This is a genomic window from Nocardia sp. NPDC127526 (genome assembly GCF_042672265.1).
Lineage (GTDB): Bacteria > Actinomycetota > Actinomycetes > Mycobacteriales > Mycobacteriaceae > Nocardia.
This window is the reverse complement of sequence record NZ_JBHXVO010000005.1, coordinates 1-57,671: the sequence shown is the minus strand read 5'-3', so window position 1 is coordinate 57,671 and position 57,671 is coordinate 1. Positions and strand designations below refer to the sequence as shown.

General features: G+C 68.6%; 42 protein-coding genes (1 of these 42 running past the window's edge). 17 read left to right on the top strand and 25 right to left on the bottom strand.

Annotated elements, in window-relative coordinates; all coding sequences use genetic code 11:
- From ACFVIV_RS11280 to ACFVIV_RS11270, 3 genes are all read right to left on the bottom strand, one after another.
- Positions 1-1,449 carry the 5' portion of a SulP family inorganic anion transporter gene (locus ACFVIV_RS11280; RefSeq protein WP_379195051.1) on the bottom strand. Its footprint begins 765 nt before the window's first position, so only the first 1,449 of its 2,214 coding nucleotides appear in the window; the start codon lies at positions 1,447-1,449; its stop codon lies beyond the left edge, outside the window.
- 244 nt (positions 1,450-1,693) lie between these two features.
- Complete coding sequence (locus ACFVIV_RS11275; RefSeq protein WP_379195049.1) at positions 1,694-3,907, bottom strand: SulP family inorganic anion transporter; 2,214 nt, start codon at positions 3,905-3,907, stop codon at positions 1,694-1,696.
- Positions 3,908-3,950: 43 nt separating this feature from the next.
- Positions 3,951-4,166 carry a hypothetical protein gene (locus ACFVIV_RS11270; RefSeq protein ID WP_379195047.1) on the bottom strand — a complete coding sequence of 72 codons (216 nt, stop codon included), beginning with the start codon at positions 4,164-4,166 and terminating at the stop codon, positions 3,951-3,953.
- A gap of 113 nt (positions 4,167-4,279) precedes the next feature.
- Here ACFVIV_RS11270 and ACFVIV_RS11265 point away from each other — a divergent pair, with 113 nt between their 5' ends.
- The gene (locus ACFVIV_RS11265; RefSeq protein ID WP_379195045.1) at positions 4,280-4,717 is read left to right on the top strand and encodes a hypothetical protein; all 438 of its coding nucleotides are present in this window, start codon (positions 4,280-4,282) and stop codon (positions 4,715-4,717) included.
- Between the two features lie 170 nt (positions 4,718-4,887).
- On the opposite strand, the gene ACFVIV_RS11260 is transcribed toward ACFVIV_RS11265, so the two are convergent.
- The 3 genes from ACFVIV_RS11260 to ACFVIV_RS11250 form a co-directional block, all read right to left on the bottom strand.
- Positions 4,888-5,319, bottom strand: coding sequence for a hypothetical protein (locus ACFVIV_RS11260; RefSeq protein ID WP_379195043.1), 432 nt, complete (start codon positions 5,317-5,319; stop codon positions 4,888-4,890).
- Positions 5,316-6,140 (bottom strand): hypothetical protein, encoded by an 825-nt coding sequence (locus ACFVIV_RS11255; RefSeq protein WP_379195041.1) that lies wholly within the window; start codon positions 6,138-6,140, stop codon positions 5,316-5,318. The genes ACFVIV_RS11260 and ACFVIV_RS11255 overlap by 4 nt, the downstream gene beginning before the upstream one ends.
- A gap of 223 nt (positions 6,141-6,363) precedes the next feature.
- Positions 6,364-7,590: a PucR family transcriptional regulator gene (locus tag ACFVIV_RS11250; RefSeq protein ID WP_379195039.1), complete on the bottom strand. Its 1,227-nt coding sequence runs from the start codon at positions 7,588-7,590 to the stop codon at positions 6,364-6,366.
- Positions 7,591-7,739: 149 nt separating this feature from the next.
- Here ACFVIV_RS11250 and pruA point away from each other — a divergent pair, with 149 nt between their 5' ends.
- From pruA to ACFVIV_RS11235, 3 genes are all read left to right on the top strand, one after another.
- Positions 7,740-9,392, top strand: a complete 1,653-nt coding sequence (pruA, locus tag ACFVIV_RS11245; protein ID WP_379195037.1) for an L-glutamate gamma-semialdehyde dehydrogenase — start codon at positions 7,740-7,742, stop codon at positions 9,390-9,392.
- A complete protein-coding gene (locus tag ACFVIV_RS11240) occupies positions 9,389-10,354 on the top strand; it encodes a proline dehydrogenase family protein (protein ID WP_379195035.1) in 966 nt (321 codons plus the stop codon). The genes pruA and ACFVIV_RS11240 overlap by 4 nt, the downstream gene beginning before the upstream one ends.
- A 67-nt stretch (positions 10,355-10,421) precedes the next feature.
- Complete coding sequence (locus ACFVIV_RS11235; RefSeq protein ID WP_379195033.1) at positions 10,422-11,858, top strand: amino acid permease; 1,437 nt, start codon at positions 10,422-10,424, stop codon at positions 11,856-11,858.
- A gap of 12 nt (positions 11,859-11,870) precedes the next feature.
- Here ACFVIV_RS11235 and ACFVIV_RS11230 read toward each other — a convergent pair whose 3' ends face one another.
- Together ACFVIV_RS11230 and ACFVIV_RS11225 are read right to left on the bottom strand one after the other, a co-directional pair.
- A complete protein-coding gene (locus ACFVIV_RS11230; RefSeq protein WP_379195031.1) occupies positions 11,871-13,979 on the bottom strand; it encodes a catalase in 2,109 nt (702 codons plus the stop codon).
- Positions 13,980-13,984: 5 nt separating this feature from the next.
- Positions 13,985-14,551: a hemerythrin domain-containing protein gene (locus tag ACFVIV_RS11225; protein WP_379195029.1), complete on the bottom strand. Its 567-nt coding sequence runs from the start codon at positions 14,549-14,551 to the stop codon at positions 13,985-13,987.
- 158 nt (positions 14,552-14,709) lie between these two features.
- On the opposite strand from ACFVIV_RS11225, the gene ACFVIV_RS11220 reads away from it, so the two are divergent.
- Positions 14,710-15,495 carry an alpha/beta fold hydrolase gene (locus ACFVIV_RS11220; protein WP_379195027.1) on the top strand — a complete coding sequence of 262 codons (786 nt, stop codon included), beginning with the start codon at positions 14,710-14,712 and terminating at the stop codon, positions 15,493-15,495.
- Between the two features lie 13 nt (positions 15,496-15,508).
- On the opposite strand, the gene ACFVIV_RS11215 is transcribed toward ACFVIV_RS11220, so the two are convergent.
- The 8 genes from ACFVIV_RS11215 to ACFVIV_RS11180 form a co-directional block, all read right to left on the bottom strand.
- On the bottom strand, positions 15,509-15,913 hold the full coding sequence (locus tag ACFVIV_RS11215) for a tetratricopeptide repeat protein (protein WP_379195025.1): 405 nt from the start codon (positions 15,911-15,913) through the stop codon (positions 15,509-15,511).
- Positions 15,914-15,923: 10 nt separating this feature from the next.
- Positions 15,924-16,733, bottom strand: a complete 810-nt coding sequence (locus ACFVIV_RS11210; RefSeq protein ID WP_379195023.1) for a DUF6585 family protein — start codon at positions 16,731-16,733, stop codon at positions 15,924-15,926.
- Positions 16,734-16,852: 119 nt separating this feature from the next.
- Positions 16,853-22,327: a carboxyl transferase domain-containing protein gene (locus ACFVIV_RS11205; protein WP_379195021.1), complete on the bottom strand. Its 5,475-nt coding sequence runs from the start codon at positions 22,325-22,327 to the stop codon at positions 16,853-16,855.
- A 239-nt stretch (positions 22,328-22,566) separates the two neighbouring features.
- The gene (locus ACFVIV_RS11200) at positions 22,567-23,673 is read right to left on the bottom strand and encodes an MAB_1171c family putative transporter (RefSeq protein ID WP_379195019.1); all 1,107 of its coding nucleotides are present in this window, start codon (positions 23,671-23,673) and stop codon (positions 22,567-22,569) included.
- Positions 23,673-23,807, bottom strand: a complete 135-nt coding sequence (locus ACFVIV_RS11195) for a hypothetical protein (protein ID WP_379195017.1) — start codon at positions 23,805-23,807, stop codon at positions 23,673-23,675. Before ACFVIV_RS11195 ends, ACFVIV_RS11200 begins: the two co-directional genes overlap by 1 nt.
- A gap of 229 nt (positions 23,808-24,036) precedes the next feature.
- Positions 24,037-24,711, bottom strand: coding sequence for a hypothetical protein (locus tag ACFVIV_RS11190; RefSeq protein ID WP_379195016.1), 675 nt, complete (start codon positions 24,709-24,711; stop codon positions 24,037-24,039).
- A gap of 228 nt (positions 24,712-24,939) precedes the next feature.
- Positions 24,940-25,353 (bottom strand): hypothetical protein, encoded by a 414-nt coding sequence (locus ACFVIV_RS11185; RefSeq protein WP_379195014.1) that lies wholly within the window; start codon positions 25,351-25,353, stop codon positions 24,940-24,942.
- 89 nt (positions 25,354-25,442) lie between these two features.
- Entirely contained in the window at positions 25,443-27,092 is a 1,650-nt protein-coding gene (locus ACFVIV_RS11180; protein WP_379195012.1) for an ABC-F family ATP-binding cassette domain-containing protein, read from the bottom strand.
- Between the two features lie 297 nt (positions 27,093-27,389).
- Between ACFVIV_RS11180 and ACFVIV_RS11175 the strand changes: the two genes are divergently transcribed.
- Positions 27,390-28,334, top strand: coding sequence for an RNA polymerase sigma-70 factor (locus ACFVIV_RS11175; RefSeq protein WP_379195626.1), 945 nt, complete (start codon positions 27,390-27,392; stop codon positions 28,332-28,334).
- 80 nt (positions 28,335-28,414) lie between these two features.
- On the top strand, positions 28,415-29,602 hold the full coding sequence (locus ACFVIV_RS11170; RefSeq protein ID WP_379195010.1) for an NAD(P)/FAD-dependent oxidoreductase: 1,188 nt from the start codon (positions 28,415-28,417) through the stop codon (positions 29,600-29,602).
- A gap of 14 nt (positions 29,603-29,616) precedes the next feature.
- On the opposite strand, the gene ACFVIV_RS11165 is transcribed toward ACFVIV_RS11170, so the two are convergent.
- Complete coding sequence (locus ACFVIV_RS11165) at positions 29,617-29,913, bottom strand: hypothetical protein (RefSeq protein ID WP_379195008.1); 297 nt, start codon at positions 29,911-29,913, stop codon at positions 29,617-29,619.
- A 309-nt stretch (positions 29,914-30,222) separates the two neighbouring features.
- Here ACFVIV_RS11165 and ACFVIV_RS11160 point away from each other — a divergent pair, with 309 nt between their 5' ends.
- Positions 30,223-31,554, top strand: coding sequence for an MFS transporter (locus ACFVIV_RS11160; protein ID WP_379195006.1), 1,332 nt, complete (start codon positions 30,223-30,225; stop codon positions 31,552-31,554).
- A 4-nt stretch (positions 31,555-31,558) separates the two neighbouring features.
- On the opposite strand, the gene ACFVIV_RS11155 is transcribed toward ACFVIV_RS11160, so the two are convergent.
- The 3 genes from ACFVIV_RS11155 to ACFVIV_RS11145 are packed head-to-tail and all read right to left on the bottom strand — an operon-like array spanning position 31,559 to position 37,229.
- Positions 31,559-32,530 carry an alpha/beta hydrolase gene (locus tag ACFVIV_RS11155; protein WP_379195004.1) on the bottom strand — a complete coding sequence of 324 codons (972 nt, stop codon included), beginning with the start codon at positions 32,528-32,530 and terminating at the stop codon, positions 31,559-31,561.
- A gap of 38 nt (positions 32,531-32,568) precedes the next feature.
- Positions 32,569-33,267: a DUF6875 domain-containing protein gene (locus tag ACFVIV_RS11150; protein WP_379195002.1), complete on the bottom strand. Its 699-nt coding sequence runs from the start codon at positions 33,265-33,267 to the stop codon at positions 32,569-32,571.
- A complete protein-coding gene (locus tag ACFVIV_RS11145) occupies positions 33,267-37,229 on the bottom strand; it encodes an amino acid adenylation domain-containing protein (protein WP_379195000.1) in 3,963 nt (1,320 codons plus the stop codon). The genes ACFVIV_RS11150 and ACFVIV_RS11145 overlap by 1 nt, the downstream gene beginning before the upstream one ends.
- Before the next feature lie 226 nt (positions 37,230-37,455).
- On the opposite strand from ACFVIV_RS11145, the gene ACFVIV_RS11140 reads away from it, so the two are divergent.
- Entirely contained in the window at positions 37,456-38,106 is a 651-nt protein-coding gene (locus tag ACFVIV_RS11140) for an HAD-IA family hydrolase (protein WP_379194998.1), read from the top strand.
- A gap of 152 nt (positions 38,107-38,258) precedes the next feature.
- On the opposite strand, the gene ACFVIV_RS11135 is transcribed toward ACFVIV_RS11140, so the two are convergent.
- Entirely contained in the window at positions 38,259-39,038 is a 780-nt protein-coding gene (locus ACFVIV_RS11135; RefSeq protein ID WP_379194996.1) for a DODA-type extradiol aromatic ring-opening family dioxygenase, read from the bottom strand.
- Positions 39,039-39,124: 86 nt separating this feature from the next.
- On the opposite strand from ACFVIV_RS11135, the gene ACFVIV_RS11130 reads away from it, so the two are divergent.
- Positions 39,125-39,592 carry a MarR family winged helix-turn-helix transcriptional regulator gene (locus ACFVIV_RS11130; protein WP_379194994.1) on the top strand — a complete coding sequence of 156 codons (468 nt, stop codon included), beginning with the start codon at positions 39,125-39,127 and terminating at the stop codon, positions 39,590-39,592.
- A gap of 48 nt (positions 39,593-39,640) precedes the next feature.
- Here ACFVIV_RS11130 and ACFVIV_RS11125 read toward each other — a convergent pair whose 3' ends face one another.
- The gene (locus ACFVIV_RS11125; protein WP_379194992.1) at positions 39,641-40,459 is read right to left on the bottom strand and encodes an SGNH/GDSL hydrolase family protein; all 819 of its coding nucleotides are present in this window, start codon (positions 40,457-40,459) and stop codon (positions 39,641-39,643) included.
- Between the two features lie 219 nt (positions 40,460-40,678).
- Here ACFVIV_RS11125 and ACFVIV_RS11120 point away from each other — a divergent pair, with 219 nt between their 5' ends.
- Positions 40,679-41,875, top strand: coding sequence for an Ig-like domain-containing protein (locus ACFVIV_RS11120; RefSeq protein ID WP_379194990.1), 1,197 nt, complete (start codon positions 40,679-40,681; stop codon positions 41,873-41,875).
- Positions 41,876-41,881: 6 nt separating this feature from the next.
- On the opposite strand, the gene ligD is transcribed toward ACFVIV_RS11120, so the two are convergent.
- Both ligD and ACFVIV_RS11110 read right to left on the bottom strand, forming a co-directional pair.
- On the bottom strand, positions 41,882-42,847 hold the full coding sequence (gene ligD, locus ACFVIV_RS11115) for a non-homologous end-joining DNA ligase (protein WP_379194988.1): 966 nt from the start codon (positions 42,845-42,847) through the stop codon (positions 41,882-41,884).
- A gap of 44 nt (positions 42,848-42,891) precedes the next feature.
- Positions 42,892-43,692, bottom strand: coding sequence for a M23 family metallopeptidase (locus tag ACFVIV_RS11110; RefSeq protein ID WP_379194986.1), 801 nt, complete (start codon positions 43,690-43,692; stop codon positions 42,892-42,894).
- 244 nt (positions 43,693-43,936) lie between these two features.
- Here ACFVIV_RS11110 and ACFVIV_RS11105 point away from each other — a divergent pair, with 244 nt between their 5' ends.
- Entirely contained in the window at positions 43,937-44,482 is a 546-nt protein-coding gene (locus ACFVIV_RS11105; RefSeq protein ID WP_379194984.1) for a hypothetical protein, read from the top strand.
- 18 nt (positions 44,483-44,500) lie between these two features.
- Here the strand turns inward: ACFVIV_RS11105 and ACFVIV_RS11100 are convergent, their stop codons facing one another.
- Positions 44,501-45,115 (bottom strand): cutinase family protein, encoded by a 615-nt coding sequence (locus ACFVIV_RS11100; RefSeq protein ID WP_379194982.1) that lies wholly within the window; start codon positions 45,113-45,115, stop codon positions 44,501-44,503.
- A 266-nt stretch (positions 45,116-45,381) separates the two neighbouring features.
- Here ACFVIV_RS11100 and ACFVIV_RS11095 point away from each other — a divergent pair, with 266 nt between their 5' ends.
- The 5 genes from ACFVIV_RS11095 to ACFVIV_RS11075 all read left to right on the top strand — a co-directional run bounded on the left by ACFVIV_RS11095 (position 45,382) and on the right by ACFVIV_RS11075 (position 57,492).
- Entirely contained in the window at positions 45,382-45,768 is a 387-nt protein-coding gene (locus ACFVIV_RS11095) for a hypothetical protein (RefSeq protein ID WP_379194980.1), read from the top strand.
- A 115-nt stretch (positions 45,769-45,883) separates the two neighbouring features.
- Positions 45,884-49,702: a LysM peptidoglycan-binding domain-containing protein gene (locus ACFVIV_RS11090; protein ID WP_379194979.1), complete on the top strand. Its 3,819-nt coding sequence runs from the start codon at positions 45,884-45,886 to the stop codon at positions 49,700-49,702.
- Position 49,703: 1 nt separating this feature from the next.
- On the top strand, positions 49,704-54,281 hold the full coding sequence (locus ACFVIV_RS11085) for a hypothetical protein (RefSeq protein ID WP_379194977.1): 4,578 nt from the start codon (positions 49,704-49,706) through the stop codon (positions 54,279-54,281).
- An 18-nt stretch (positions 54,282-54,299) separates the two neighbouring features.
- A complete protein-coding gene (locus ACFVIV_RS11080; RefSeq protein ID WP_379194976.1) occupies positions 54,300-56,135 on the top strand; it encodes a S8 family peptidase in 1,836 nt (611 codons plus the stop codon).
- Positions 56,136-56,157: 22 nt separating this feature from the next.
- Entirely contained in the window at positions 56,158-57,492 is a 1,335-nt protein-coding gene (locus tag ACFVIV_RS11075; protein WP_379194975.1) for a serine-threonine protein kinase, read from the top strand.
- Positions 57,493-57,671 lie beyond the last annotated feature (179 nt).

Below are 57,671 nucleotides of genomic sequence, written 5' to 3'. Positions count from 1 at the left end.
ATCGACTCGGCCGCCGGTGGTTTCGTGCTGCCGCGCCCAGTCGTGAATGGCTTCGTAGGCGGCGTGGTCGAGGAAGTCGACGCTCATCTCGACCAGCACGTCGGCCCCGGCGGGCACCTTCGCCAGTTCCTTGGACAGCTTGGGCAGCGCCAGGAAGGTACAGGTGCCGTCCACGCTGACCAGCCAGTTGTCGGTGCCCTCCACCGGACCGGCCACGATCACGACCTTGACCACCCGCCACAGCAGCAGCGCGAAGGCCAGCACCAGGCCGATGAGCACGCCTTCCAGGAGGTTCAGGAAGACCACGCCCAGCACGGTGACGACGTAGACGAGCAGATCGCCGGTGCGGTGCGCCAGCTTGATGTGGGCAGTCTTGACCAGCTGGATGCCGACCACGATGAGCAGACCGGCCAGGGCGGACTTGGGGATCTGCTGCACGACCGAGACCAGCAGCACCGAGAACACCAGGATCCAGATGCCGTGCAGGAACGCCGAGGCCCGGGAGCGGGCCCCGGCCTGCACATTGGTGGCGCTGCGCACGATGACGCCGGTGACCGGCAGGCCGCCGAGCAGGCCGGAGGTCATATTGGCCGCGCCCTGGGCCATGAGCTCCTTGTCGAAGTTGGTGCGCGGGCCGGTGTGCATCTTGTCCACAGCGACCGCGGACAGCAGGCTCTCCACGCTGGCGATGAGCGCGATGGTCAGCACCGCGAGCGCGACGGCGCCCCAGCCCCCGCTGGGAATCTCCGGCAGGCCGATGGCGTCGAACAGCGAGCCGCTGAGCACGATGCGCTCGACAGTGCCGGGCACGGCCAGCGACAGCAGGGTGCCGGCCACCACGGCGACCAGCGGGCCGGGCAGCACCCTCAGCTGCCCGGGCATGTACTTCCAGCCCAGCATGATGGCAATGACGACCGCGCCGATGAGGAGGTCGTTGCCGTGCAGGCTGGTCAGTTCACCGGGCAGCTGCACCAGGTTCTGGAAGGCCGTGCTGTGCGAGGAGCCGCCGAGCAGCACGTGCAGCTGTTGCAGCGCGATGGTGATGCCGATGCCGGCGAGCATGGCGTGCACCACCACGGGCGCGATGGCCAGCGCGGCGCGGGCGATCCGGCTCAGGCCGAACAGGATCTGCAGCGCGCCGGCCGCGACGGTGATGAAACAGGCTGTCTTCCAGCCGAATTTGCTGATGGTCTCGGCGACCACCACGGTCAGGCCGGCGGCGGGACCGCTCACCTGCAGGGGGGATCCGCCGAGCAGGCCGACCACCACGCCGCCCACCACGGCGGCGATGAGGCCGGCGGCGATCGGGGCGTCGGAGGCGACGGCAATGCCGAGCGACAGGGGCAGGGCGACAAGGAATACGACGAACGAGGCCGGCAAATCGTGGCGCAACCAAGTGTTGAACCGGTCAGTCGGTCTGCCTGGCGGTGAATCGGTGTCGAGGGACATCTCGGCTCCTTCTCCGGAGCCGCGGCTCCGTAAGACGTCGAACATGTTCTGCGGGCATCGAATTGATGCTGTGGGCGGCACTGGCCACAGACTCACCGGACGAGCTGAGGCAAGGCTAAAAGTAAAGCCTTAGCAAAGGCTGAGAAAACATGAGCCACAATGTAAAACGGGCGTGAACCTTGTGTGAGGTCACGCCCGCACCGTGCTGGCAACTCTGTGACATCCAGCCGGTCAACCCGGATTTTCACGCCGGCTGCGGTTCGGCCGCCCGGTGGTGCAGGTCATCGATCTCGGCAATGCCGTCGACCGTGACCTCCACCACTCTGGCCGTCGCGATATCGAAGAACAGCCCGGACAGCACCACCCCGCGCTCCTCCACCCCGCGCCGCACCACCGGATGGGCGTAGAGCGTCTCCAGCTGCACGGCCACATTCACCATGCCCAGCTGGTCGACCGGCCCGAATCCGGCCGCCGCGGCCGCCCGCGCCACCCGATGCCCGCCGCGGTAGGCGTCCAGACTGGGCCGGGCATTGGCCAGCCAGTCGTCCAGACCCGATCCGGTGACGGCCTCGCGATACAGCGCATCCATTGCGCCGCAACCGGAATGCCCGCACACCACCACCGAGCGCACATCGAGTTTGTCGAGGGCGTAGACGATGGCGGCCTCCATGGAGGAATCGCGGCCGTGCGCGGGAATCAGATTGCCGACATTGCGCACGGTGAACAGATCGCCCGGACCGCTGTTGGTGATCACATTGGGCACGATCCGGGAATCCGCGCAGGTCAGGAAGAGGGCATCGGGTTCCTGGCCATCCAGGAGTTCGCCCAGGTGCGGGCGCATGACGTGGGCGTGGCTGCGGTGATAGGCCGCGATGCCGGCCACGATCGGATCGACCTGCGCGCCGGTGCGCCGCCGCGGGCCGAGCACGTCATTGAGAATGCGGCGGCCGTGCCCGCGCGCCGGCGGGCCGGAACCGGCATTGGCCATGCGCGCGGAACCCATTTCGACGCATTCGACCGTGCCGCCGTCGGAGCGGTGACGGCGCATCCACTCCTCGAGCGCCTCGCAGGCGGCGTGATCGAGGAAGTCGACCGTCATCTCGAGCGTGACCTCCGCTCCGGCAGGGACTTTCGCCAATTCCTTGGTGAGCTTGGGCAGCGCCAGGAAGGTGCAGACGCCGTCGATGGTCACCAGCCAGCGGCGCGAATCGATGGCCGAGGCGGACACCGCCACGCGCACCACCCGCCACAGCAGCAGCGCGAAGGCCGCCGCCAGGCCGATCAGCACGCCCTCCAGCAGGTTGAGCAGGACGACGCCGGCAATGGTGAGGGCGTACACGGCCAGGTCACCGGTACGGTGCGCCAGCTTGATGTGGGCCAGCTTCACCAATTGGATGCCGACAACAATCAGCAGACCGGCCAAGGCCGCCTTGGGGATCTGCTGCACGATGCCGACCAGCGCGACGGCGAAGACCAGCACCCAGATCCCGTGCAGCACACCGGATGCGCGGGTGCGCGCCCCGGCCTGCACATTGGTGGCGCTGCGCACGATGACGCCGGTGACCGGGAGCCCGCCGAGCAGGCCGGAGGTCAGATTGGCCGCACCCTGCCCGATGAGCTCGCGGTCGAAGTTGGTGCGCGTCCCGCCCGCCATCTTGTCGACGGCGACCGCCGAGAGCAGGCTCTCCACGCTCGCGATCAGGGCGATGGTGAGCACGGACAGCGCGATGACGCCCCAGCTCCGGTCCGGGATCTCCGGCAGCCCGATGGCATCGAACAGCGAACCGTCCAGCCTGACGCGCTCGGCCTCCCCCGGCAGGACGAACGACAGTGCGGTGCCGCCCAATACGGCGACCAGCGGCCCGGGGATCACGCGCACCCGCGGCGGCATCCAGCGCCAGCCGACCATGATGGCGATCACCGCGCAGCCGATGACCACCGCCTCCCCGTGCACATCGAGCAGCTGCGCCGGCAGTCCGGCGATGTTCTGCACCGCCGTACTGTGCGACGATCCGCCCAGCAGCACATGCACCTGCTGCAGCGCGATGGTGATGCCGATGCCCGCGAGCATCGCGTACACCACCACGGGCGCGATGGCCAGTGCCGCGCGCGCAATCCTGCTGAGCCCGAAGACGATTTGCAATACGCCCGCCGCCGCGGTGATGAAACAGGCTCCGCGCCAGCCGAACTTGTCGATGGTCTCGACGACGACCACGGTCAGGCCGGCCGCCGGGCCACTCACCTGAAGATTCGATCCGCCGAGCAATCCGGCCACCACACCGCCTACGACGGCGGCGATGAGGCCGGCCTCGACCGGGGCATTGGAAGCGACGGCAATCCCCAGGGACAGGGGCAGTGCGACGAGGAAGACCACGACCGAGGCAGGCAGGTCGTATCGCACCACTGTTGCCAATCGCGGAAGCGACGTCCGGAGTGCTTGATCGGTGTCGGTGGACATATTTCTCCTTCGCCGGACGGCCTGGACCGGTCCGGTTCATCGGTCAACATGTACTGGCATCGAGAGCGAGCGGCGGGCGAAGCTGTGACAGCACGACGCTATGGAGAAGATCGAACGGCACAATCGTAAAGACAGTGCAAAGAACCTGAAAAGGGTTTTCGAGAATTGGGGCGATCTGCGACCAAAATGTGACCTGGGCCACTAACTGCGCGGATGCGCGGATCGACGGCAGACCTGTCGGTCGGATGTCCAGAACCATGCCTGCGCATCCGGCCCCGGGGCTACACTCGATCCACCAGATCGAGCGAAAGCCGAACGGACGCAACAGGTTCCGTTCGGATATCCTTTCGTTCCCAAAGAAACGGCAAGACAATGATTCTGGTCTTCGTAGCCAAAGACATGGGAATCGTCGACAAGGGGTACAAGGACTCCTACACCGACAAGAGCGATGGGTTCGGCATCGCGTATGCCTACAACAAGAAGCTGTGGCCCGGCGGCATCCGGCTGGAGAAGAAGGAGAACCTCTTCATCACCGCCCACGGCAATGACGAGGAGATCGGCGACGAGGACGACACGGGCCCGGCGCTCTCCTTCACCCCCGCCACTCTCGCGGGCATCCTGAAGCCGATCATCCCGACCGGCTACACCGGCGACATCTACCTGTCCACCTGCAACTCCTTCGAGTTCGCCAAATCCCTGAAGACCAGCCTCGGCGATCTGACTGCCGGCAGCGACTTCTACGGAACCAAGAAATCCATCGGCTACAAGATCCAGGGCGCCGGCGGCAGCAACTGGCACGAGGCCAAGTGAGCACGCCCTCCCGCTGATGAACAGGGCGCTCCCGGCCGAGGGTGAGGGGCATTCGGCCGGGAGCGCGTCCGGAGGCCGACGTCAGGCGACGAAACCCGACGTGTCACCGGCGGCCACCGGAGATCGTGGCGGGCGCGCGCCGCGCCGCCCGGGGGTTGCGGGCGGGAAACTCACAGGCGGCCCGCGTCTTTGAGCACGCGCCGGGTCTGGGCGAAGAGCATGCCGACATTGACGGTCTTGCGGCACACGACCACCACCACGACGTCCTCGCGGCTCTCGGTGCGAATGAAAAGATGCGTGAGGTTATCGCTGTTCACCAGAATTTCCAGGAAATAATGGCGGTCGGTTCGTATTCCGCGCCGCTCCTTCCAAATATCCTCGATCATGGTCACATTGCGGCCCTGGAAGATATCCAGCGTGGCCGCCGCGAGGAGATCGAGAACTTCCGGCGGATGATTGTCGACGGTTTCCACCGACAGCAGCATTCCCGTCGCCATATCGATCGCCCCGGCGGCAATGCATTCCGGCGCTTCGGACCGTAGCGCTTTCACCAGAATCGCGACCCGGTCCGAAAGGCTGCCTGTGCTGGTGGGTGTACTCATTTCGTCCTTTCTTGTTCCCGTACGGGGAGGGAATTCTGGCGGGCCGCGCGGGCGGCGCGCGGCGACGGCGTGGGCAGGGTGTCGTTGATACCGCTGGCGCCGCGGCGGCGGCGCGGCAGCACCGCTCGGGGCATGCCGAGGCGCTGCGGTGCGGCCTCCGTGGCCTCGGGCAGGGGCGGGCTGATCACCAGGACCTCGGCGTCCAACATGCGCGACACCTCGACGGTGACCGCGTAGAGCCCGCGGCTGAGCAACAGGGCGATATCGCGACAGGTGCGCCGGCCGTTGACCCAGAACAGAATGTCCTGCCAGGGCGTTCGCTCCGGTCCGGCCAGCAGCGCGCGGCCGCGGTCGGTGAGCGACAAGTGATTTCGATGCGGCGAGACCGGGCCGTGGGCCAATGCGCGCAGCCGGCGCTCGGTCTCGAGCAGCAGCCGGCCCGGGTCGACGCTCGGGATGGCGAGCACCTCGGGCGGCAGAGTCGGCGAGTCCTGCCAGCAGCAGCTGCCGAGCCAGCCCGAGGCAATGGCGAAGGCGCCGTCCAGCGCCGCCATCAGGGCCACCAGCCGCAGATCCGCCGCGCCGGTGGAGGTGCGCCCGGGCCGCATCAGCAGATCGCGCACACCGGGCGCGCCGGCCGAGGCCACCATCGTTATGTTTCCGTCGACGAGATAGAAATCGCCACCCGGATCACCGGTCACCCGCAATACTCCCGTGCGCGATTGCGCGGCGCCCAGGGATAATTCGCGGACCAATTCGCGGGTGGCTTCCCGGCCGAATGTCAGCAGCTCTCCCGTCTCGGAGAAGCGCCCCGCGGTCATCTTCGAACTCCTGAATACAGACACAAGCCGATAAAAGGAAGGAAAACCGAGCACGGCCGCTCCATATCGAGGTGGTCGCGTGCGACATATCCTGACAGGCCGGCTGTTTTGGAGCAATGAATTCCGCAGAATTGCTCGCCGATTGCACGCGGCGTCGCCGCGCGACACGCCCGCTACCGGTGGTCGTCAAGGAGCTATTCACGCGCGGGCGCGTTAACCCGGCTTAACGGGAGCGTTGCCCGCGCCGGTGCAGGGCGAGCTGGAGTTCGAGCAGCAACCGGTCGGACGGATCGGTGAGGGCCAGGCCGGTGATGTCCTCGACGCGGCGGATGCGGTAGCGCAACGTATTCGGGTGTACGCGCAGCGCCGCGGCGGCGCGGCGGACGTCGCCGTGCTCGCGCAGGTAGGTCTCGGCGCTCTCGTGCAGGTTCGCCGCATGCCTGCGGTCGTAGTCGAAGAGGGCTCGCAGGCGGGGGTCGTGCAGGTCCGGATGGGCGTGCAGGAGATCGAGGACCTCGCCGAGCAGGACCGCGGTGCGGGATTCGGCGAGGGTGGTGACGCGGCCCTTGGGGAAGGTGGCGGCGGTGCTGTCGAGCACGCGGTCGACCTCGGCGCGGGCGGCGGCGACGCCGTGCAGGTCGGCGACCGGGATGGCGATGGCGGCGCGCAGGGTGGCCACGCGCGGCTCCTGCCGGTCGACGAGATGGCGGACCCAGGCGGTGACGGCGTGATCGGAGCGGTAGCCGGGCAGCAGGACGTACACCCGCTCGGCGGTGGCCATGGTCACCGAATCGCGACGGAAGGAGCCGGCGTGCAAGCGGATCACGCTCGCCAGGTTGGCGTGGTCCGGCCCGGCGCGCAGATCGGCGGCCGCGAACCCCAGCACCGCGGCCGGACCGGTCACCGGGAGGTTCAGGGCGCCCGCGATGGACGGGACGTCGACGCCCTCGCCGCGGACGCCGAACAGGCGCTGGATCATGAGCGCCTCGGTGGAGGGCGCGTCCAGGATGCGGGTGATGATGCGGGCCGCGATGGCCGCGGCGCCGCGCAGCACCTGCGTCGCCTCGGCGGTGAACGGGGTGTCGCCCTGCTGCAGCCAGATCGAGCCGAGCACGTCCGGGGCGGTGCCGCCGCCGGGCGCGCGGCGGATGCCGACCACCAAGCGGCGCTTGATGTTCAGCTCCGGATGCGCGGGGACGTCGATCACCTCGTCGGTGCGGCGAATGCTGTCGAAGACTCCCCATTCCCGCAGTACCCGCAGATAGTCGCGCGGGCCCTCGCGGCCGAGGATCGACTGGATGCGCAGCGGGTCGGCGGCTTCGCCGGAGGCGGAATAGGCCAGCACGTGGGAGGCCTGATCCTCGATGGACACCATGCCGCCGGCCTGATCGGCGACCAGCTGCGCGAGACCGTAGAGATCGGTGTCGGCGGTGAGTGCTTCCGCGGTCATGCGACACCGTCCTTCATCCAACTGAACAACAAATCACCTCGATCCTTGTCCATCCGGCTCATTTTCGGTGGCGGTTCGCGTAGTTGACTCGCGGTCACCGGAATGTGTCCCAGCGCACAGACCCGAACGCGCTATCGACAGGAGTTCTCATGGACGCCATCGCGACCACGCCCCCACCGGTCAATGAACCGGTCGGAACCTTCGCCCCCGGCAGCCCCGAACGGGCCCGGCTGCGCGCGAAGCTGACCGAACTCGCCGCCGCGCCCACCGAGGTGCACAACGTCATCGGCGGACGCCATCGCCGCACCGGCGGACCGGCCATCGATGTCGTGCAGCCGCACAATCACGCCGCGATCCTGGGCACCGTCACCGCGGCCGGAGCGGCCGATGTGCGCGAGGCCGTCGACGCCGCCACCGCGGCCGCGCCCGGCTGGCGCGCACTGTCCTTCGAGGACCGGGCCGCCATCTTCCTGCGCGCGGCGGACCTGCTGGCCGGGCCGTGGCGGGAATCCATCGCCGCCGCAACCATGCTCGGGCAGTCCAAGACCGCGTACCAGGCCGAGATCGACGCGCCCTGCGAACTGGTCGACTTCTGGCGCTTCAATGTGCATTTCGCGCGGCAGATCCTCGCGGAGCAGCCGATCTCGACGCCCGGGGTGTGGAATCGGATGGAGTACCGGTCGCTGGAGGGGTTCGTCTACGCCGTCACCCCGTTCAACTTCACCGCCATCGCGGGCAATCTGCCCACCGCGCCGGCGCTCATGGGCAATACGGTGATCTGGAAGCCCGCGCTCACCCAGTCGGTCGCCGCGTACTGGACCATGAAACTGCTGGAGGCGGCGGGGCTGCCGCCCGGGGTGATCAATCTGGTGCACGGCGCGGGGCCCAAGGTGTCGGATGTGGTGCTGGCCGATCCCCGGCTGGCCGGGGTGCATTTCACCGGGTCCACCAAGACTTTTCAGCATCTGTGGCGGGCGGTCGCCGCGAACATCTCCGAGTACCGCACCTATCCGCGGCTCGTCGGCGAAACCGGCGGAAAGGATTTCGTGCTCGCGCATCCCTCGGCGGATCCGGAGGTGCTGACCACCGCGCTGCTGCGCGGGGCGTTCGACTACCAGGGCCAGAAGTGCTCGGCGGCGTCGCGGGCCTACATCCCGAAGTCGGTGTGGGCGCGCATGGGCGACGATCTGATCGGCAAGACCGCGGCGCTGCGCTACGGCGATGTCACCGATTTCGCCAATTTCGGTGGGGCCGTGATCGATCGGCACGCCTTCGAGCGCAATGCCGATGCCATCGCGCGGGCCAAGGCCACGCCCGGGCTCACCATCGCCGCGGGCGGCAGCACCGACGACAGCGTCGGCTACTTCGTCGATCCCACCATCCTGCTCGGTGAGGATCCCGCCGACGAGGCGTTCCGGACCGAGTACTTCGGGCCCATTCTGTCCATTCACGTCTATGACGACGCGGTGGCCGGATCCTTCGAGGCCGCAATGGAATCGGTCGATCAGGGCGCGGCCTACGGGCTCACCGGATCCATTATCGCCGACGACCGGACCGCGGTCGCGCGGGCCACCGAGCGGCTGTGCTTCGCCGCGGGCAATTTCTACATCAACGACAAGCCGACCGGGGCGGTCGTCGGGCAGCAGCCCTTCGGCGGCGGTCGCGCCTCGGGCACCAATGACAAGGCGGGCTCGGCGCAGAACCTGTTGCGCTGGACCTCGGCTCGCACCATCAAGGAAACCTTCGTCCCGCCGACCGACCACCTGTACCCGCATCAGGCCGCCGATCAGGAGAACCGATGACAACCGCCGGACTACTGCGGCCCGCCATGCTGGCCGCCTCCCGCTCCCCGCGCCTGGAGCGCACCATCAGCCGGCTGCCGGCCACCCGGAAGCTGGTGGATCGCTTCGTCGCCGGTGAATCCGAGGATGCCGCCATCGCCGCGGCGCAGGCGCTGCTGGTCTCGGGGCGGTTCATCTCCATCGACTACCTCGGTGAGGACACCACCGAGATCGCGCAGGCCCGCAATACCGTGGCGCACTATCTCGCATTGCTGCCCGCACTGGCCGAGCTGACCGATGGATCGCCCGGAATCGCCGGGCCGCTGGAGATTTCGCTCAAACTCTCGGCGCTGGGGCAATCGCTGCCGCACGACGGGCACGCCATCGCGCTCCAGCACGCGCACGAGATCTGTTCCGCCGCCGAGGCGTCCGGAGTATCGGTCACCATCGACGCCGAGGATCACACCACCACCGATTCCACCCTGGGCATAGTCCGGGAGCTGCGGGCGGACTTCCCCAACCTCGGCACGGTCTTGCAGGCGTATCTGCGGCGCACCGCGGACGACTGCCGGGAGCTGTCCGGGCCGGGGTCGCGGATCCGGCTGTGCAAGGGCGCGTATCGGGAGCCGGCGAGCGTCGCGTATCAGAGCGCCACCGATGTCGACCTGTCATATCTGCGCTGCCTGCGCATTCTCATGGACGGCCAGGGTTATCCGATGGTCGCCACCCACGATCCGGCCATGATCGCGGCGGCCCGGCGGTATGCCGGTGAATGCGAACGCGGGGTGGAGGATTTCGAGTTCCAGATGCTGCACGGCATTCGCGAGGCCGAACAGCTGCGGCTCACCGGCGACGGCTACCACCTGCGGGTGTATCTGCCCTACGGCGATCAGTGGTACGGCTACTTCATGCGCAGACTCGCCGAACGACCCGCCAACCTGGCGTTTTTCCTGCGCTCGCTGACGCCTGGCAATCGGCGCTGACTCCAGCAAATAGTGTCACCTGCGTTACGCATCCCCGGGTATCGCAGCAAGGAAAGGACATCCGCATATGCCCCTCGCGGAATTGCGCAATCAGATGTTGCGCCGCAAACCCCTCCGGGAAGTCGAGGAGGACACGCCCGCCGATGAACGGCTGGCCCGGCACCTCGGGCTCTGGCAGCTCACGGCCATCGGCGTGGGCGGCATTATCGGCGCGGGCATCTTCACCCTCGCCGGATCGGTCGCGCATTCCGTCACCGGGCCCTCGGTGCTGATCTCGTTTCTCATTGCCGGCGTCGCCAGCGCCGCGGCCGCGCTGTGTTATGCCGAATTCGCGGGCATGGTCCCGAAGGCGGGTTCGGCCTACACCTACGGCTATGTGTCCCTCGGTGAGCTGGCGGGCTGGTTCATCGGCTGGGATCTGCTGCTGGAGTACATCGCGGTCGCGGCGGTGGTGGCCATCGGGGTCTCGGGATATTTCAAATTCCTGCTGGAGCAGGTGAATATCGATCTGCCGAACTGGATGATGGGGGCCTCCGGCACCGGCGACGGCCATGTGGTCGACGTGTTCGCCGTCCTGTTCTGCCTCGGCACCGCCTTCGTGCTCTCGCGCGGCATTCGCAGTGTCGGACGGTTCGAGACGGTCACCGTGGGCATCAAGGTGGCGCTGGTCGTGCTCATCATCGTGCTGGGCGTGTTCCATATCGACAGCTCCAACTACACCCCGTATTTCCCGTTCGGGGCGGGCGCGGTGTGGACCGGCGCGGCCACGGTGTTCTTCGCCGTCTTCGGTTACGACGCCATGAGCACGGCCGCCGAGGAATCGGTGGACGGGAAGAAGCATCTGCCCAAGGCCATTCTGTATTCGCTGGCCATCGCCATGGTGTTGTACGTGCTGGCCACCCTGGTGCTGACCGGTATGCAGAAGTACACCGAGATCAGCCCGACCAGCGGATTCTCCACGGCGTTCGAATCCGTCGGCATGCCCGGGATCGCGAATATCATCGCGGTCGGCGCCATTGTCGGCATTGTCACCGTCGTGCTGACGTTCATGCTCGGCGTCACCCGGGTGTGGTTCGCCATGAGCCGCGACGGGCTGCTGCCGGAATGGTTCGCCAAAACGCATCCGACGCGCAAGGTTCCGACCCGCGTCACCTGGATCGTGGGCATCGGATCCGCGGCCATGGCGGGTCTGCTGGATATCACCGTGGTCGCCGAGCTCACCAATATCGGCATTCTCATGGCGTTCATCGTGGTGTCGGTCGCGGTCATCGTGCTGCGCCGCACCCGGCCCGACGAGCCGCGCGAATTCAAACTCCCCTTCATGCCGGTCGTTCCGCTGATCGGCATCGGCTTCTCGGTCTATCTGATCTGGTCGCTGCCCTGGGAGACGTGGGTGCGGTTCGCGGTCTGGCTGGTCGCCGGCCTGATCGTGTACTTCCTGTACTCCCGCACCCATTCCAAGCTCGAGAAGCCCAGTGCGGCCGGGGTTTCCGCGCCGCACTGAGCCGGCGGGCGCTCAAGCCGGAACGGCGTCGGTGGCGCGCCGCCAAATCCGGTGCTGGGACAGCAGTTCCGCGAAGGTGTCGACGAACTGCCCCGGGGCCTCGGTCCCGGCGGCAGCGGTGACGACCACGCCGTTCTCGGCGGCGAATTCGGTGTCGACGGCGATATTGGGCATCAGTCCCGCAATGCGGAGCAGCGCCGCGCCGCCACCGAAGGCGCCGATGGGTTTGGCGTGTTTGAACGCCTCCAGGACGAAGTGCACGGCCGAACCCATGCCGACGAGCACGTCGGCCGACTTCGGTCCGCCCGCGACCAGGACGGCGTCGTAGAGCACCGAGCTCACGGTGGCCAGAGACTTGTCCACCGTGAGCAGGTCGCCGTCACGGCCCTCCCCGGTGACCGAACCGCCGTGCGGGGCAATGACATCGACCACGGCGTCGCGGGCCATCAGCTGGGATCGGATGCCCAGCACCCCGTCCAGGTCCGCGCCGTCGGCCACCAGCAGGGCGATCTTGCGGGTGGCGATGCCGGCGTCGCCGGCGCCGAGCTGGGACAGGGCGGGTGAGAGCACGGCCTCGGTCGTCTCGGCCTCGACTTGCGGGGTGGGCATGCCGAGTTCGCCGGCCACCCGCGCCGCCAGTTCCGCGTCGATGCGGACCAGGTGTTCGAGCACCCGCTCCCGGAGGGCCGGACGGGTCACCTTGCCCAGCTCGAAGGCGAAGGCGGACACGATGTGCTCGGCCTCCGGCGGGGACATGCTGCGCCAGAACATGCGGGGCTGCGAATAGTATTCGCGGAAGCTCTCGGCGCGCTGCCGGATCGCGGTGCCCGACATGCGTTCGGCCACATGCCGGAACACGCCCTCCTCGGCCAGCGCCGGGCAGCCGCCGCCGATGGTGTTCTTGGTGTACGCCGCCTCGCCCTGTGGGATGGCGTGCTGGCCGTAGCCGTCCTGCTGATGGTTGCGGACATCGGCGATGGGCCGATTGACCGGCAGCTGCGCGAAATTCGGGCCGCCCAGCCGGATGAGCTGGGTGTCCAGGTAGGAGAAATTGCGCAATTGCAGCAGCGGATCATCGCTGAAGTCGATGCCGGGCACCAGGTTCGCGGTGTGGAAGGCCACCTGCTCGGTCTCGGCGAAGAAGTTGTCCGGGTTGCGGTCGAGGACCAGGCGACCGACGGGCTGTACCGGGACTTGTTCCTCCGGAATGATTTTGGTGGCGTCGAGGATGTCGAAGTCGAAGCCGAATTCGTTCTCCTCCGGGATCAACTGGACACCCAGCTCCCAGGCCGGGTATTGGCCGGCCTCGATGCAGTCCCACAGGTCGCGGCGATTGAAGTCCGGGTCCTGCCCGGCGACCTGCTGGCATTCCTCCCACAGCAGCGAGTGCACGCCGAGTTCGGGTTTCCAGTGGAACTTCACGAAGGTGGCCCGGCCCGCGGCGTTCACCAGCCGGAAGGTGTGCACCCCGAAGCCCTGCATCATGCGGTAGCTGCGCGGCAGTGCGCGATCCGACATCAGCCACATGATGGCGTGCAGCGTCTCGGGTTGTTCGCCCACGAAGTCCCACAGGGTGTCGTGGGCGGAGGCGGCCTGCGGAATCTCGTTGTGCGGCTCGGGTTTCACCGCGTGCACGAAATCCGGGAACTTGATGCCGTCCTGGATGAAGAAGACCGGGAAGTTGTTGCCGACCAGATCGTAATTGCCTTGATCGGTATAGAACTTCGTCGCGAAGCCCCGCACGTCGCGCACGGTGTCGGCGGAGCCGCGGGATCCGGCCACCGTCGAAAACCGCACGAAGACCGGCGTTTCCATGCTCGGATCGGTCAGGAAGTGCGCGGTGGTGTATTCACCGAGCCAGTCGCTGTAGGGCTGGAAGCTCCCGTAGGCGCCCGCGCCGCGCGCGTGCACCACCCGCTCCGGAATGCGCTCGTGATCGAAGTGCGTGATCTTCTCGCGCGCATGGAAATCCGCGAGCAGCGTCGGCCCGCGCGCTCCCGCCGACAGCGCGTCGTCGGTGTGGTCCACCCGCACGCCCTGTTGCGTGGTCAGCTTGCCCTGCTCGCGATCGACCCGATATCCATCCAGTTGCTGCTGTTTGTCGTTCGCTCCGTTCTCCATGCCTGTCACCCTTCGGTCTTGCGACGCCAGTCGCGCAGGGCATCGCGAATCCGGTCGAACAGCGCCAGCGGCGGTCCCGCGACGATATTCCCGACCATCGACTCCCCCGCCTGCGTATGCGGCCGCGTGGGCGCGACGGCCTCGGCCACCCGCACCGCGGTCGCCAGCCGCGCGCGATCGTCCTCGGACAGCCGCTGCCGCAACTGCTCGAACTCCTCCTTCTCCTCCATCTCCGCATGCTCGACCACCGCGAGCGCGAAGCTGTGGAACCGCTGCCCGAACTCCTCGTGCCGCACCCCCATGTCATAGAGATCGACCAGCATCTGCTTGGCCTCCCCCTCCTCCGCCAACCGGTGATCCACCACCGCATCGGCGACGGCGGCCCGCCGCGACACCGGATGCACCACTTCCTCTTCCGCGGCCTCGTGCACCACCAGCAGCCGCACGAGTTCCTCGAACGGCTGCCGCCTGGCCTCCCCCGCCGCGCTCTCCACCTGCTGAATCAAACCTTTGATCTGCTCATGCTGCTCCAGCAACAACACAACGACATCCTCTTTCGGCGCCGTGGTCATGGCCAACCTCCTCAGATCGGACAATGCGAAGCGGCCGTCTCCGCACCGCCGCCATACCCGCCCCTCGGCCGCTCACACGTGAATCCGGAATTCTTCGCGGATATCCGAGATACCCTTATCGGGTATAGATCACCGGTCGACGGGCGGAGTGAGCGCCAATGACCCAGGACAGCCATCTGCCCCGCGCGGGCGCGCGAATCGCCTATCGGCTCAGCGGTTCCGGCTCACCCCTCGCCTACGCACACGGAATTCTGCTGAGCCGCGCCGCGGTGCGCCGCCTCGAACTCTTCGACTTCGACCGCCTCGCGGCCGAGCATCACCTGCTCACCTATGACCAGCGCGGCCACGGGCACTCGGCGGGCCGCCCCGTCGCCGAGGACTACCGGTTCGAGAACATCGCCCAGGACCTGCTCGCCCTCATGGACGAGATCAGCTTCACCGAACCCCTCGACATGGTCGGCTCCTCCCTCGGCTGCGCGGCCGCGCTGTACGCGGCACTGGCAGCGCCGGATCGCTTCCGCCGCCTGGTCCTGATGATCCCCCCGGCGGCCTGGGACGACGGCCTCGCGGCCCGGCAGTGGTACCTCGACACCGCCGACCAGATCGACACGCTGGGCGCGCCTGCCTGGCTCGAACACTGGGAGGCCGCAGACCCCCTGCCGATCTTCGCCGACCACCCGCAGTTCCACTTCACCCCGGACGTCCCGAACGAGCTGCTCGCACCGGCACTGCGCGGCGCCGGATCATCCGACCTGCCCCCGCAGCCAGACGTGGCTCGCCTGCCCCACCGCACGCTCATCCTGACCTGGGACACCGACCCGCTGCATCCGACCTCCACGGCACAGCGGCTCGCCGAACTGCTCCCCAATTCGAGCCTGCACGTCGCGAAATCGGTCGATGACATAAGAACGTGGACAACCATGGTCGCCGAGTTCTGCCGCTGAGGCGGCGGATGCGCTACAGCATGCTGTCGACACGGGTCTGGAAATGGCGGGCGGTGATCGTGTCCGGGTGCAGGGCGCCGAGGAGGCGGGTGCGGCCGTCGACGGCCTCTGCGGCGTGCCGGGCGGATTCCGCATAGTCGCCCGCTTCGAAGAGAACGTAGGCCAGGCTCAGGTGCCATGAGAAGAGGCTGGCCCGGAATTGCTCGTGCTGGAGGTCGTCCCAGTCGAAATCGTCACGGAAGGCTAGCTTCGAGATCATCGAGCGCGCGACCTCGGCGGCTTCGGAATATCGGCCCGCGGCGCGGAGGTCGGCGAACCGGCGTACCCGGCGGCGCGAAATGATCACGCGAACAATGGCGGCGACGATCATGGCGGCGAACAGCAGCACGATCAGTGCGATCACGATATCGACCGTCACGGTTGTCCCCTCACCGCCCGCGCGAGGCGAGCAGGGTGGTCTGGGCGAGCGCGGCGAAGACCTGGCCGTTCGGGATCTTGCTGGTGAGGACGGTGATGGGCTTGCGGACGCCGCGGCGGCGGAATCCGATCTGCCCCGCCGCATGGTGGATGGCATCCACCTCGGACCAGGGCACGAGCCGGCCGGCGTCGGTGATGCCCTGGCGGTTCACGCCGAAGCGGCCGAAGGTCACCGTCTCGCCGCCCTCGACGCGGGCGGCCGTGAGAGGTAGCTGGTGCTGTGCCACCGCGCCCTGGATGTGCGCGCCCAATTTATCGATATCCCAGGTGGTGTGGTTGTCGAGCACCACGGCCGCCCCGTCGGGAGTACGCACCGTGAACTTGTAGTCGATGGACTGCGTCGTGCCCCCTTTGACCCAGCGCGTGACATCGCTGTACGCCTCGACCGTCGACCACGGGAAGACCCGCGCGCGTCGCCCGCTCAGTTGCACCAGACCGGCGTCCAGCAGATAGATCTCGTCCCGGAACTTCACCAGCGACCGCACCATCGGGATCATCGTGTAGAGCGATGCGGCCGCGACGGCGCCCGTGAGCAGTCCGATCACCGGGCTGTCATCGCCGAAGGCGTGCAACGCGATACCGCCGAAGAGCGCGGCTACCAGCCCGGTGCCCACGAGTTTGAGAACGGTCGCCAGGCCGCGTCCCACTGTCGTCCGGTACTTGACGAAACGTGATCCCAAACCGTGTTTCGCGGCCGCCCTGCGCACCCCCTCGGGCGCGGCCTCGATCTCGGTCCACTCGAACGCGCCATCCGCTGCCATCCCCCACCTCTTTCGATCACCGGCGCGCATCCGGTCCCGATGCGCGATCCGAGACCCGCAGCGTGCCATGCGATCCGCCGGCTCGCCACCGATTTCGGCCTGCGCCGAAAGGAATCCGATCAGGGCTGTGACCGGATGGCGGCGGCTATGCGGGGGCGGAGTTCGGTGGCGGGGATCACGGCGTCTACGGAGCCGACTTCCACGGCGCGTTGGATGCTGTGGATGCGGTCGAATTCGGTGGCGAGGGCGGAGAGGTGTTCGGCGCGGACCTGGGTGCGGAGGTCGGCCAGTTCGGTGGTGAGGTCGGCGCGTTTTTCGGGGGTGTCGGTGATGGTGATGCGGTCTTCGAGGGTGCGGATGCGGGGGTCGGCGGCGGTGCGGGCGTCCACGGTGCGGGAGAAGACGACGGCGGCGGCGGGGGCGCCGCCGATCACCGAGGCGTAGGAGCCTGCTACCGCCAGGACGGTCATGGCGGGGTTGAGGGCCTTGGAGAAGACCACGAAGGCGCCGCCGTGGTAGCGGGAGATGACGGTGAAGACGATGGGGCCTTCGAAATTGACTATGGCGCGGCCTATTTCGGCGCCGTATTCGAGTTGGATGCGGCGCATGGATTCGGGGGAGCCGTCGAAGCCGGAGAGGTTGGCCAGGACGACCAGGGGGCGGTTGCCGCTGGCGGCGTTGATGGCGCGGGCCACCTTTTTCGAGGAGAGGGGGAACAGGGTTCCGCCGGTGAAGGATTCGGGGCCGTCGGCGGGTGGGAAGCCGTGGCGGGCCACGGGGCGGGATTCGATGCCGATGAGGCAGACCGGGCTGCCGTCGATGCGGGCGTCGGCGACCACGGCGGTTTCGGCTTCGGCCATGTCGGCCCAGCGCTCCAGCAGGGGGTGGTCCTGGTCGGAGACCGCGCGCAGGACGGCGCGAATCGAGAAGGGCTTCTTGCGATCCGGGTTGGCGGTCGCGGAGAAGATGGCGCCGACGGTGGTGAATTCGCTGTCGGGGTGCTCGTGCGGGTAGCCGGTGACGTCGCGGGTGATGGGGTCGGTGGTGGGGGCGCGGCGGGGGCCGGATTCGCCTTCCGCCACGTAGGTGTGGGCGTAATGCGCCATCAGGATGTCCTGTGCGGCAGCGAGATTCGGCGCGAAGTACTGGGCCTGGCCATTGGGTCCCATGACGCGGGCGTAACCGCCGATGCCGAAATTGTCCTCGGCGGAGACGCCGCCGGAGAAGTCCAGGGACTGTTTGCCGGTGAGCACCATGGCCGAGGCGGGCGTCATGACCAGAATGCCCTTGGTGTGCATGAGCATGGTGGCCTCGGCGTTCCAATACGGTTGCGCGCCGACATTGATGCCCGCCACCACGATATTGATCTCACCGCCGGCCTGGGTGAACCGCACGATGCGGCGCAGCGCCCGCGCCACCCAGTCCATGTTCTCGGTGCCGGAGTCCATGGCAATGCGCGCGCCCGCCGAGAGGGCGAACCATTCCACCGGAATCCCTTGCTGTTCAGCCAGATCCAGCGCGGCCACGATGCGGGCGCACTCCGGTTCCGAGACCGCGCCCAGCGCCGCGTGCGGATCGCCGAGCAGCACGATGCGCCGGATGCCCTCGGGATGCAGCGCGGTGGGCGTGCTGACGGCGCCGACCACGATCCCGGCCGTGTTGAGCCCGCGCGGCCGATCCACCTCGACCAGCGCGTCCCCGGCCAGGTCGAGTTCGGTGAAGCTGCCCTCGGGGCCGGTCAGCAGGTCGATCAGCTCGTAGGGGTACACCGCGCCGCGGCGCCGCGTGCGCAGCACCTTGCGGTGGTAGTCGTCCAGCGGCGGCAGCGGCTGCTCCGGCGGGGCGCCGACCGTCACCTCGGTGCCGCCGTCGCGGGTGTAGCGCAGCCGCGCCATCCGCAGGTCGTGCGATCCGTCCGCGCGGCGCACCCGGCCGTGCACGACGATCTCGCCGATGCCCGCGCGCACGATATGCGGTGCGGCCGTGCGCAACCACTCGGCCAGCAGCTCGGGCTCGGCCTCGATGACCGGGCGCACATCGAGCCAGATGGAATTGGGTTCGAGGCGGGTTCCGGCCGGGTCGAGTTCGCGGCGCGCCCGCGCGATGGCCTCGGCGCAGCCTTCCAGGGTGGCCTGCGCGCCGCGCACGCCGACGATCGCCCCGGTCTCGTCGCGGACCGGTTCGAAGCGCCGCACCTGTGCCATGGCGACGAGTCGTTGATCGGACGAATTCTGTTTGGCCTCGATGTGATACAGCATGGAATCCGCCGCGGCGGGCAGCCGGTTCAGGTGGAATTCCCGCAGCCGCCACAGGTGCAGCCGCCGCGCGACAAGGGGGTGCACGCCGCGGATCACGCTGTCCTCCACCAGCTCTCCGTCACGGCGGCGGAAGGTGTAGTGCTCGACCGGCCCGTCCTCGGCGGGCGGCACCGCCACGGTAATGCGCCGCGCCTGCTCCGCGATCCCGGTGGCGCGCAGCGCGTTCAGCAGTTCCTCCGCCCGCTCGGGCACCGAGCCGGGTCCATCCGGCCAGGCCAGCAGCAGGTCGACCACCGGCACGTGATTCTCGGGTCCGGCGGCCAGGATGGCGTTCACCCCGGCGACCAGTGAGCTGTCGTCGCCGGAGCCCAGATCCGCCATCCGGCCGATCCCGGCGACGCAGACCGTGGGCACCGTGTGATGCGGCCGCAGTTCGAGCTGGTAGTCACAGCTCGCGAAGACCCGCCCGCCGACCACCAGGGTGCGCACCGAACCCAGCCGCTGCTCGCCGTAGCGGCGGCGGCACAGCACCTCCAGCAGCGGCTGATCGGGTACGAATCCCTGCTGCCGCAGCCGCGCCAGCACGATCCCGTCGAGGGTTTCGGGCACCTCGGCGAGCGCGGCGAGGCGCTCGGCGCGCTCACGGGAGGCCGGAATGGTGGCGAGGGCCCGCAGTTCGTCGGCGGCCGCGGCCAGCAGGGCGGTGCGCGCCGCCTCGGCCTCCGGATGCAGGTACCAGCGGGACACGACGCTGCGCGCCAGATCCGCGGGCAGCGGCGCCCGCCCGCCCAGCACCGTGATCAGCCGTTCCAGGGTGGCGCGCACGGCCTCACCCTCGGGCCGCGGATCGCCCAGCCACATCTTCAGCAGTTCCTGCACGGTGTGCACATGGGCGTCGAAGTTCTTGGTGGCCAGCACAATCCGGTACACGGCCTGTTCGAGCTCGGGTGTGCGGGTGAATCCGCCGACCCCGTAGCGGTGCAGCGCGCTGGTCAGCGCCTGCCGGAATCCGGCCGACAGCGCGCCGCGGTTCACGTCCAGGCTCTGCAGGTAGATGTGCAGCTGTTCGCGACGGCTGCGATGGGAGTCGGCTTCGGGCCGGAAGTCGCACAATTCGGCGATATCGCAGAACGATTCGAGGATCTCGCATTCGGCGGAGTGCACGTCACCGGTCTCGGCGACCAGTGCCGCGCGGTCCCGCAGGTACCGCGCCAGCGCGCCATCGGGTCCGGTCGATCGATCGAAACCCAGGACAGTCCAATTGATTTCGTTCAGCATTGCCGGCGCCGCGGCGGCCACCGGCGGCTCGTCGAGCGCGGGCAGCAGCAGATCGACGGGCTCGGCCGACTCGGCCTCTGTTGCCTCGCCCAGCGGTTCCAGCTGCGCCAGTAGCGTTCCGGTGGCGACCTGGCTGCCCACCGAGACCAGCAGCGCCCGCACCCGGGCGTCGAAGGGCGCCGGGACCACGGTTTCCATCTTCATGCTCTCCAGCACCAATACTGGTGCGCCCGCGGCGATCTCGGCCCCCGCCGCCACCGGCGTGGCCACCACCAGCGCCGGGGCGAGCGCACGCACCGCACCGCCCTCGTCGCGGCTGACCCGGTGCGTGACGCCGTCCACCTCGACCACCTGCACGATGCCGTGTGTGGCGGTGACGATCCGGTAGGTCCGCTCCCCCACCGTCAACCGGCTCGAATACCGGTCGCGCCGCAGGAAATCCACATCGAAGCGGGCATCCCCGTCGATGCCGATCCGGAACCGCGCGGGCCCGATCCGCTCCGCGGTCACCCGATGCCCACGCCCGGCCAGCTTCACCTCGACCGCGCGCACCGGTTCGTCCAGCAGCTGCGGCCGCCCGCCACGCCCGGTCTCCCACAATCGGATCCGGCGCGCGGCCTCATCGTCCTCGTAGCCGGCGATGGCCGCGGCGGCCAGGGCGATGCCGGTGTGATGCGGCGCGATGAGTTCCCCCGCGCCGCGCGCCCGATCGACCCAGCGGGTGTCCGCCGTGGCCGCCACCACCTCGGGGGCCTCGAGCAGCGACATGACCAGGCTCTTGTTGGTCGCCCCGCCCTCGATGACCACGGTGGTCTCGGCCACCGCGCGCCGCAGTCGCGCCAGCGCCTCGTCCCGATCCCGCCCGTAGGCAATGATCTTCGCGATCATGGAGTCGAAATCCGGTGGGATCTCATCGCCTTCGACGACCCCGGTGTCGATGCGAATGCCCGGTCCGGCGGGCCAGCGCAGCAGTTCGATCCGCCCCGGTGCGGGCGCGAAGTCGCGATCGGGATCCTCGGCATTGAGCCGCGCCTCGACGGCGTGCCCGCGCTCGACCGGCCGCTCCCCGGTCAGCCGCAGGCCCGCCGCCACCTCCAATTGCGCCTTGACCAAGTCGATTCCGCAGGTCACCTCGGTGACCGGATGTTCGACCTGCAGGCGGGTGTTCACCTCCAGGAAGGCGAACAGGCGCTCCTGCGGCTGGTACAGGAACTCCACCGTCGCGGCCCCGCAGTACCCGACCTTGGCGACCAGCCGCTCGGCCGATTCCTTCAGCTGCGCGATCTGGGCGGCGTCCAGCAGCGGCGACGCCGATTCCTCGATGATCTTCTGATTGCGCCGCTGCACCGTGCAGTCGCGCACACCCAGCGCCCATGCCCCGCCGTGCGCGTCCGCGATCACCTGCACCTCGATATGACGCGCCCCCGTGACCAGCCGTTCCAGGAACACCGTCGGGTTGCCGAAGGCGCGGGCCGCCTCCTCCCCGGTCCGCGCGTAGGCCTCCCGCAATTCCGCGGGCGTGGTGACAATGCGAATTCCGCGCCCGCCGCCGCCGGCGGTCGCCTTCAGCATGAGCGGATACCCCACCTGCTCGGCCACATCCAGGGCCGCCTCCAGGGTCTCCACCGGCCCGCGACTCCACGCCGCGACCGGCACCTCGGCCGCCTCGGCCAGCAGTTTCGCCCCGATCTTGTCGCCCAGTGCCCGCATGGCCGCGGCGCTCGGCCCGATGAATGTCACCCCGGCGCGATCGCACACCTCCACGAACGCGGGCTCCTCGGCCACGAAACCCCAACCGGGCCACGCCGCCTCGGCCCCGGTGGCGATGAGCGCCCGCTCCAGGACGGCCAGGTCGAGATAGGGCCGCGCGGAAGCCGGTCCCAGGCAGTAGCTCTCGTCGGCTTCCCGCACGAATCCGGCGTGCCGCTCGCCCTCGGTGTAGAAGGCAATGGTCCGCAATGGTTCCCGGTTCCGGTGCTCGGCATTGAACTCGCGCACCGCATGAATCAGCCGTCGCGCTGCTTCACCGCGATTGACAATGGCGATACGCGTGAACATGGAGACTCCTCCAATAATGAGCGGGATTTCGTCGACTTCGACAAAGAGAGATCCGATCGGCGACGCCGCCGCGGCAACCGAGAAATATCATTCCCGCGATCGGCTCGCCAACCCCTACCCGCCGCTCCCCACCCCTATCCGAACCCTGTTGCGCCGCAACGCACCTGTGTGACCAGCAACGAGAGGAAATCCCGAAGCAGGGGTGAGAATTATCAATTCACCGCGCGATCGGCCGACCCCTATCGCGGGACGACCGGCATAGACCATTCCTTGGCGAGCGCGGATAGGATTCGGGTTTCGGTCTGCAAATCGTCGCCGCCCGGCATATCGAGCCCGGCGGAGGAGTCCGGTTGTGCTCCGGCCAGTTTCGCCGTGACGGCGGCGGCGAGCCGTCGCGCGGTCACGCGCAGGTCCGTGCGCTCCGTATCGGCGGGTGGCGCGTACGGCGAGAGGGCGAGGATGGCGTCGTCGATCTCGATCACCATGCGGTGCAGGCGATAGGTGTCGTCGGCGTCGGCCGGGCGCGGCTGCACCACCTCGGGGCACACGCCGGTGAGGTCCTCCCACAGCGGCGTCAGATCGGCGATGGCGCGGGCGGCCGGATCGCCGCGCACGATATCGATCAGGCGCAGCACCAGCGGGATCGCCGCGAGGGGTGTGAAGGCGATGATGTCGGCCACGAACGCCATGCGGTCGGTGTGCGCGGCGTATTCGGTGAACCCGTTGACATGCCCGGTCGCGCGAATGAACGAGGTGGTGAGTCCGAAGGTGAGACTGCAGATCAGCCCGGTGAAGATCGCCAGGAACAGCCCGTAGAACAGCCGCGCCCCGAGCGGCGGACGGGCGCGCAGCTCCTGGATGCAGGCGCCGACGATCAGCACCGCGCACGCGTACGGGAACACGACGAAGAACACCGTCATCGGCGCCGCCTGCCAACCCGGATACTGCAAGACGATCCCGCCGCCCGCGACCACGGCATCGCCCAGGATCAGGTACCCGAGCCCGAGCAGCACGGCCGCGGTGTAGACCCGCACCGGCGCCGGTGGATTGCGTTGGCGGGTATGCGAGATCATCAGATACGCCGCCGCGGTGACCACGATCATCAACGCGTTCGCGAGCTGATATTGCCGCGCCGGGCTCACGAACGGCAGCAGCGCCGTGAGCCGCAGCTGGGCCGTCTCGATCAGCAGCAGCCACGCCAGCGTCGATCCCACCAGCGCCACATTGATCTGCCGATTGGCGAACGTGTCATGGCACCAGCGCAACCGCAGCGCGGTCACGGTCGCGGTCAGCGCCCACAGCGGCCAGGCGAACGCCTCCGGCAGCGAGGAATGCGGCGGCAGCATCAGCGCCGCCCGAAGCTGTTGCGCAGCGGCGCGAAGGGCCGCCGCCGGATGGCGGGCATGATGAGATTCGCGAAACTCTCCGCCTCGAGCTCCTTGTCGGTGTCGAAAGCGCCGCGCGCCAGCATATTCCCCATGCGGGCGACCGAGTCCGGCCCGACGAAGCCGCCGAGGTACTCCCCGAGCGCCTCGTGAATGCGCTCACCCTCGTGTCCCAGGGGGCGCGGACCGCTTCGATCTCGGCGGCGCAGACGACGCGGCCGAGTATCCCGCCGGCCGCGGTCGCGATCTGCGCGTTCTGCTCGGCCCGATCGTCGGAGCGTCCGAGCAACCCGCACAGCCGGTTGACTCGATCCGCAACGACATTCATACCGAGCCTTCTCCTGCATCCTGACGCGCCCGCGCGAGCCTGCCGGAGAATCTACCCGCCAGGGCGTCCGGAATGTCGGGGGCACGGCCGATCAGCCAGCGCCGGTACAACTTGTCCTCGTAGTCCGGATCGTCCTCGGACACCGGTGTGCTCAGCAGCTCCCCGAAGGCCTGCTCCACCAGGGGCGGCGGCGCGGCGTCCGGACGCCAGTTCCGTTCCAGCAGGTCGGTGAGATACAGACCGAGCAGCCGGCCCAGATGGGTATTGAGCCGGTCGACCGAGGACCGCAGTCCACGCTCGTCGACCGGATCCGTCCCGAGGGCGGCATTGAGCTCGATCTGAGTGTTGAACAGCTGCAAAGCCAATGCGGCCGGAACCGCCACGACCGCGGTGCCCGCGTCCAGCGTCCGCTGTTCGGCGCGGGCGCGCGGCTTCTCCCCACGCCAATACGCGCGGGCGGCACTGCCGCTGTGCCAGGACAGCGCCTGATCCAGGCGGCGGAAGGTGACCGGTTTCGGCGCGGGCCCCAGCGTCGCGGCCTCCACGCGCACCAGCGTGCGCCGCGTCGGCCCGCCGGCGGCGATGACATCGTCGAGGCTGACATTGAGTTCGCGTCGCCGCTCCCGCACACACGCCGCGAGAAACGTAGCGTACTCCGGTTGGTTTTGCACCAGTTTTCCCCTACAGCTCGCCGAATGACTCGGCCGCTGTCCCTCAGAGCGGTGAACAGCCTGCAATGTACCTCAGCAGGCTACTCCCGTGGCGCGCCGTTGATTCCGCGTTTTCTACCGATTTTTCTTGCCGCCGAATGCCGGGCTCGCCTAGGCTCAGGCCGACGAACCGGGTCCGGTGCACCGAACTGGTTGAGGAGGGGAGAGTTCGGCGCACCGTCCGGTTCGCTACCAGGCCATATTGGCGTAGCTCACCAGAGTGTCCTGGCTCTCCTGCGACAGCTTCCAGGTGCCGCCGATGTTCTTCCAGGTCAACGGGATCGGGTAGGAGTACGAGCCGAGGCGGCTGTTCAGGGTGGCATTGAGGACGTCACCGTCGACGGTGACCGGGCCCGAAACATCCCAGGAGTAGCCGGGAATGCGGTTGATGGTCTGGCCGACCACCGCGATCGCCGCGGCATCGCCGGACTCGAGCTCGGCGGCGGAGCCATTGAGCGCGGCCTGCAGCTTGCCCTGGAGTTCACCCGGGCTCGGCGTGGCCGGAGCGGCGACGGCGGCGGGAGCGGTGACCACGACGACGGCGGCGACCGGGGACAGCAGGGCGGCGGTCGCCAGCGAGGCCGCGACGAGTGAACGGATCATGGGGCAAGACTCCTCGTATGTAGGTAAGCCTAAGCATATTGCACGATATCGGCGGCCGGTCAACCACCTGAAACCCGAAAAGTGACGCATCAGGCAGACGCGGGGGCCAAGGGCCGAGCCGGCAGGTGCAGGTGCGGCCACTGCCGGATATCGCGCCGCAACTGCCGGTCGTGGGTGGCCACCACCACCGCCGCGGCGCTCGCCCGCAGGGCCTCGGTGAGCTCGTCCACCAGCGCGATGGACAAGTGGTTGGTGGGCTCGTCGAGCAGCAGCAGATGCGGGCGCGCGGCCAGCGCGCACGCCAGGTCGAGGCGACGCTGCTGTCCCATGGACAGCTCGCCCAGCCGCTTGTTCGCGTCCTCGGTCGACAGCACACCGAGTTCGGCGAGATCGACCACCTCGTCCGCGGCGAGCAGCCCGCCCGACACCAGGCCGGCGGTGAACGCGGCGTAGGCATCCCGGGCCCGGCGTTGCGGCTGTTGCGCGGACTCCTGGCGCAGCAACCGGATTCGCGCCCGGCGTGCCCGGTGCACGGTCCCGGCGGTGGGCTCCAGCGTCCCGGCGAGCACTTCCAGCAGCGTCGACTTGCCGGCGCCATTGGCGCCCGTGATCACCAGGCGATCACCGGAATCCAGTGTCACGCCGACGGGTTCGCGCAGCCGCTGATCGACCATGATCTCCTCGGCCCGGATCAGGGTCACGCCGGGCCGGGATGGCATGGCGGGCATGGTGAATCGCCGCGGTGGCGGCGGTCCGTCGACGCTGTGGCGGTCCAGGGCGTCCTGGCGGCGATGGACCGCGCGGGTGAGGGCGCCCGCGCGGGTGGCGCGCTGATGTTTTCCGGTGCCCTTGTCCGGCCGCCAGCCCGTGACCAGGCGGTCCTGGGCGGCGGTCAGATCCTGGGCGAGCCGCTCGGCCTCGGTGCGCTGCTGCTTGTACTCCTGCTCCCAGCGTTCCCGTTCGGCCGCACGGCCTTTCCGATATCCGGCGTAGCCGCCGCCGTAGACGCGCGGGCGGCCGTCCCGGGTGGGATCGAGATCGATCACGGTCTCCGCCACATCGGACAGCAGCGCCCGGTCGTGGCTCACCAGCACCACGCCGCCGGCGAAGCCGCGCAACGCCGCGGTGAGGAATTCCAGTGCGGCACTGTCGAGATGGTTGGTCGGCTCGTCCAACAGCAGGAAATCGTGTCCGGCGCCGAGCATTACGGCCAGGCGCACCCGATATCGCTGTCCCACCGACAGTGTCGCGAGCGGGCGCTGCCGGTCGGTGATCGCACCGAGCCCCTCGAGCGCGACCCGCACCCGCCGGTCGGCGTCCCAGGCGTCGAGCAGTTGCACGAGATCCAATGCGGCACTGTATTCCTCGTCCGCACCCGGTCGCTCCGCGGTGAGCGCCGCCGTCGCCGCGTCGAGCCGGTCCAGCGCGGCTCGCGCCGGGGCGAGCTGTTCGTCGATGACATCGCCGATGTCGCGCTCGTCGTGATCGGGCAGTTCCTGCGTCGCCAGCGCCAGCGTGCCGATCCGCTGCACCGCACCGGAATCCGGGGCGAGCTCCCCCGCCAGCACATGCAGCAGCGTGGATTTGCCGCGGCCGTTCTCGCCGACGATCGCCCAGCGCGACCGCGGCGACACCGTCAGATCGACGCCGTCGAGCACGAGCTGGCCACCGCGCTCCACGCGCACGGCCGTACAGGTCAATTGCGCCCGCTCACGGGCAGGATGAGTCCAGATGGTCATGTTCTTCCTCCGGGCACGCCCGTAGACCGCGAGGTATCGCGAAAAAGAGGATGGCGTGCCGTGATTCGATGAGTCGCGCGCACGACGGCGCGTCAGGACATCACGAGAGAGTCCCGCACGACTCGCTCGGGCGGTGCGGGACTCGAGGGGAATCAGAGATACATCTGGTAATTCACGAGATCGACCCTAACAAGGGCCGCCGGTGACCGGCCAGCGAATATTCCCGTGACCGCCGCCACGCTGCTCCCGGCCGGGCGCGAGTGGACGCGGCCCGGCTCGGTGGCCGACCATGGGCAGATGTCGCTCAGCACGTACCAAGCCGATCTGTTCGAGGCCTCCCGAGGCCGCCTGGAGGCGATCGCCTATCGGCTGCTGGGATCGGCGAGCGATGCCGAGGATGCGGTGCAGGACACGTACCTGCGCTGGCACGCCGCGGACCGCGAGCTCATCGAGACGCCGGAGGCGTGGCTGACGAAGGTGCTCACCAATATCTGCCTCAATCAGCTCACCTCGGCGCGCGCCCGGCGGGAAACCTATGTGGGGCAGTGGCTCCCCGAGCCGATTCTGGCGGGTGACCGCATGCTCGGCCCGGCCGACACCGCCGAGCAGCGCGAATCGGTCTCCATGGCCATGCTCACCGTCATGGAGCGGCTCTCCCCCAATGAGCGCGTGGTGTACGTGCTGCGCGAGGCGTTCGGCTACTCCCATCGCGAGGTCGCCGAGATCCTGGATCTCACCGAGGTGAACTGCCAGCAGATCTACCGCCGCGCCAAACAGCACGTCGGCAGCGAACGCGCCCGCACCACGGTCGACGCGGAGGCCGCGCGCAAGATCGTCGAGGAGTTCCTGGCCGCGGCGCTCAGCGGCGATACCGAGCCGCTGGCCCGGCTGCTCACCGACAATGCGTTCAGCATCGCCGACGGCGGCGGCAAGGTGCACGCCCGCAAGACCCCGGTCCTCGGCGTGGCCCGGGTCGCCCGCTACCTGCACAACCTGTTCCATCCCAACGCCGCCAAGCGGGCGCTGGTCGACGGCGTCCCGAGCATCTACGCCGTCGAGATCAACGGCGGGCCGGCCGTGCTGCTCGAGATCGGCGGGCAGGTGTACGGCGTCTTCAGCATCGAGGCGACCGCCGACGGCGTCGCGGCGATCCATATCCAGGTCAATCCGGACAAGCTGGTGCACCTCCAGCGTCAGTGGGCCGCCGCCGGACCTCAGCGGCCCTACCGCACGGGGTGGTGACCCACATCACAACGCTTTCCTGTCAGGGTTCGGGCAGCTGTCCGGTTCAGGGTGTGAGTCCAACCCGATAGGAGCCAGCCATGAAGCACCGCATCGTCGTCCTCGGAGCCGGGTACGCCGGAGCCATCACCGCGGGCCGCCTCGCCAAGCGGCTGCACCGCGACGACGTCGAGATCACCATCGTGAACGCCGATCCCGACTTCGTGGAACGCGTGCGCATGCACCAGCTCGCCAGCGGCCAGGACCTGCCGCAGCGCCCGTTGCGAGAGATCTACGCGGGCACCGGCGTTCAGGTCCGGATCGCGCGGGTCATCGCGGTCGACGCGGACCGCAGGACCGTCGAGCTCACCGGCGAGCGCGGCGCCGAGACCCTCGGCTACGACACCCTCGTCTACGCCCTGGGCAGCACCATCGCCGACTACGGCGTTCCCGGTGTCGCCGACCACGCCCACAATGTCGCGAGCAAGGCGGCCGCGCTGCGGGTGCGCGAACGGCTGAACGAGCTGGCGGCGGGTGCGCGGGTGCTGATCGTGGGCGGCGGTCTGACCGGACTCGAGGTGTCCGCTGAGATCGCCGAGGCGCGCCCGGATCTGAAGGTCGCGATCGCCGCCCGCGGCGGTCTCGGCGATTGGCTGGACGAGAAGGCGCAGCGCTACCTGCGCGCCGCCTTCGACCGCTTCGGCATCACCGTCCACGAGCAGACCGAGGTCACCCGTGTGGAAGCGAAGGGCGTGGTGACTTCGGACGGGGAGATTCCGGCCGAATTGACCGTGTGGACCGCGGGTTTCGAGGTGCACCCGATCGCGGCCGCCAGCACGCTGGAGGTATCCGGAAACGGGCGGATCGTCGTCGACGCCACGCTGCGCTCGGTCTCGCATCCGGATGTGTACGCCTTCGGCGATGCCGCATTCGTCATCGGGCAGGGCGACAGGCCGCTCCGGATGGGCTGCGCCACAGCGATTCCCATGGCCTGGCAGGGCGCCGACGCCCTCGCCGCGCGCCTGACCGGCCGCAAGGTTCCCGATGCCCCCATCGGCTACGCCAAGCAGTGCATCAGCCTGGGCCGCCGCGATGCCGTCATCCAGCATGTGACCCCCGAGGATCAGCCCACGCCCAAGGTGACCACGGGCCGCATGGGCGCGCGCATCAAGGAACTCATCTGCGCCTCGACGGTGTGGAGCGTCAACCACCCGACGCTGATGCTGCCCAGCCGTCGCCGTCACCTCGTGACGGCGCGCGACGCGCAGACCACTGTCGTCGCCGGGTGACGGGCTCGCGCCGCTCACTCGGCGGCGGACAGCGCGCTCTCCCACTCGTTCGGATGGCCGTGCAGGGACGGGTCGTAGAGCACCACGAACCGGAATCGCTGGGGCGCCGATAGTGGAAACGGGCCGACGGCCAGCTCCTCGGAGGTGTAGCGATCATCGCTCATGGTGCGCACCCAGGTCGGCGTCCCACCCTGCCGGTCGATCCACTTCTGGAACACCGACCGCGACGGTTTGGCCGCCATGATCACCGACATCAACGGCAACTCCTCGAGTTCGCCGGTGGTGGACACAAACCGCAAGCCGTCGCTCATACCCGTGATCCCCTCATCCTGGTGGCACACCGAACAGGCCGCGCCGTTTGCTACACCGTCGCCCCACAGCTCACCAAGGCGCTCCGCGTAGGTCAATCCCCGGCGGCCATTCGTTCGAGTCCAGCGGCATTGACGACGCGGGCGAGAACGACCCGCACCGGACCCGCGCCCGGGATCACCGTCGCCACTGTCCACTGCCGTTAAGCTGGCGAAATCGACTCGCCGCAGGGTTCCCGGAAGGTCGCCGCCGAGGCTCGGCCGGGCGGCGAGACCGCGGCGTGGCTGTGCTTCGCGGGCTGTCTGATCGCGGTGTTCATGCAGATGGTCGACGGGACCATCGTGACCACGGCGCTGCCGCGGATCACCGCGGATCTGGGGGCGTCGGCGCAGGCGCAGTTGCTGGTGGTGTCCGGGTATGCGCTGGCGTTCGCGTGCACGCTGCTCACGGCGGCGCGGCTCGGGGAGCTGGTGGGGCGGCGGATCATGTTTCTGGGGTCGGTGGCGGGGTTCACGGCGGCGTCGGTGTGGTGCGGGATGGCGGGCAGCGCGGGCGAGCTGGTGGCGGCGCGGGTGGTGCAGGGCGGGGCGGCGGGCGGGATGGCGGCGCAGACCATTGCCATTGTGGGAGCGAGCTTTCCGCGCAGCAGGCATGCGCAGGCGTTCGCCGTGTACGGGGCGGTGGCCGGATTCGCGGGGATGGTGGGGCCGATTCTGGGTGGGGCGCTGGTGACGGCGGATGTGTTCGGACTCGGATGGCATTCGATATTCCTGATCAATGTGCCGCTCGGGCTGATCGCGTTCGGGCTGGCGCTGCGATATCTGCACCTGGGGCGGCCGGAGCGGCGAGAGCGGCTGGATCTGCCCGGGGCCGTGCTGTCGAGTGCGTGCCTGTTCGCCTTGCTGGTCGCGCTCACCGATATTCAGCAGAATGGCTGGCGGGCAGGACCATTGGCGATGATCGCGGTGGCGGCGGCCGGAGCGGCGGTGTTCGTGGCGCAGCAGCGGCGGGCCGCGCGGCGGGGCGGGGCCGCGCTGGTGCGTTTCGATGTGTTCGGCGATCGCGGCTTCGCACTCGGGTCGGTGCTGATCACGGTGTTCTTCGGCTTGTTCACCGCGTTCGTGTTCGCGATCTCCATTACTTTGCAAGAGGTGCTGCGGTTTTCGCCGTGGCAGACCGGCTTGCTCATGACGCCGTTCGCCATCGGCGCCTGCGCGGGTGCGCTGGCCTCACCGATGCTGGTGCGGCGCTGGGGAGTTCGCGTGCTGGCGGCGGGTATCGCCGGATTCGGCGCGTGGGTCGCCATCGGGGCCGGATACCTGTCTCTGACCGGCGGCGCGATATCGGTTCCGCTGGTGGCCGGTCCGGTGGTGCTGGCGGGGCTCGGGGTCGGATTGTTCTCCGTGCCACTGCAACCGGTCATCTTGTCCGGCCTGGATCAGCGGCAGCTGGATGCGACCTCGGGGCTGGTGCCGACCATCGAGCAGATCGGCAACGCGCTGGGGCTGGCCCTGCTGAGCGCGGTGTTCTTCCGCGCGCACACCCTGTCCGGCAGCGTCACCATGTTCGCGGCGATCGCGGTGGCGGCGCTCGGGACCGCCGTGCTGACCCTCGCCCTGCCCGAACCGGCGGATCGCCGCTGAACCGCTACACCCCGAGCGCGCCGGCGAACAGCGGCCAGGAGTTGTGCAGATCGTCCTCCCAGTACGGCCAGGCGTGCGTGCCGTCGCGATGCACCACGGTGGCCGGGATGCCGAGCGCGGCCAGCCGGTCGGTCAGCGAGGAAGTGCATTGCCGGACAACGGCTTCCATAACGCCGCCGATCGCCATGCGATCCGCCAGCCGGGCGGCGTCACCCGCGATGGAGGGCGCGGCGAGGGTGTCGTGCACGCCCGGCGCGCCATTGCCCGCCGAAATGTAGAGCGCCACACCGCGCAGCCGGTCGGCGTTGAGCACCGGATCGTGGGCATTCCAGGCCGGATTGTCGGCCGCACCCCACATATTGGCGGCATTCGCGCCGAACAGCTGCAGCTGCGAATGCACGTAGAAGCGGGCGAGCGGGTCACTGGTGCGCGGGCAGCCGCTGTAGGAGCCCACCGCCTGGAACCGGCCCGGCGCCTCGATGGCCAGATTCAGCGCCGAGGTCGCCGACATCGATGTTCCGGCAACGGCATTGCGGCCGGTCATGCCGAAATGCGAGTCCATCAGCGGCTGCAATTCGTCGATCAGGAAGGCCGACCACTTGTTGCGGCCCAGGACCGGATCATCGGACATCCAATCGGTGTAGAAGGAGGCGCGCCCGCCGATCGGCTGGATCACATTGACCGGTTTGTCGGCGAAGAACCGGGCGGCATCGGTGCGATTGGTCCAGGGGCCGCCGGATTCGCCGCCGTCGACGGCATTGAGCAGATACAGCGCGGGGGCCGGACCGCCCGGATGCGAGACCCACACCGGGATCGCCCGGCCCATGGCCGCCGAGTAGACGACGACCTCGAATTGGCGGCCGCCGAGCGGGCGGACCTCGAGGATCGCGGATCCAGGATCGGCGGCAGCCGGTAATGGCAACAGAGCAGCGAATGCCGAAACGAAGACGATCAGGCAGCGCGCGAGCCGATGCATGAATGGAGTATCCCGCGAGAAGGAGCGATTTTCCGTGATCAACGGGCGTGTTCATCGGCGGAATGTATGCGCAACGCCGTTATTTCACCCACCTTCGGACCCTCGACATGCATTCGCTCGGCAATAGCCCACCGCAGTTTGCGCGGCAGATCCGGTGCGAACCGGCTGAAGTACGCGTACAGCCAGTCGGTGCGACCCACCAGAAAGGGGAAGTCGGTGGTCATCATCGGGCGCAGCACCAGCATCGGCACCGGCGCGTCCAGGGGATGGAAGTCGCGATTCCACAGTCCCGGCACCGCGCAGCCCGGATAGAACTGCCCGAGCATCAAGCCCTGGGCGACCACCTGGGTCTTGCGTGCCCGGTGCACGGCATCGATCAGGTCGTAGCGGGTGAGTTCCGGGAAGACGGTAATGAGCGTCGACCGCGCCGCGCCCGCCGGATCCTCCCGCCGCAGTCCGCCGTACACCTCGACCGCGTCCTCGACGATCCGGTGCATTCCCTCGATCGGCAGCTCGTCGCCGCCGGTCGCGCAGCCGGCCCAGACGAGTTCCCGTGCGGCACTGTGCCGCACGAACGGGCACACCGGTCCCGGCCGGCCCAGCTCCGGATGCGGTTGCAGCAGATGATCGGTCATCCATTGCGTGAGCACCGCGGCCGCGGGTCCCTGCCGCGCCCAATCCTGCGGGTCGGCATACACATTGCACCAGCGCACGCCCGAGCGCGTCCCGGTCCTCATCACGCGTCCCCGCGATCCAGGTGAGCGGCGAGCAGCGGGCCGATGACCGCCACGACATCGGCATTGCAGAGCTGGGCGTGGGTGGCCTGCACCGGATGTTCGATGAGCGCCCCGGTGACGTGCGGGCGCCACATCTGCGCGTCGAGCAGCTCGGTGACCCCGCGGGTCGCCGAGAAGTACAGCAGGTCACCGTCGAAGACGCCGGGCCGGTATCCGTGCGACAGCCGCACACCGTCGGCGTACCCGCGATGCAGGCGGGTCAGCTGGTCGGCGGTCAGTCCCGTGCCGAATGATGCTGCGGCGGTGGCCAGTTCGGCGGCCGCCTGGTCGGCGGTGAGGTCGGGCAGGGCATCGCCGTCCTCGGGTTCGTCGCCGAGCAGGTGGGTGAGCAGATCGCGCATGCGCGGCACCGGCGGCGGGGGCATGTCGTCGGGAAAGATGACGCTGTCGAGCATGGCGAGGGTGGCGACGGCCGCGCCGCGGGCGCGCAGGCGGACCGCGATGGCGTGTGCGATCTGACCGCCGAGTGACCAGCCCAGCAGGTGATATGGGCCGTCGGGCTGGACGCGCACGATCTCGTCCACATAGCCGTCGGCGAGATCATCGATGGCGGCGCCGCAGCGCGGTGTGCCGTCGAGCGTCAGCGCTTGCAGACCGTAGACGGGACGGTCGGCGACCTGCCGGGCCAGGCCGGAATAGCACCAAGCCAACGGGACGGCGGAGTGCACGCAGAACAGCGGCGGCCGGGATCCGGTGCGGCGCAAGGTGAGTACGACGCCGAGCGCGTCGTCTCCGGCCGCGTCGCCGGGATCGGCCAAGCGGGCGGCCAGCTCGCGCACGGTCGGGGCGGCGTAGAGCCAGCGCACCGTCACCGGCAGCCCGGTGGCGGTGGCGAGCTCGGCCGACAGCGCCACGCCCAGCAGCGAGTTCCCGCCCAGTTCGAAGAAGTCGTCGTCGCGGCCGGCGCGGGGGGCTCCGGTGATCGCTGCGAAATGGTCGGCGACCAGGCGCTCGAGTTCGGACTCGGGCGCACGGTAGGGCCGCTCCCCCATCGGCGGTTCGGGCAGGGCGGATCGATCGATCTTGCCGTGCGTGGTGACGGGCAGGCGGTCCAGTTCGACGAGCTGCGCGGGAATCAGTGCGGCGGGGAGCGATTCGCGCAGGCGGCGAATGAGGTCGGCGTGGTCGAGGTCGAATCCCGCTGCGGGGACGACATATCCGATCAATCGGGTGCCGCGCGCGGATTCGTGGGTGGTTGCGACCGCGTGCGCTATCTCGGGGAGCGCCATCAGCGCGGCCTCGACCTCGGCGGGCTCGGCGCGGCGGCCGCGCAGGGTCAGCTGATCGTCGGCGCGGCCGAGGAATTCGAGCGCGCCGCCGGGTGTCGCGCGGACGAGATCGCCGGTGCGATAGACGCGTTCGCCCGTGCCGTGCGGATCGGCGACAAAGCGTTCGGCCGTCGCACCCGGACGGCCGTGATAGCCCGCCGCCACGCCGGGGCCGCCCAGATACGCCTCGCCCTGTCCGCAGGGCGGGACCGGGTGCAGGCGGGCGTCGAGGATCGATGCCCGCACGCCGGGCAGCGGCGGTCCTATCCGGACCGGGTCACCGGGGATCAACGCCGTGGATTGCGTTGCCATGACAGTGGTTTCGGTGGGTCCGTAGCCGTTGAACAGACGCAGGGCGGGAGCCCAGCGGGCGACCAGGTCGGCGGGACAGGCTTCGCCGCCCACGACCGCGACTCGCAGGTCCGGCGCCTGAGCGGGGGTCAGGGTGGCCAGTACGGCCGGGGTGGTGAGGAAGTGGGTGATCGCGGCCTCGCGCAGCAGTGCAGCCAGGTCGGCTCCGGCGACCACCGCGGGGGGTTCGACAATCAGCCGCGCACCGGCCGCGAAGGCGGCCAGCAGTTCCAGCAGATGCGCGTCGAAGGACGGCGCGTGAGCATGCAGGACGCGTGAGTCCTGGTCTACGCCATAGTGTTCGACAATGTAGTCGGTGAGCGGGCCGAGGCCGCGGTGGGTGACCACGACGCCTTTCGGAGTCCCCGTGGTACCCGAGGTGTAGATCAGGTAGGCGGGATGGCCGGGGCGCAGCGGGCTGGTCCGCTCCGTATCACGGATGGGTGTGCTCGACCGCCGCCGGACTCGTGCCAGGGTGCTCGGATCATCGAGTGCCAGCCACGCCGGTTCCGAGGGCAGCGTGTCGCGGACGGCGGTCAGCGTCAAACCCAGGCGGGCTCCGGAATCCGCGGCGACGGTGGCCGATCGGCGAGCCGGATCGGCGACGTCGATCGGTGCGAAGGCGGCGCCGGTCTTCGCGATCGCCCAGACCGCGAGGACCGATTCGGCCGAGCGGGGCACGGCCACGAGGACGAACCCGCCTGGGCCGGCTCCCGATTCGATCAGCTCGCGCGCCCACCGCGACGACAGTTCGTCGAGCTCATGGTAGGTCCAGAGGCGCGAGCCGTCCTGCAGCGCGACCCGATCGAGCACCCTATCGCTGGAACCTCCGCTACCGGAATCGCCGATCAGCCTGGCGCGCAGGAGATCAGGTAACAGGCGGCCGGAGTCCACCGCCGCGTCGACCGGTGGCGCGTGGACCGGATCCAAGGTTCGGACCTTGCGCTGCGGATCGGCCAGGAAACGGTCCAGGTACTCCAGGAACCGCCGGTGATGCGCGGCCAGATCGCCGGCCGAGTACAGCTCCGGGTTGCCCTGCATATCGATGGTGATCGAGTCGTCGCCGGGCCCGAGTTGATAGCCGTTGATCAGCAGGTCTTCCACCGGGCCGAGCGCCAGCAATCGGATTCGCGCGGTGTGCGGCCCCATGCGGAGCGGCTCCACCGCGCCGAGCAGGTTCAGAACGGGGCCGAAACCGCCTCGCGCGGTGTGGTTCACGCCGCGGTCGCGTTGGATGTCCTCGTAGCGGTAGCGCTGATGGCGCAGTGCCCCGATCAGGCGGGCGCGGACGCGGTCGACGGCTTCCGCGACGGTGACGTCGCGGAAGCCGTTCAGCCGCAAGGGAACCACATTGGAGACCGATCCGGCCGAGCGGCGCAGGGCCGCGGTCGGGCGGGCCGCCACCGGCAGGGACAGCAGGATTTCATCGGTCCCGGTCATGGCGGCCAGGTAGCAGGCGAAGGCCGCGATGGTCAGTTCCGGGAACGTGTGGCCGGATCGCTCGTGCCAATCCGTCAGGCGGGCGGCGGTTGCCGGTGGGAGCGTGGCGTCCACTCGGTGCGGAGGTCGAGGCCGGGATGCCGGGCGTCCGGCCAGGCGAACCGGATCGGGCATGTCCGCCAACTGCTCCGACCAGTAGTCGCGATCGGTTGCCGCGCGCGGCGACTCGGCGTAGGCGCGTTCCTCGTCCAGGAGCTCGGCGATCGTGAGCGGGGGCGGGGTGCGCGACGCGGCGGTCACCGGGACGGAATCCGTGGTGGCGGAATACAACTCGAAGGTCCGCTGGAGTACGGCGGCCGCACCCAGGCCGTCCAGGGCGATGTGATGGCTGCGCAGGTACAGGAGGTGGACGTCGGGTTCGATGCGGAACAGGGTCGCGACGGTCAGGCGGTCGGTGAGCAGGTTCAGCGGCGTGGTGTAGTCGCGCTCCATCCATTCCAGGGCGGCGGCCTCGGGGGCGGGGTGGGCGGCGAGGTCCCGGTAGGCCATCGGAGCGAAGGCTTCGGGGTCCAGGAACTGCTGTGGATAGCCGCCGTCGAGGCGGAAGCTGACATGGGGCGACTGCAACTCCCAGACGGCCCGCTGGGCGGCATCGCGCAGGGCCTCCAGCTGGACCGGGCCGCGCAGCTCCAGATACAGCGCGACCGTATTCGGCACCTCCGGATACAACTGCTGCGCCACCCACCAGCGCAGTTGCGCCACCGACAGCGGAAGCCCCGCGTGCGGGGCGGCGATCGCCGCCCCGGATCGTGACACCTCCAGGTCCCCATCGGCTCGCGCCAACGCGCCTCCTCACGCCCCGAACACCAGTGATCGAACCGTCCCGCTGGCAACCTACGGCATCCGCTCGTATCGATCATGGAAGAACCGCCGTGCACGCCCCGCACTGATACGGCACGAATCGGCCGCCCCCGGCCCCGGCAACGATCGCCCGGCCGCCCGGCCGCGGAAATTTGTATCGTGGCAAGCGGCCCGCCGTCCGCGCACACATGCCCCCAGGGAGTCCAGCATGCCCGTCCTGATCACCCGTGCCCTTCTGCTCGATATGGACGGGACCCTCGTGAACTCCGATGCGGTGGTGGAGCGCATCTGGCGGCGCTGGTCGATCGAGCACGGGCTGGATCCGGAACACACCCTGCGGGTCGCGCACGGGCGGCAGGGGTATTCGACGATGGCGGAATTGCTGCCGGATCGGCCGATGGCGGAGAACTACGCGGAGAACGCCGCACTGCTGGCCGAGGAGACCACCGATGTCGAGGGCGTGGTGCCGATCGCGGGCGCGCCGGCCTTCATGCTGGCCATCGCGGAGTTGCCGCATGCCCTGGTGACGTCGGCCGATGAGGGGCTGACCCAGGCTCGCATGGGGGCGGCCGGGCTGGCGGTGCCCGAGGTCAGGGTGACCGCGGAGCAGGTGGGAGCGAGCAAGCCCGCGCCGGAGGGGTTCCTCAAGGGGGCGGCGGAACTGGGGTTCTCGCCCGAGGAATGCGTGGCGTTCGAGGACTCGCCGGCGGGCGTGGCGGCGGCCCGGGCGGCGGGGATGCGGGTGATCGGGGTCGGGCCGCGGGCGGCCGCGCTCGGACCCGATGCCCACCTTCGGGACCTCACCCATGTGCGGGTGGAGGCCCTGGCGGATGGCCGGATCGGTCTGCACATCGCGTGAGCCGCCCCGGCCGGCACCCGAGGTTCGACGCCGGTCAGCTCCGCAGCAGCAGGGTGATGCCACACCCAGCGCGACGGCGGCGACGCCGTAGCCGAAGCGGTGGTTGCGCAGGGCGGGCAGGTCCTCATGGGAACTCCTTGTGGGCCGGGTGATCAGCCGAGCTGGATGGAGCGTTTGGCCAGGCCGCGCCAGAAGTCGTCGATGACGGTGCGCGGCGCGGACAGCTCGGATTCGCCCGCGCCGAGCGCGACGAACAGCGGGGCGAAGTGTTCGGTGCGCGGATGCGCGAGATGTGGTGCGGGAGCTTTGTTCTCGAAGTCGAGGAGGGCGTCGATATCGGCGGCGGCCAGCGCCTCACGGCCCCATTCGTCGAACTCGGCCATGACCGGATGCACCGAACCGTCGCCGGTGAGCGCCCGCAGATTGTGGGTGAAGAAGCCGCTGCCGACGATCAGCACGCCCTCGTCCCGCAGCGGCGCGAGCTTGCGCCCGAGGTCGAGTAGCGCTCGCGGGTCCAGCGTGGGCAATGACATCTGCAGGACCGGCACGTCGGCGTCCGGATACATCTCCACCAGCGGCACATAGGCCCCGTGATCCAGTCCGCGCTCGGGCACCTCCTGCACCGCGGTCCCGGGCCCCCGCAACAGCTTTCGCACCTGCTCGGCCAGCGCGGGCGCACCCGGCGCGGCATAGCGGACCTCGTAGTAGTGCTGCGGGAATCCCCAGAAGTCGTACACCAGCGGCACCGTCGCGGTCGCCCCGAGCGCCACGGGCGCGTCCTCCCAGTGCGCCGAAACCATCAGCACCGCTGCGGGTTTCGGCAAGCTCGCCGACCAGGCCGCGAGCTGTCCGGGCCAGACCGGGTCGTCGGCCAGCGGCGGCGCGCCGTGCGACAGGTACAGCACGGGCATGGTGTGCGCGTCCTCGATCATGACCGAATCTCCTCTTGTTCAAATTTGAACGAGGACCACAGCGTACGTGATTGTTCAAATTCGAACAACACCGATAGGCTGGGCCCATGCCCGAACCCCGGTGGCTCGATGACGAGGAAATGCGCGCCTGGAAGGCGCTGCTGTCCGGCTGGGCGCTGCTCGAGCGGGAGATCGAGCGGCAGCTCAAGCGTGATGCGGGTCTCTCCCACACCCAGTACGAGGTGCTGGTCCGATTGGCCGCGGCCCCGGACGGCAGCCTCCGGATGACCGAGCTCGCCGACTCCCTGATCAACTCCAAGAGCCGGCTGTCCTACCAGGTCGATCAGCTCGAGAAGGCGGGCCTCGTCCGCCGCGAATCGCATCCGACCGACAGCCGCGGCATTGCCGCCGTGCTCACCGAGGCCGGTCGCCGCAAGCTAGAGGACGCCGCGCCCGGGCACGTCACCCTGGTCCGCGAGCTGCTCATCGATGTGCTCACGCCCGCGCAGCGGACCGCCCTCGCCGACGGTCTCGGCGAGGTCGCCCGCAGAATCCGGGACGGCGACCCGGCGTAGCGATCCGCACGACGCGGCGTGCGGATCGGGATATGTGGTCCGCCCGAGCTACCGGATGTCGCTGCCGCAGGCCGGGACCGGTTCCAGGTCGGGCCGCTTGGGGTCGAGGCCGTCGCCGGAGGAGCGGCCGGTGAGGCGGCGGTGGATCCAGGGCAGCAGGAATTCCTTGGCCCAGTGCAGATCCTGCTGGCGGGCGGCCTGCCAGGGCATGGGCTCCTCGGCGGGCCAGGGCGCGCGCCAGTCCTCGTCCACGGGCGCGCCGAGCACCTCGCAGACGCGCAGGGCGAGGCGGCGGTGGCCTTCGGCGGACAGGTGCAGCCGGTCCCAGCTCCAGGCGCGGTGGTCGCGCAGCGGCTTCATGCCCCACAAATCGACTACCGGGCAGTCGAATTCGTCGGCGACGGCGCGCAGGTTCATATTGTAGGTGGCGATCTTGCCGCGCAGATGGCGCATGACCGGCTGGAATCCCGGATCCCATCCGGTGAACACCACCACGGTCGCCCCGGTGCCGCGCAATTCGGCGACGGCATCGCGGAAGATCTCGGCGAGCTCGTCGGGATCGCCGCCGGGCCGGATGAGGTCGTTGCCGCCCGCGCAGAAGGTCACCAGGTCCGGGCGCAGTTCGACGGCGCGGGCGAGCTGATCGTCGACGATCTGCCGAATCAGCTTGCCGCGCACCGCGAGATTGGCGTATCGCACCTCGCCGACGTGCCCGGCCAGATGTTCGGCGACCCGGTCCGCCCAGCCCCGGTAGCGCCCGGTGGGCGTCTGCCCGCTGTCGGGATACGGATCGTCCATGCCTTCGGTGAAACTGTCGCCGAGAGCGACGAAGGACACGATGTCTTTCGGTAGTTCGATGTCCGGCATGGTGTTCGATCTTGCCAACCAACCGTCTGGTTACGCGACCGTCGGTGGCGCGAATGATCCGCGAATCACATTGTTCGGGGGTGTAGCGAGCGAGCCGTGGCAGGCAAAGGAACGGTGTCGGTTCCGCGACGGAAGGGTGGAGGTTCGCCCGTCACCGCGACCAAGATCGTCCCAATGTGCTGGGCTGCTGGGGGTCGGCCTGGCGAAGGGAGAGACGCGGTGGCAGTGCGACGTCGTGAGCTGCTGATCGGCTTCGCGGGGGCGGGCGGCTTCGCTCTCGCGGGGTGCGCACGGGAGCGGCAACCGCCACCGCCGCCCGAACCCGCGGTCATCCGCTTCGATCCGCCGCCGGATTCCCACGGCGTCAACCCGCGCGTGCCCGCCAGGGTCACGGTCACCGATGGCACGCTGCGCTCGGTCGAATGGCTCGACGAGACGGGCAGACCCTTGCCGGGAACACCGGCGCCCGACAATCGCAGCTGGATCAGCTCCGAACCGCTCGGCTACGGCCACACCTATACCGCGAAGGCCGTGGCACAGGGCGAAACCGGTGAGATCACCGCGACGACGGTGTGCTCCACCGTCTGGCCCGAGCGGCTCGTCGATTTCTCGCTGCGCTCCGGCAATCTCGTGGAACTCGCCGAAAACGATACGTACGGAGTGGGTTTCGTCCTGGTTGCGCGGTTCGACGAACCCGTCGACCGGATGGCGGTCGAACCCCATCTGCGGGTCGTCACCGAACCCGCCGTCACCGGCGCCTGGTACTGGCTCGACGATCAGAACGCGCATTGGCGGCCCGAGCGCTATCACGCGCCGGGCACGCGCATCACGGTCGCGGCCGAACTCTTCGGCGCCGCACTCGGATCCGGCGCGTACGGCCTGCGCGATCAGCGGGTGTCGGTGGTCATCGGCCCCGCCCATATCGCCGTCGCCGACGACGACACCAAGCACATCGACGTGTTCGAGAACGGAAACCTGGTGCGCAGCATGCCCACCTCCATGGGCATGGGCGGCACCGCGGTGGTCGGCCGCAAGGTGCTGTCGTTCTGGACCCGCCCCGGCGTCTACACGGTCCTGGACCGCAAGCATCCGGTCACCATGGATTCCTCGAGCTACGGCCTGCCCGTCGATTCGCGCCTCGGCTACCGCTCGGTCATCGACCATGCCGTGCGCATCAGCCACGACGGCATTTTCGTGCACGCCCTGGCGGAAAGCATGTGGGCGCAAGGCAATACGAATGTCTCCCACGGCTGCCTCAACCTCTCCCCCGACGACGCCGCCTGGTTCTACGACTTCGTCATCCCCGGCGATGTGGTCGAGGTGCGCAATACCGGCGGGGACCCCCTCGACATCTGGCAGAACGGCGACTGGACCATCCCCTGGCCCGACTGGCTGCGCGGCGGCGCGGCCATCTGAGGCCGCTCAGTCGCCGGTGTCCTCGTCGAGGTCGACGTCGACCTTGTCGCGGTCGGCCCATTCCAGCAGCGGTTCGAGAGCGAAGACCGCGTCGTCGATTCCGGCGTGCAGGTCGCCGAGTTCGGCGTAGCGGGCGGGGACGGTGGTCATGGTGAAGTCGCGGGGATGCAGGTCGGGAATCTCGTCCCAGCGGACAGGGGTGGAGACGGTGGCCTCCGGAATGCCGCGCACCGAGTAGGCCGCGGCGATGGTGTGGTCGCGGGCGTTCTGGTTGTAGTCGACGAACAGCTGTCGCGGGTCGCGGTCGCGCCGCCACCAGGCGGTGGTGACGTCCCCGGGGGCGCGGCGCTCGACCTCGCGGGCGAAGGCGAGGGCGGCGCGGCGCACATCCTGGAAGCCGAAGCGCGGGTCGATGCGCACATAGACGTGCAACCCCTTGCCGCCGGAGGTTTTCGGCCAGCCGACCGCACCCAGTTCGTCGAGCACCTCGTGCACGACACCGGCCACCCGCTGCACCCGCGACCACGGGCAGTCGGGCATGGGATCCAGATCGATGCGCCACTCGTCGGGCAATTCGGTGTCGAAGCGGCGGGAATTCCAGGGATGGAACTCCACCGTCGACATCTGCACCGCCCAGATGACGTCGGCGAGCTTCTCCACGCACAGTTCGTCGGCAGTGCGCCCATAGCGCGGAAAATACAATTCCACGGTGGGAATCCAGTCCGGAGCGCCGCCGGGCAGCCGCTTCTGATGCACCTTCCCGCCGGGCAGCCCTTTGGGAAATCGATGCAGCATGCACGGCCGGTCACGCAAGGCGTTCACGATTCCGTCGCCCACGCTCAGGTAGTACTGCACCAGGTCGAATTTGGTCGCCCCGGTCTCGGGGAAATACACCCGATCCGGATTCGAGACGCGCACCGTGTGCTCGCCCACCGTCAGTTCCACGGCCGGCGAGGCCGACTTACTGGCCACCCGTCCGACAATAGCGGGCAATGCGATCTCTCGCGCCGTTCGGCTCAGTCCCGTTCCGGTCCCAGCGAGATGCCGCGACTGGCCAGCCAGGGCAGTGGGTCGATTTTGTCGGTGCCATTGAGCCAGACTTCGAAATGGCAGTGCGGGCCGGTGGAGAAGCCGCGGTTGCCCACCGTGGCGATCTGATCCCCGGCCAGCACCCGCTGGCCGACCGTGACGGTGGTGGTGTCCACATGGCCGTAGACGGTGATGGTGCCGTCGTCGTGCAGCAGCCGCACCCACATGCCGAAGCCGGAGGCCGGGCCCGCGCTGATGACGGTGCCGTCTTCGACCGCCTCGATGGGGGTTCCGATGGGCGCCGCCACGTCCACCCCGTAATGCGTGACGCCCCAGCGTGCTCCGAAGCCCGAGGTGAACACGCCCTCGGCGAACTTCGTGAACAGCGGACGCAGATTCGCGGTGGCGCGCGCCTCGTCGTCGGCGGCGAAATGCTGACCGTTGCGCAGCAGGTTCCGGATCTCCTCGGGATCCTCCACCGGTGCCGCGCTGAGGATTTCGGGGAAATGGGCATCCGTGCCCGCGAGCCCGGGGGCCGGCTGGGCGGCGGCCCCGGCATTCGAGTGCAGCATGCCCTGCGCCTGGAGTTCGACCGTCTCGTGCGCGGACGCCGACTGCATGCCCGCCTGCACGGCCGACACCGTGGCTCCCATGGCCACGGCCGCCAGCACCGCGCGCCCCTGCAAAGCCTTGATGGCCGAGGGCTTCCGATGCCTGCCCCGCTGCGGATCACCCCATCCGTCCTGCTCCGCTACCCCATCGGAATCACCGGAAGCACTGCCCCGCAATAGAATTGCACCCTCCAACCCACGCTGCTCCGGCGAGCGCCGCCCATGCGCCACACCACTCATCCAGCATCGGCCGCGCCTCGCCCTGACTCGGGTGCGAGACCCTACCACCCGAACCTGTGAATCCGAATCTGCTGTCGCGTCGCTGGATCCGGCTGCGAGCGCCCGGACGGGGCCGCGGAAATTGTGTTAGCCCCCTCGACAAAAATCTTGCCTTTTCTCCGTATGGTGATAGTTTTTCTCTATGGTCGATTCGACCGAAAACTCTCTGTGCATCGAGGGAGATGCCGTGTCCAGGGCTGTGAAACTTACCGCCGCACGGGTTTGCGGGGGAATTCTCGGGATTGTCTTGTGCCTGTTCGGGGTGAGCACCGCGCACGCCGAGGACCCACCCGGTCCGGCGCTCGTGGACGGCACCGCGTATTTCGCCCTGGGCGACTGGAACTGCTCGATCGATCCGGGCGGAACGGTGGGTTGCGATCTCGTGGTCCCGGCCGCGTCCATGAATGTTTTGATTGCCGGAATGCAGGTGCCGTTGCCGAACGTGCCCGCCATCGTCATCGATTCGGCCACCTGGCCGGCGCATCCCCAGTGGAACTCCAACGGCAGTCACACACTGCCGGGCGGAAATCCGTCATTGCCCCGCCTCACACCGGTGAACTACCACGATCCGCAGTACTCGGTCACCTATGCCGGAGCGACGTGTCAAATCACCTTCAAAGCCATTCCCGTGTGCACCTCGATGGGGCACGGGTTCAGCCAATGGGGACCAGTGCCGCACGGCTACTGATCCCCATGAATCAACCGATTACCGGTACCAGACCCCGGAATCCCAAGCGCCATAGTTCCATACGTTGAAATCGTATCGGCTGTGCGCGCCCGCGAAGAAGTAACCCCACCAGCCCGCGTTGGTGTCGCAGATCTGGTCGTCGTGGTTGCACACGGTCAGCACCGGGAAACCGCCGAACCAATCATCGACGCCGGCCAGCGGATAGCCGATGAGATGGTTGCCCGGAGTCGCGGACAGGCCGGGTCCGCCGGGGCCTGCGGCCCGCTTGGGATCCGACAGGAGAATGGCGTTGGCATTGCCCACGTCCTGATGCGCGGTGACCCACGCGTGGACGAGAGCCGCGCCCTCGCTGTGCCCGATCAGCCTGATGTGATCGTCCGGGCATTGGTTGCGATGCGACCAGAACAGCCGGTCGATTTCGTTCAACCCCGACATCGGATCGGCGGAGTTGTACCCGACGGGCTGATTCACGAAGGCGGTGAACACCGAGGAGGTGTTGTCGCCCAGGCCGCCGATTCCGATGGCCCAGTCACCCAAGCAGGGATCGGCCTGGGCCCGTGGAGTCGTCGCGATGGTGATGGAAAGGAGGATGGCCAGCATTACTGCGGCGAAGAGCGCCGTTGCTCTACGCATGGTCGTGACTTTCTTCATTTATGGGATCTCCGGGTCCGGCCCGGCTTGCGCACCATGTACCCAGAAATTGCTGGCGTTCTTGATTCCTGGCGAAACAGTTACCTCGACCCCGAATTCGTAGGCCGTAATGTAGCGATTCAGATCCCGCGGCCGGTCAGGAATCGAGAAGCGCCGCCGGGTGCGATCCGGCTAGCGTTCTCCGTATGGACGCCCGCCCGGAACGAACCGCCGGCGGGCAGGTTGCTCGTCCTTCGAAGGAGGAATCGATGAACTGGAACACGACGATCCGGCAATGGCATCGGTGGCTGGGGATCGCATTCACGGCAACGGTCGTCATCACCGTCGTCGGATTGACGGCCGGCGGCCCGGAATGGCTGTCCTATATACCGCTGTTCCCGCTCGCCCTGCTTTTCCTCGCCGGCCTGTATCTGCTCGTGCGCACCCCGAGCCCGCGCACCGGCCGGACACGTCGAATCCACCGCTGGTCGGCCATCGTCTTCATCGTCGCCGTCCTGGCGACCATCGTCGCCCTGTCCCTGCCGGATCCCATCGTCCGGGTGTCCTACATCCCGCTGCTGCCGCTGGCGGCCTTGCTCGGAACCGGTCTGTACATGTTCCTGCGCTGGGCCCGGAAATCGCAGGTCACCGCGTAAATCTGCGGGCAAAGACGAGTAGTACCCTACTCGTGCTCACGGGCCCCGCGCGGCCGTACGGTCATCTCGTCCTATCGGAGTCGGGGATACGCGACGGGAGAGTCCGATGGCGCGCGTGCACACAGTGGTATCCGGTGACACGTTGTGGGCCATCGCAATCCGGTTCTATGGCGACGGCACCAAATTCGCGGTAATCGCGGCCGCCAACGGAATAGCGAACCCGCATGTGATTCATCCGGGCCAGGTATTGCAGATTCCGGATCTGCCCGGGCCCGCGCCGGATCCGCAACCCACTCCCCCGCCACCGCCCGAGACCATCGCCTTCCGGCTGCTGCGCCCGGCCGATCTGGTCGATCTGCACTGCGAGGCAATCGGTTTCCGGTTCGCGCCGGCGCCGCAGCCGGATGTGGTCACCCACATCGTGGTCGAGGGCGACACCCTCTGGGACCTCGCGGTGCGGTTCTACACCGACGGCACCAAGTTCGCATTGATCGCGGCGGCCAATCACATCGCCGATCCGAACCTGATCTTCCCCGGGCAGGTACTCGTCATCCCGGATGTCCCCGGACCCGCGCCCGACACTACTCACACCGTGGTCGAAGGGGATACGCTCTGGGACCTCGCGGCGCGCTTCTACGGCGACCCGACGCTGTTCACGCTCATCGCGGCCGCCAACCACCTGGCCGACCCGAATCTCATCCATCCCGGGCAGGTGCTGACCATTCCGGCTGTCCGCCCGCCGGACCCGCCGGACGATCGGCAACGGCTGGTCGCGGTCACCGACGACGCACACATGATCGTCCGCTTCGGCAGTCAGAACCTGCTCGAGCAGCGCTTCGACATCGCGCCGAGCGCACCGGCACAGGTACTCGCGGCGCATGATTCGCGGGTGGTGTTCGCGGTGGCGAAGGGCACCGAGTTCGACTACTCGATCGCCGGCGTGCTCACCGCGCTGACCACTTTCCCGCTGCGGGTGTCCAAGCTGGCGGTGCCCGCCGCGGAGGCCGGGGTCGCTGTGCCCGCGGATACCCCCGACAAGCCCGCGCCGCCGGAGGCGGATCAGACGGCCATCGAAGCGCCGTTCCGCTTGATCGTGTCGCCGAGCCCGCGCGGAGGTTTCACGCACAGCGCCGAGCCGTCGTCGGCTCCGGATGATCGGGCCCGCACCGAGTTGTGGACGACCAGGCTGGGCGTGCGCAAGGTGGTCGACGGGAAATTCACCGAAGTCGACGAGAAGGACGACACGCAGCGGATCGTGCGCGCCGTCTGGACGCGCGATGCGGATGCGGGCGTCGCCGATCAAGGCTTCGACGCGTCACTGAGCCGGCAGTTGCGCAGGGGGATCGTGCGCCAGACCGCGGACCGCCGGGTGGTGAGCACCATCGACCGGCAGCCGATCGAACCCGAACCGCTCGGTGTGCGGCGGCTGTACCTGAGCGCGCTCGGCGCGTGGGTGGATTGGAGTGTGCGGTGGGCGGCCGCGGACGCCTATCCGGAAGCCGAGGACACCACCACCCTCGAGGCGTATCGCCATCTGGCGCCGATGGGCCGCGACGCCTATGTCCGCGTCGAGACACCGGCATTCCTCTTCCCGTTCGGCCATCGAGTCACCCTGGTGAACGTCACCGAGCGACGCATCGGCGTCGGCGACAACCCGGTGGCATTCCTGAAGCGGCGGGCCTTCATCGTGGTGCGCGAACGCACCAAGACCTACCGCGACGCCCAGGGGAAGGCGCTGCCCGCGCTGCCGTTCCAGACCGTCTCCATCGACCCGCCGGTCACTCCCGACCTCGACTTCATCGATGTCGACACCGCCGATCCGGTGGTCCCGGCGATCAACAAGGTGGCCTACGCCTGGAAGGTCACCGGTATCGATCACACGGGTCAGCCCGTCGCCATGCTGGCTCCGCTGGTTCTGGTGACGAAGAAGGCCGCGGCCAAGACGACCTCGATGCAGGACATCCGGGCGGTGTGGAAGGAGAACCTGCGGCGAATCCCGCTGAACGACGCCGAGGTCGCCATGGCCCCGCCGAAAGCCAAAGGCGATACCACCTTCAAGGTGAACGCCCTGGACCTGGACGGCACGCATGTCACCAAGGAGCTCACCAGCACCCCGTCGATGGCGCGAGCCTTTATCGCGATACCGGCGTTGAACGCCATCAACGGCGGGCGCGCACCGGTCGAGGTGTCCTACGAAACCAAGTACAAGACCGCAGGTTTCACCGATCAGGCCCAGGTCTTCCTCACTCTGGCGCAACGACAGCGGCTCGACTTCGCCAAGGGCAGTGATCAGGGTGGCGGTTTCATCGAACCGAGTGTCGGCGTCGCGGCCTTGTCGCGGCAGCTCGGTGCGATCGGCGATGACCGGGTCGCCCCCGGAAGTCCGCTCAGCCAGGGCAAATTCGATCCGGCCGCCTTCCTGGCCGGAGCCTTGCCGAAGCTGTTCGGGCTCTTCGACCTGCTCGACATCATCGCCGAGGACAAGGGTTTCGACCGCGCGCCCAATCTGATCACCGAGCAGCTCGGCATGATCGGCTCTCTTGCTTCGGAATTCGCCCGATTGCTGGCCGCGCTCGACACGGCGAGCACCGATCTCGCCGACGATATCGGCAATGCCGCCAACGACGCCGCGAAACAGCGCCTGCAAGCGCTGCGGGCGAAGGTCGACAATGCCCGCGCCACACTGGCCGGAGCTGCGGGCGACCTCCAGGCCGCGCTCACGAATGTGCTTGCCGGGCAACCACAGAATGCGGCCGGTGCGGCGGCGGCGTTCGCCGGGAAGCTGGCGAGTATCGACTCGGTCGTCTCGGACCCGATCCTGCCCGCCGCCGTCCGCGGTGCGGTCGAGAAGCCGGCGGCGGCCTTGCGGAATATCGCCACCGTGGCGCAAGGCGCGAACCTGCTCGCCGCACTCCGGGCGCCGACATTGTCGGATGTCATGCGCTTCGAATGGCAGCCCGAGATTACGGATTGGCCCCCTGGCGGCCCCGCCGTGTTCAAGCCGGACAAGAACGGCCTCTCCATTGCGGTCGAGGTGCGCACCACCGAGAAGGACAAGCCGCAGGTCGATGTCAGCGCCCAATTGCGGGCCTTCGAGCTGATACTCATGCCGGGCGCGGAACTCATGTCGATGCGGTTCGGCCGCTTGGGTTTCCGGGTGAGCACCGGGCGCAAGCCGGAGATCGACGTGGTCTTCGACAAGCTGGAATTCCTCGGCCCGCTCACCTTCATCGAGAAGATCCGGCAGCTGATCCCGTTCGACGGTTTCGCCGATCCGCCCTATGTGGACATCTCCACCGAGGGCGTCACCGCCGGATTCGATCTGGCGCTGCCGAGTGTGGCCGTGGGCGTCTTCAGCCTGGAGAACATCGCGCTCGCCGCGGATTGCCGCATCCCGTTCCTCGGTGAGGCGGTGACGGTCGGATTCGGGTTCTGCAGCAAGGAATCCCCGTTCCGGTTGACGGTCATGTGCATCGGCGGCGGTGGCTGGGTGGCGTTGCGGCTGAGCCCGGCCAAGATGGTGGTGCTCGAGATGGGCCTGGAAGCCTGTGCGAGCCTGAGCGTCGATCTCGGCGTCGCCTCCGGGTCGGTGTCGGTCTCGGTCGGGATCTATCTGCGGCTCGAGGACAAGAAGGGCCAGCTGACCGGTTACTTCCGCATTCGCGGCGAAGTGGATGTGCTGGGCCTGATCTCGGCGTCGATCACGCTGGAGCTGTCGCTGACCTATCACTTCGAGTCGGGCAAGATGATCGGCCGCGCCAGCCTCACCGTGGAGGTCGAGGTGCTGTTCTTCTCCGCGTCGGTGGAGATCACCTGTGAACGTCAACTGGCCGGATCCAAGGGCGATCCATCAATGCTCGACATCATGCCGCCGCAGGCCGGCGGGCAGTCGATGTGGAATTCGTACTTCGACTCGTTCGCGATTGGAGCCTGACATGGCCGGCGCAGTCCAATTGATGACCACGGTGCTGCCGCACTCGGTGGATCCCAATGCCGATTTCCATGTGTCGCTGTTCTTCACCCACCGGCTGACGCCGGGCGCGACGGAGACTCTGGCCGATCTGACGGCCATGGCCAACTGGGTGACCACCTTGCAGAACGCGCAGATCACCCTGCACACCGACGCCGGGACGATCGCGTGCACGCCGGTATTCGGCCCGCTCAGCGAATCTGCCTGGCAGACAGCGTTTCCGGGCACGACGCCGGTGCGCGGTTTTCCCGCGCCCAAGACCTCCGAGGCGCCGTGGAAGACCTATCCGGCCAATCGTCTGCCCGAGCACGCGCTGGCCGCACACTATTCGTCGGCGTTCTCCTCACCGGTCACCAGGCCGGGCGTGGCCGGGAGCCGGCTGGCGCAGGGTGTACTGGATCTGTTGCGCGAGCGGGTGATCGGCGGCGGGCATTCGCCCAAGCTGCGCGAGACCCTGGCGCTCCTGGACTCCTATGCCGAGGCCCAACGGCGGCGGCGCACCGGATTCGCGGACTCCGCGGTAACGAATGCCGGTGCGGCAGTGAGCTTCACGCTGCCGGATCCGCCACCCGATCCGGCGCCGGGACCCGCACCGGGGCCCGGTCCCGGCCCCGCCTCACCGGATGTCAACCTGACCTTCGCGACCGGCGAACAACCGTGGCGCTCCCCGATCGAGGCCCCACTGGACGACTGCGACCGTGAAGTCACCGCGTTCCTCGACAATTCGATGCCCGACAGCGCGCCGGACGATCCGACCTTCGCCATGGTCCGGGATGCCCATGCCACACAACGCTTCTACAACAGGGCCGAAGAGCAGACGGACCATCGGCCGCGGCCGTCCGACAATGTGCACGAACCGCGGCCCAAGCCGGTGGTCCCCGATTTCCACGCCCGCGCCGCCGCCATCGGCAGCACGCCCGTGCTGGCGCGCCGGCTCGGGTTCGTCCTGGATCTGAAGGTCGCCGACCTGGCGACGCTCGCCACCGCCACGCTCATCTGCTGCGATGTCACCGCACCGGGTGTGGAGTTGCTCATCGGACCGGCCACACGGTGCGTCGTAGCGGGCAAGCGTTTCCTGGCGACCCCCGAATCGGATAAGTGGGTCAATGGTTTCCTCACCGTCGGCCGCCCGGACCGCTTCCGCGTCATGGATCTCGATCCCGACGCCTCGGGCCTCAAACTCGAACAGCTGCTGCGCGGCGTCGTCCGTGCGACCGCGACCGAATTGAACGGCGACCCGGCGTCCTTCGCACCGGGCACGCTGCGATCGTCCGGGTTCTCGCTCGCGCACATCGACCGCCCGGACGAGCTGCGGGCCCGGGTCGAAGCCGCGGAACAGATGACACCGCGGGTCTCGGCCGGGCAGACCCCGATTGCCGAGCGGCCGCGGTTCGGCTTCGACTCACTCGCCCGCGGCTACCGCGTGGAGGTCTGGGACGATGCCACCAAAGGCTGGCACAGCCTGCACCGGCGGCGGGTCCACGCGGATTTCCGTGGCGCGGAGCTGCTTTCGGACGCTCCCGACACCGGGTATCTGCAGAACGCGCCGATGAGCCGGGCGCCGGGCGATCCGGCGAACCCGTACTACGTGCACGAGGTCATCGCGGGCTGGGACGGCTGGAGCCTGGCCGCGCCCAGACCCGGCCTACAGATCGTCCACGACAGCGGGCAGGGCGGGAAACCGGGCGAGGAAATCCTCACCGACCAGCAGGAGCGCCCGAAAGAAGCCGACGACGGGATCGGAATCCGCAGCACGGCGGCACCCGGCACCCTGCCCGCCCTGCGCTACGGCCGCCGGTACGCGTTCCGCGTCGTCGGTGTCGATCTGGCGGGCAATAGCGTCGAACGCAGCATGACGACCCGCAATGTCGCCGCGGGCGAGGCCGTGGTGACGACCGCGACCGCCCATATCGCGGCCCTGCGCGCCGATGCCGACGCCCGCGACGCCGCCGGGCTGCTCGAGCGGCAGCGCGGCGACGCCATGGCCGTGCCGCCCGCCAACGAGCAGGTCGCCCAGGTCGAGAACGCGGTCTCGGCGATCGAGGCCAAGGCCGCACGGCTGACCACCCGGCCGCAATTCGAGGTCGAGCCCGTCCAGTTCGCCGGCCTGTTCGCCGCCGAAGCCGAGGACCCGACTATCGTCACCACGCCGCGATTGTTCCTGCGGTGGGAGGCCGTGCTGCCGCCGGCGGTGGTACCGCGTCATCCCTACACCGTGGGAGAGTCGCTGAATCGCTTGGTGATTCGCGACAGCGTGGACGGCTCGGCGACCTCGCAGCGCCACCTGGTGCCGCCCAAGTCGACACAGCTCGACGCCGAGCTGGACGGGCGCTTCGACGCGCTCATGGGTTCGGCGGATCTCGACGATCGCCGCCGCGGCTACGCCATCGCGCTGAAGGAGCGCGGCAGCCTGTTCGACATTCGCATCCAGAACCTCGACGATCCGGCGGGAACCATTGTGCAGCCGGGTGTTTCGCTGCACGCCTCCCCCGGAGCGGATCCGAGCCGGTTCGTGACTCTGGAGCAGCTCCAGGACGATCCGGAAGCGCAGCCCGCCGAGGGCCAGTACGTCGTCCACGATGTCGACAACCTGGTGGTGCCGTATCTGCCGGATTCCATGGCCAATGGCATCGCGCTCGTCTTCTATCGCGCGGGCGCGGACCACCATCTGCGCACCGCCCAGATCCTGCAATCGGTGGTGATTCCCTTTGCGGGGCAATGGCCGAGCGTCGAGCCGCTGCGCCTCGTGGTGCACGGCGCACCGGCCTTGCGGGCGAAGCAGCACGGCTCCGTGATCGACGTGGGCATTCCGCCCGGCGAGCAGATCGCCGTCGCGGTCTCCACGACCCTGGACAAGGAGCACCTGGATCGCTTGGGGCTGTGGCGATTCCACGCGGTGCACGACCCGAATGTCACCGAATCCGATCGGCAGTTGCTCGAGCGGGCCGCCCTCGACGGCTGGCTGTGGTGGCTGACCCCGAGCATCGATCTGCGTCTGGTGCACGCCACCGTGCGGCCCGCCGTCCCGCCCGCCATCACCGCGCTGACCGCGCTCGGCCGCCAAAAGGGCGTCGCCACCGCCGAATTGGTCGGCACGCTGGACATCCACGGAGACAGCACCGAGCGCGCCGAGCTGCGGGCGACCTGGTCCGACCTCGTGGACGAGGAGAGCGCCGACGACGCCGAAGCCGTCGAGCATCGGGAAATCGTCGCCACATTCCCTGTCGGGCAGGACGAAAAGGAATCGCTGATCACCACCACGGGCACTCCCCCGGCGGGCACCCGCCCGCCCGGCGTGCCGGTGCGCCCGATCGTGCACGCCCTGCCCGACACCAAGTACCGCAAGGTGGACTATCGCCTGCACGGCACTTCGCGGTACCGCGAGTTCTTCGACGCCGCGGACCTGCCGACGCCCGACGATGCGGCGTCGGCCGGAAATACCTGGCAGGTCACGCATTTGAACTCCGCGCCGCCGCTGCCGCCGAGCGTGCGCGAGGTCATGCCGATGTTCCTGTGGGAGGAGGACGGCGAGCCGGAGCATCCGTTCGCCCGCCGTCGCACCCGCCGCAGCGGCGTGCGGATCTGGCTCGACAAACCGTGGTTCTCCAGCGGTGACGGCGAACTGCTCGCGGTCATTGTCGGCGCGGTCGATTTCCCGGTGCCGGTCGATCCGAACCACCCCAGCCATACCCCCACCACGGAGGCCATCAGCCTGTGGGGACGCGATCCCGCGTTCGTGACACCGGTCCTGCGCAATGCCACCGACCTGCACGTGGCTCCGGCCTGGCAGCAGCGCGCCCTCCAGCTCGGCCTGGATCCACAGCAGCGACCAGGGCGACCGGTGTCCTACGTCCAGCTGGATGCCCAGCGCGGCGCGTACCTGTTCCGGCCCGAGAACCACCAGGGCCGCAGGCGCCGGTTCGTCGACGTGGTATTCGACGCCGCCGACACCGCGTGGCCGTTCGTCCGCCTGACTCTCGCCCGCTATCAGCCGAATTCGGTCGCGGGCTGCTTCCTCTCGCCGACCGTCGCCACCGATTTCGTGCAGTTGCTGCCGGAACGCATCGCCACCCTGAGCCGCCCCGAAGCCGGGCAGGTCCGGCTGACCGTCTCCGGCTCCACCGCGTTCACCAATATCCCCGGCATCTTCGACGCACCGAATCCGCCGCCGCAGCCGGTGGAACCGGCCGAATTCGCCACCTGGGCGCTACCCACCAGCCGCCGAGTCATCGCCACCCTGCAAGCCAAGGATCCGGGTTCGGACAGCGACCTGGGCTGGACAAAGGTCGAACAGGTGCACTGCACCGTCGAAGGCGTACGCGTGCACCTCGACCCCGTCGATTCCCGCATCACCGAGTTCGCCGCCGGCTGGAGCGGCGTCCTGCAACTCGATCCGGCCCACCCGCTCCAGACCCCGGGCACCGCGCCCGAACTCCGCGTCCTGGTCGAGGAATTCGAGCTGCTGCCCACCGATCCGGAACCCGGAGCCGAAGGCAAGGCCACGATTTCGCGACTGGTCTACGCCGACTATCTGTACCTTTGATGCGAGGGAGTCGGAATCATGAGCGACGACCAGACCGTGTGGATTCCCCGCGTGCACTGCGCACTGGGCGAGATCTCCACCCGCTATATCAAGCGCACCGAGAAGTCGGTGCTGATCATGGTCGCCGCTCGGTACGCCTCGCGATTCGATGCCACGGATCGGCTGTACAAGGACCAGAAGCCCGTTTGGCAGCATCAGGTCGAGAAGGCGTTGAAAACGCTTGCCGAACAAGGGCTCGTCAGCGATCTGCGCTTGACCGAGGAAGGCGAACGGACGCTCGGCGCGGCGTGCGAGCGTGCCCATGCGGTGCCGGAGCGCGAGCTCACCGCCGCACCGGAGACGCCGCAGCGCGCGGACATCCTGGTCTCGGGCGTGCTCACGCCGCCGATGCGCGAGGAGTTCGCGAAAAAGCGCGTCGGCGCGGAACGCTCGGCCGAGCCGATTCCGATCATGATCGAATTGAATCTGCGGTACCGGACGGGTCCGAACAAGGCCATGAAACGGGTCGCCGAACTGTGGCGCTACCTCGGCAGAACGGACAAGCCCCGGCACCTGGCCGACGAATACGCGGTGGGCGAGCTGACCACGACCGAGATCGAGGGCCTGATCTCCGCGGACGCGGTCGACGGCACCTGGGAGACCCGCGCCGTCTTCCGGATCTGGCCGGACTTCCCGATCAAGCCGCAGATCGACATCTCGGCGCGGACCATCAAGGCCACGGCCGCGCAGCGCGCGTTCAACAGCTTCGGTGACGGAATCGTCTGGGCCGTCATCGATTCCGGCATCCAAGGCGACCATCCGCATTTCGACGGCTATAAGACACTCTCGGATCCCAGCGTCGGCCAGCTGCACAAGGACTTCACCGGCTCCGGTAGGGGCCCCGAGGCCGCACTGCTCGATACGAAAGGTCACGGCACCCACGTCGCGGGCATCATCGCCGGCGGGCTCGAGCTCTGGAGCGGTGCGACCGACAACATCATGGTCACCGAACGACGGTTCAATGTCGCCGAACCCGAGATGCCGATCGTCAAGCCGCGGCCGTTCGAGCGCCGGGAGGACCTGGCCGGCATCGCGCCGCGGGCGAAGCTGGTGAGCCTCAAGGTGCTCGGCGGTGGCGGCGATGACGAGGCCCGCACCACCCGGGTGATCGAGGCGCTGGCCTATGTCCGCGAGATCAATGCCGCCAGCGGCAAATTGCCGCGCATTCAGGGCGTGAACCTGAGCCTCGGCTACGGATTCAATCCGGAATGGTTCGCCTGCGGCCGCAGCCCGCTGTGCCTCGAAGTGGACAAGCTGGTGCGCACCGGCGTTGTCGTGGTGGTCGCGGCGGGCAACTCCGCGTTCATCACCGTCGTCGCGAAGAAGTCGGATGTGACGCAGTTCAGCGCCGCCATGACCATCAATGATCCGGGCAATGCCGAACGCGCGATCACCGTGGGATCGACGCACAAGGACGCGCCGCATTCCTATGGCATCTCGTACTTTTCCTCGCGCGGTCCCACCGCCGACGGCCGCCGCAAGCCCGACCTCGTCGCGCCCGGTGAGCGAATCGCGTCGGCGGCGGCCGGGGAATTGCTGCAGCCGGTCATCCGCACGCTGGAAGGCGAGAACGAGGACGCGCGCAAGGCGAAGGCCAAGGACATGGCGATCTATATCGAGGACAGCGGAACCAGCATGGCCGCTCCGCACGTGTCCGGCGCGATCGCGGCCTTCCTGTCGGTGCAGCGCGAATTCATCGGCGACCCGGAGGCCGTCAAACGCATCTTCGTCGAGTCGGCGACCTCGCTCGGCCGTGATCCCGCGTTCCAGGGCGGCGGTCTGGTCGACCTCATGCGTGCTCTGCAATCGGTGTGAAATTCCGGAAAGGACAAGGACAATGACCGATACCGTGGCCGGCCGCCCGTTCTGGCGGCTGGTGTTCGACGACGACGGCGATGTGGACCCGCAGCTCATCGCCACTCTCACCACGGAGATCCGGCAGTCCGGGGTGAGCGACGTCGTCTTGTTCTCGCACGGCTGGAACAACGGTGAGGACACCGCGATCCGGCTCTACAAGCGCTGGTTCGACCTGCTCGCCGCCCATATCGCCGCGGACCGCAAGGTGGGATTCGTCGGCGTGTTCTGGCCCTCGCAGCTGTGGCGCGACGAACCGATTCCCGATTTCGAGACCGTCACCCGGCACGCCGACGGCGGCGGCGCGGCCTCGCTGGACGCCGGACCGGTGGTGCCGGCCGGCGCTCCGACCATCGACCCCGCGATTCTCGACGACCTGAAGGCCATGTTCCCCGAGGGCGCAACGCAACTCGACGCGATCGCCGGACTGCTCGCCGCACCGCCCAGTCAGGCGAGCATCAATGAGCTGTTCGCGCAACTGCGTTCGTTCCACGAGGCGACGCGACAGGGCTTCGACGACGGCGAGGCCGAGGCTCCCGACGAACCCGGCATGCTCGACACCAACCGCACGCCGACCGAGGTGTTCGACAGGTTCGCCGCCACGCTCGCCACCACCGGCATCGAATTCGAATCCGGCGGCGGCGCAGCCGGACTCGGCGATTTCCTGGACAAGGCCCTGCACGGCGCCAAGGAGGCGCTGCGCCAGCTCAGCTATTGGAAGATGAAGAACCGCGCCGGCGTCGTCGGCCGCACCGGCCTGGGGCCGGTGGTCGCGCGACTCGCCACCGAGCACCCCGGCCTGCGCATCCACCTGGTCGGCCACAGCTTCGGCGCCCGCGCCGTGGCCTACGCCCTGGACGGTCTCGCCGAGGGCCCCTCGCCGGTCAAGTCGATCACCCTGCTGCAAGGCGCGTTCTCCCGCTTCACCTTCACCGACAGGCTGCCCTTCCGGGACGGCGGCGGCGCGCTGGCGGGCCGCCTGGCCCGGCTCGACGGCCCGATGACCGTCTGCCACTCCAGCCACGATTCGGCCCTGAGCACCATGTACCCGCTCGCCTCGCTCGCCGCCAAGGACGATTCCAGCGGCGCCGACGACCGGCTGTTCCGCTTCCGCGCCATGGGTTCGCACGGCGCGTTCGAAGCGGAGCGTAGGCTGCTCGGCGCGGCCGGAACCGCCTACCCGTTCCAGCCCCACCGCATCCTCAACCTGGACGCCTCCGACGTGGTCAACCAGGGCGGCCCGCCCAGCGGCGCGCACAGCGACATCTTCAAGCCCCAGCTCGCCTGGGTGGTGGCCGCCGCCGGCGGATTGACCTGAGCGTGGACAGAAGTCCCGCCCGGCATCCGGGCACGCTCCCGCCCGTCATCCCGGCACGCTCCCGCTCGTCATCCCGGCATGCTTTTGGCCGGGATCTCCGACAACGCGGTGGATTCCGGCCAAAAGCGCGCCGGAATGACGAGGAGACGCGCCCGAATGACGAGGAGAACTCTCCGACC

Coding starts and splice junctions, on each gene's coding strand:
- ACFVIV_RS11130 (WP_379194994.1), top strand. CDS start 39,125: ATGCCCGAACCCCGGTGGCTCGATGACGAGGAAATGCGCGCCTGGAAG.
- ACFVIV_RS11185 (WP_379195014.1), bottom strand. CDS start 25,353: ATGATCCGTTCACTCGTCGCGGCCTCGCTGGCGACCGCCGCCCTGCTG.
- ACFVIV_RS11180 (WP_379195012.1), bottom strand. CDS start 27,092: ATGACCATCTGGACTCATCCTGCCCGTGAGCGGGCGCAATTGACCTGT.
- ACFVIV_RS11135 (WP_379194996.1), bottom strand. CDS start 39,038: ATGATCGAGGACGCGCACACCATGCCCGTGCTGTACCTGTCGCACGGC.
- ACFVIV_RS11220 (WP_379195027.1), top strand. CDS start 14,710: ATGACCCAGGACAGCCATCTGCCCCGCGCGGGCGCGCGAATCGCCTAT.
- ACFVIV_RS11210 (WP_379195023.1), bottom strand. CDS start 16,733: ATGGCAGCGGATGGCGCGTTCGAGTGGACCGAGATCGAGGCCGCGCCC.
- ACFVIV_RS11240 (WP_379195035.1), top strand. CDS start 9,389: ATGACAACCGCCGGACTACTGCGGCCCGCCATGCTGGCCGCCTCCCGC.
- ACFVIV_RS11225 (WP_379195029.1), bottom strand. CDS start 14,551: ATGACCACGGCGCCGAAAGAGGATGTCGTTGTGTTGTTGCTGGAGCAG.
- ACFVIV_RS11265 (WP_379195045.1), top strand. CDS start 4,280: ATGATTCTGGTCTTCGTAGCCAAAGACATGGGAATCGTCGACAAGGGG.
- ACFVIV_RS11250 (WP_379195039.1), bottom strand. CDS start 7,590: ATGACCGCGGAAGCACTCACCGCCGACACCGATCTCTACGGTCTCGCG.
- ACFVIV_RS11140 (WP_379194998.1), top strand. CDS start 37,456: ATGCCCGTCCTGATCACCCGTGCCCTTCTGCTCGATATGGACGGGACC.
- ACFVIV_RS11100 (WP_379194982.1), bottom strand. CDS start 45,115: ATGCGTAGAGCAACGGCGCTCTTCGCCGCAGTAATGCTGGCCATCCTC.
- ACFVIV_RS11230 (WP_379195031.1), bottom strand. CDS start 13,979: ATGGAGAACGGAGCGAACGACAAACAGCAGCAACTGGATGGATATCGG.
- ACFVIV_RS11275 (WP_379195049.1), bottom strand. CDS start 3,907: ATGTCCACCGACACCGATCAAGCACTCCGGACGTCGCTTCCGCGATTG.
- ACFVIV_RS11235 (WP_379195033.1), top strand. CDS start 10,422: ATGCCCCTCGCGGAATTGCGCAATCAGATGTTGCGCCGCAAACCCCTC.
- ACFVIV_RS11270 (WP_379195047.1), bottom strand. CDS start 4,166: ATGGTTCTGGACATCCGACCGACAGGTCTGCCGTCGATCCGCGCATCC.
- ACFVIV_RS11095 (WP_379194980.1), top strand. CDS start 45,382: ATGAACTGGAACACGACGATCCGGCAATGGCATCGGTGGCTGGGGATC.
- pruA (WP_379195037.1), top strand. CDS start 7,740: ATGGACGCCATCGCGACCACGCCCCCACCGGTCAATGAACCGGTCGGA.
- ACFVIV_RS11165 (WP_379195008.1), bottom strand. CDS start 29,913: ATGAGCGACGGCTTGCGGTTTGTGTCCACCACCGGCGAACTCGAGGAG.
- ACFVIV_RS11205 (WP_379195021.1), bottom strand. CDS start 22,327: ATGTTCACGCGTATCGCCATTGTCAATCGCGGTGAAGCAGCGCGACGG.
- ACFVIV_RS11175 (WP_379195626.1), top strand. CDS start 27,390: ATGTCGCTCAGCACGTACCAAGCCGATCTGTTCGAGGCCTCCCGAGGC.
- ACFVIV_RS11255 (WP_379195041.1), bottom strand. CDS start 6,140: ATGACCGCGGGGCGCTTCTCCGAGACGGGAGAGCTGCTGACATTCGGC.
- ACFVIV_RS11105 (WP_379194984.1), top strand. CDS start 43,937: ATGGTCGATTCGACCGAAAACTCTCTGTGCATCGAGGGAGATGCCGTG.
- ACFVIV_RS11170 (WP_379195010.1), top strand. CDS start 28,415: ATGAAGCACCGCATCGTCGTCCTCGGAGCCGGGTACGCCGGAGCCATC.
- ACFVIV_RS11080 (WP_379194976.1), top strand. CDS start 54,300: ATGAGCGACGACCAGACCGTGTGGATTCCCCGCGTGCACTGCGCACTG.
- ACFVIV_RS11125 (WP_379194992.1), bottom strand. CDS start 40,459: ATGCCGGACATCGAACTACCGAAAGACATCGTGTCCTTCGTCGCTCTC.
- ACFVIV_RS11150 (WP_379195002.1), bottom strand. CDS start 33,267: ATGAGGACCGGGACGCGCTCGGGCGTGCGCTGGTGCAATGTGTATGCC.
- ACFVIV_RS11260 (WP_379195043.1), bottom strand. CDS start 5,319: ATGAGTACACCCACCAGCACAGGCAGCCTTTCGGACCGGGTCGCGATT.
- ACFVIV_RS11085 (WP_379194977.1), top strand. CDS start 49,704: ATGGCCGGCGCAGTCCAATTGATGACCACGGTGCTGCCGCACTCGGTG.
- ACFVIV_RS11155 (WP_379195004.1), bottom strand. CDS start 32,530: ATGCATCGGCTCGCGCGCTGCCTGATCGTCTTCGTTTCGGCATTCGCT.
- ACFVIV_RS11200 (WP_379195019.1), bottom strand. CDS start 23,673: ATGCTGCCGCCGCATTCCTCGCTGCCGGAGGCGTTCGCCTGGCCGCTG.
- ACFVIV_RS11075 (WP_379194975.1), top strand. CDS start 56,158: ATGACCGATACCGTGGCCGGCCGCCCGTTCTGGCGGCTGGTGTTCGAC.
- ACFVIV_RS11195 (WP_379195017.1), bottom strand. CDS start 23,807: ATGGGGAATATGCTGGCGCGCGGCGCTTTCGACACCGACAAGGAGCTC.